This window comes from Thermoplasmata archaeon (assembly GCA_035532555.1).
In the GTDB taxonomy this organism is placed as follows: Archaea; Thermoplasmatota; Thermoplasmata; order Lutacidiplasmatales; family UBA184; genus Lutacidiplasma.
Genome location: DATKQS010000024.1, coordinates 56365 through 111379, shown reverse-complemented (window position 1 = coordinate 111379; position 55015 = coordinate 56365). Strand labels below are relative to the sequence as shown.

Sequence of the window (55015 nt, the reverse complement as noted above, 5' to 3'; positions counted from 1 at the left end):
ACCTCGCCTAACGACAAGGTAGTTCGGCCGGTTCAAACGGTGACGTGGGTCGGAACCTGGTCGTACGGGTGTATGAAGCACCCGAAACCGACCGAGGAGGGAGTGCCGGTGGTCCTTTGCCCCGTGTGTAAGCGACTGGTGCCTCGTACCGCGTGCTTCGAGCTTGCGAATGGTGGTACCGGGCCGCCTGACGGTGACTCGGGCCATGCTGACGTTCTCGCGTTCCGTGCGGTGAGCTTCGAGGGCGCGTGGGGAGGTGTGCCGTGACGGAGGACGAGCCGCGCCGCAAGCGGAAGAAGGCCGCGAAGGTCGCCGTTCGGGTCCGCTCCGCCGACGGTTCGATGGGGTGGGGCTCGATCACCGAGCGCACGGAGCGGCAAGCCGCGCGCATGAAGAACGTTCGCCGTGACGTTGTGTTGGTCGAACGGCGCGTGGCTCCGCCCGTTCGTCAGCCGACGGCGGCGGAACTCATGGACGCTCGTATCACCGCCGCACGGCTGGCCCCCCGACCGCGAAAGCTGTCGCGGTTGGAGCGGTGGGCCAACTCTACGGTCGCCGCGCGTGAGGCGTTCCGGCATCGGCCTGACCTCTCGTTGTTCAACCGTCTGTGGCTCGCCACGTTCGACGACACTCGCCTCCGTGCGCGCGACGAACGGGAGACGAAGGCCCGTGCCGAAGCGCGAGCCGAGGCTTCGCGCACCGCCGCGCGCAGCGCCGAGGAGCTACGCCGCGCGCAACCGGCCGCCGCCCTCGACCGTCTCCTCCGCGACGCTGACCGTGTGGCCGCCGAGGAGACTTACCGCTCGGAGGTTCACTACGACGCGGCGCACCCCGAGCGCCGCAAGCGGTGGGCCGTTCACATGGCCTATAACGACGACACGCGCAACACCCACCCGAACGGTTGGCGCAACCCGTCGCACTGGGAGCGGGATTGGGACACGTACGACAACGCCGTTCGCTCGGGCGAGCTACGTCGGTGGTGGGACGGTGTTCAGCGGCGGGACGCGGAGGAAAAGGCGCGATGGGTCTCCGCGATGGCTCTCAAGCACCCCGGAGCCGACCCGTCGGAATACGGGGTCCTCGCGCAACAGGACGCCAAGCGCGAGCAGGAGGCGCAGGAGGCCGCGCACTACCGAGGTCTTGCCGTCGACCGAGAGCGCGAGGAGAAGCGTAGGCTCGAGGACGCCGAGCGCGCCCTCCGGTCGAAGTACGGCATCCCCGAGGGGGTCCCCGTTTTCCCTCCGAAATCGGCCCCGAGTGACCCCACCGCGACCGGCGCGAGAGACCACAATCCCACCACCACTGTTACTCCCTTCGGTCGTAACAGTGGTGGTGGGATTCAGGATAGCCTAAAACCAGAGGTTTTTCCGCCCATTAATCCGCCCATTAATCCGCCCCCCTCGGAGGTATTGATCCGCCCCCCCGGGCCGAGCCGAGGAGAGCCCGCGCAAGCGGTCTCTCCGAAGGCATCTTCGGACGTGCCGAGCGCGGGCGCAGGAGCCGTCCCAGAGGCCCGTGACGGCTCCGAGCCCGTCCCGCTCGCTCCGAGCCTTCCAGAGCGACGCTCGGGCCGTCCTCGCGTTCACCATTTCAATCCGAGCGAGGCTCGGTGGCTCAAATCGCTCGGGTTCACGGTCGCAGAGGTCGTGCGTATGCTCGGGCTCCCTGACACCGACTCGGCCCGACGCCTGGTCCGTGCGGCGGTGCGCGAATGAACGGCCACCAGCGCCACGAACTCGCCCGCCGCGAGCTGGTGCGCGACCTCGAGTCCGACGGGTCGGTGGTGATTCGCCCGACGGGTCCGTCCCATGTGGACCTTGTGAGAATCGACCCGAGCGGGAGGCCGTGGCTCTACGAAATCAAGACCTCGGTGGACCCCGATCGGTCCTTCTCCCCGTCCTCCCTGACCGACGGCGAGCGGGGCATGGCGACGTGGGCCGCCGCCCACGGCGTTCCGTACGTGGTCGCTCGGTTTCACGTCAGTAACGCGGGCGGAGTCGAGACCGTCCGCCGCCTTTCCTGAACGCGCGCGTTCGACCGGGATGCCTGTCTCTCTCGAAAAAGGGGGGGTGTTGGGATATGCGCTGCGTCGGAAAAACCCGTGTACGGCCTCGTATGGCGGTCGGCCGGAGCGATTTCACCTCGAAAACGGCCTCTCGCGTCGAAACGCCGGCCGGGATCCCGGTGTCAAAAAGTTCGACATTACGGGCTCAAAAGTTCGACACTTGCCGACCGTGCGTGCGAATGTGGCAGAGCTAAGAAATACTACGTCCGTGATGTCTCTACGGGCGAAAGCCCCGGGGTACTGGTCCGTGGTCGCGTTGTCTCATTCGTCAAACGAGCTATCTACCTGACGCACTCTCCTCCCGCCTGGGGAGGCGTCGGACCAGTACTCCGATTGCCTCCCACTGCCAGGCGCGGACGCAAGGAAGCAGATTCCTCTCGAATGCGTGGGGGAGGATGCCCGCGCTGCCCGTGCCTGGTGGTCCCGGGGCGGTTTCCCATCCTGTCACGTTCCGTACTCGCCATCGAGTCGCGCGGTCGCGCATTCCGGCGCGGGCCGCTGTCCGTCAGTGGGCGCGGGGTGGTACCCGACATGCGCCCGTACCGCGTGAGCGGTAGCACCGAAGCCCGGGAGGAATCCCACCTGGTGCCGACGGGAAGACGACGGAGCAGGACCGTCGCGAGTATTGGACCCGAACCACGGGCACCCCATGTGCGGATTGGATCCGAACGAGGGGAGCGATCACCGGCCGGGGGGCCGATAGTCCTCCTTCCACGATAGCGTGCGTTGACGCCTCGGAGTCCTCCGAGGTTCTTGCCGAGCCGGAACCAAGAGTCCTTGAACCGGGTCTCGTTTCGATTCACTCGGAGGACGCCGACTTGCCCGACACGGGCGAGCGGTGGGTCGAAGAAGGATACGAATGGCTGGAGGAGAAACGGTCGAAGGGAAAGTACCTCGGGAGACACGGAGACGACGCGACACGGTTCTTCCGTCGGTGTGGCGAGTGGGTGAGTGTCACTCCGCTCAAGGTCAGGGAAGACGACCTCTGGGAAATCCTGGGGCATGTGCGAGGGCGCGGGGCCTCGAAGACGAAGCTCACCTACCTCCGCCTCCTCGGGAGCTTCCTCTCGTGGCGCGGGAATTGGATCGTCCAAGAGTCGGGGATAACGGCGCACTTCCCGAACCGTGCGCTCAACACTCCGGTGATCACCGTCGAGGACCGCGACCGGGTCCTCAACGCGGCGCAGGGTCTCGAACGAATCGTAACCGCGCTCTACGGGGTAGGTCGTCGGCGGGTCGAGGTGATTCGCGCTCGGGTCGAGGACTTCCACCTCGACCGCGACCCGGCGTCGTACGACGTGCGGCAAAAGGGCGGCCGCGATTCGGTGACGGACGCGGGCATGGAGCTTACGCCATCGCTCCTGTCCGAGCTTGCCTGGTGGCTCCCACTGCGCGCCGAGTGGTCCTCGCGCGCAACGTCGGACTCGGGCCACTTGGTTTGCCGGTGGGACGGGGACCGCCTGGTCGGTGTGTCGTACCAGTACGCCGACCGCCTCCTACACTCCGCCGAGGACCGGGCCGGAGTCCGCCGGTGGCCCGGTCACTCGTTCCGCCGGGGAACCGCGACCCTGCTGCGCGAGCGCGGAGCCGATTGGGAGGACGTGAGCGGAGCCCTGCTCCATTCCTCGCCGGAGACAACCCGTCAGTACGTCGCGCCGCTCGTGCGCCGACACCGCGTAGCCGAGGCCCTTCGATTGATCGAGCCCGCACGACCAGGGGGGAAGCCCTGATATGTCCGAAACGGGGAGACCTTCGGGGCGCGTCGCTCAGCCTGGATAGGGCACCGGGTTCCTAACCCGGGGGTCGGGGGTTCAAATCCCCCCGCGCCCGACCGGCCCGGCGCATCAGGGCTTCGGTGCCGCGGTCGCAGCTCCTTCGGAATCCTCGGATCTCTCGATAGCGAGGTACACGAGCGCGACCCCGCCGACCGAGAGCACGATGCCGCCGAAGGCCAAGTACGTGAATCCGGATTCGGTCCAGACGATCGTGGTGGTGACATTGCTTCCCAGGAGGACGGGTCCGGTGATCTGGATCTGGAACGATTGCGCGTTCGATGCGCCGGAGGAGAAGCTGCCGCTCGAGCCATTGCCCGTGGCGACGGTACGCCCGGACGAACAGCTGGAGTCCGAGCACGCCACGAAGGCGAACGTCGTGTTCGCCGGCGCCCGGCTCCAACTGACGGAAACGCTGCCGGTCCCGAGGAGGAGTTCGTTCGCGGTGTACGACGAGGTCCGTTGGGTCGCGGAGAGGGTTCCAGTACCGGTCTGGACGTTTCCGAGAACACCCACGATCAGCCCGGCGATCAAGATCAGCAGACCGATTCCGATCCAAACCTTATGCATCGCGCGCGCCAGAGTGTCCACTCGTATATGCCTCGCGCTCGAGGGGCGGGCCCGCGGCCCCGACGGCCGCCCGAGATCGCCGACGATCCGCGGAGCGCCCGGCGTGCCCTTCCCTCCAGCATAAGGTCATCTCTGCGTTGGTCCCTTCGAGGGCCATGGCGTTCTTCGAGCCGGTGGTGCTGCGGAGTCTGAAGCGAGCGACCCGCGAAGCGCGCGGCCAGAAGCTGCCGGTCATTGCGGGGCACAAGTTGCTCTACCGCTGCAATCTCGAGTGCAAGATGTGTCCGTTCTGGCGACGGGAGGACGAGGAGCTCCTGTCGCTCTCCCAGGAGATCCGCATGATGGACGCCCTCGTGCGCACGGGCGTCTCCTTCCTGGGGTTCGAGGGTGGCGAGCCGATGCTGCGCCGCGACCTGCCCGAGATCCTGCGCGAGTCGCACGACCGCTTCCACACCTCGCTCGTGACCAACGGCTGGCTGCTCCAGCAGCGGCTGCCCGAGATCGCGCGGTCGCTCGAACTCCTCTTCGTCAGCCTCGACGGCATCGGCCCGATGCACGACTTCCTGCGGGGGATCCCGCGGTCGTTCGAGCGGGCGATCGAAGGCATCAAGGCGGCACGCGAGCGCCTCCCGGTCGCGATCTCGAGCACGATCACGAAGGACAACATCTACCACGCCGTTCCGCTGGTCGACCTCGCCGAGTCGATGGGGGTCTCGATCACCTTCCAGGTCGCCTACGATTACTCCACGGCGGATGCGATGAGCCCGATGGGTCCCGATCTCCTCGAGGTGCTCCGGGAACTGCGCCTGCGGCGCGTCAACGGGGCGCCGATCCTCGAGTCTCCCGACTACTTCGACGCGATCATCAACTCGTGGTACCGCCAGGAGAGCTGGCACTGCAAGCCGTGGATGACCATGAACGTCGATCCGCAGGGCCGGATCGTGCTGCCCTGCTACACGCTGCACGAGTACGCCGGGCAGACCCCGGTCTGGGAGACGGATGTCGCCGCGCTGTGGAATTCCTACGACTGGTCGAAGTACGAGACGTGCAACAAGTGCGCGCTCGCCTGTTACCTCGAGCCGTCGATCTTCTCCTGGTCCAACGTCGGCATGATCCGGGACCGGATCCTATCGAACACCTTCGCGCGGGTGGCCCGCACATGGAGGGGGCCCAACCCCGCGATGGTGCCGCATCCCCCCGGGCTGCTGACCTCGTAGAGCCCCGACGAGGGCGGTTCGCCTACGGCGTCGCGTCCGGGGGCGGCGCCGGCACCGAATCGATGCGGAAGTCCTGACCTTCCCATCGATCGCTCTGCGGCCAGTAGAACGTGAACCGGTAGGAGTTCCCGGGGCGTTCGAGCGGAGGCAGATCGACGTAGCTGATCCCGAGCGAGGTCTCGGTCGAGTCGGTGTCGTGTGCGGTCCTCCAGTCGTCGTCCGACCAATGCAGCCGGAACGGCGCCGAGACCTGGATGCGGAAGAGCCGGCCGGTCCCGATCGTCGAGGGCCGCCGATTGAACTTCCAGATCTCGACCAACTTCGTCGACCGTCGGCGATGGAGATAACGGTCGGCCACCATCGGGATCCGATCGAAGATCACCCCGTCCGCAACCGAGCGCAGCAGCGTCACGTATTCGGCGTGGGCCCAGGCAAGCGGGGTCGCGGAGCCGGTGGGCTGGCCGGGCGCGAGCTCGCGGTCGGGCAACGCAGGCGCATCCCAGACCTGCTCCGGCAATAGGCCGGTACCCGTGGCGAAATGCTCTAGGGCGCGCAGGTACGGGGTCGGGTCGCGGCCGACGGCGAGCTCGTAGAGACCGCGCTCCCCCGTGAGGAGCGGCCACGCCCGGCCGACGCCCGAACCTAGGAACGGGGACCCATCCACGCCCTCCCCGTACCCATCGTGCGTGTACCGTCTCCAGACCGGGCCCTTCGGGGTATCGACCCGGAGCACGCGATCGATGAGACGGAGGGAGTCGACCACTGCCGGATCGTCCGCAGCCCGGATTCCCTCTCGGACGAGTTCGAGGAAGTCGCCGGAGACGATCTCCACGGTCGGGAACGTCGAGTTCGTGCCGGGCGGGAGGTTCGGCAGTCGCATCGTGCCGAAGTCCGCCGACTCGTTCGGAGTGGGATCGTTCGGATCGACGGGCCGAATACGAACGTAGTGGCGTGGGATCTCCGGGTCGAGGGTACCATGCTCGGTGATCGTCCACGGGTCGACGTGGCACTCTAGGAAATCCGCGTACTCCTGGATGAAGCGCGAGGTTCCCGCATGGCCCCGGGCGCGGGCGAACCCGGCCGCGCAGGTCAGCGCCGCGATCTGGGCCGCGAGGGTGGAGGGAGAGTAGCCGCTCACTTCCTCCCAGCGGTCCTCTGGGGTCGCCGGGCCGCGCTCGATGAGGTATCTCGCCGCGCGCTGGACCAGCGGGTACGGGTCGAACTGCTGGAGGGCGCGCGCGCGATCGAGCCGTGCCGCCAGCAGGATCGGTTGGGCGACCTCGTCGAGCTGGACGCCCTTCCAGTAGGCGCCCCCGTCGACCCAGAAGTTCTGCGGAAATCCCCCGTCGCCCTGCTGGCGGGAGGCGAGGTAGATCAGCGCCCGCAGGGGCGCCTCGCGATTGCCGGCGGCGAGCAGCCCGGTCGCGGTGTGAACCAGATCACGGGTCCAGACGAGATGGTAGCCTCCGCGTTCGGTGCCATGGACGATGCCCCACGGCGTTGAAGGCGAGGCGATGAACGCGCCGGGGAACTCCTTGTCCTCGTGCGCGAGCAGGACGGAGTGGCTCGCCCGGTAGAGTCGTCCGTCGTCGCCGGAGTGGGACCCGAGGGGCCGTTCATGACGGGCCGTGCGGTCCCATTGTTCGATGAAGCGGTCCCGCTGCCAGCTGAACGGGGTGCCGAGCGCCTGGAGCAAGGTGGTCGAGGCCGCTTCTGGCGAGCCGCCGAAGGCGAAGGCGAGGGTGAACTCCCCATCGTCGGGCACGGGGATCTCACCCGCGAGCAGGATGTGCCCGGCGGGAGCGTGATCGAACTCCCAGGACATGCCGAAGTGGTCCATGAGATCGGTCCGTGCGTCGCTCCGCCCGATGTAGCCCACCGACGCCCGGGAGAACGGCACGGTCCCACCGACCGCGAGCGCTACCCCCGGTCGCGACGCCGCGAGGATCGGCATTCCGACCAGATCGAAGACGTCCCCATCATCCCCGGCGTCGTTGGGATCGAGTCGGGGGGCGATGAGCACGTAGAGTTTCAGCCGCTCGCGGAGCGTCGTCGTCCGTGTCTGCATGCGCGTGCGCATGAGCAGGCACGGTAGGTGCGGGGCCGAGAGCACCTCCTTGTCGATCGTGTAACGGCCCTCCGGGTCGCGCGACTGGATGCGGTAGCCCAGCGCATGCTCGTGAGGCCGTTCGATGGTGCTCTCCATATGCACGGCTTCGTCGTGCAGGAAGGTGTCCCCGTCCGTGACCACATACTCGATGCCCCGGAGCTTCGGGCGGTCGATCGTGGGGTAGTAGACCTCGGTGACGACGCCCCGCCACGTCGTGTACCAGAGCTGGGAATCCGCCGAGTAGGCCGTCCCGAATCCGTCCTTGCGGCTCGGAGCGCCGAAGAGGGCCGTCCCCGGGTGGCCGAAGGCGAGTCGGTCCCCGCGTGGTTCCATCGGTGGCCCCGAAGCCAAGAGCCCTTCATGGCCGTTTCGTTCCGGGTCCGGCCGGCTTCGCACCGCCCAACGTCCTTTTCCCGTCCGGCTCGTGACGACCCATGTGGAACTTGTCCTGTTCCTCGTGCTGCTCTTCCTGATCGCGATTGCAGCCGGGTTCATCGGCTCGCTCACCGGGATCGGGGGCGGGATCATCGTGATCCCGGTGCTCGTGATCTTCTTCCAGGTGCCGTTTATCGAGGCCGTCGGCGCCGGACTCATCACGATCCTGGCGAACTCGGTCACCACGGGAGCCGCGTACATCCACGAGGGTCTCACCGATCTCCGGATCGGGATGGTGCTCGAGATTGCCACCGTCCCCGGGGCGCTCCTCGGAGCGAGCCTCACCATCCTGCTGACGCGCTACAATCTCACGACGGCCCTGTTGATCGCCCTCGCGATCGTTCTGATCCTCGGCTCGCTCTCGGCGCTCTTGCGTCGTCACGAGGAGGTGCCCCAGAACGTGGTGCCCGATCGGACCTCCCAGAAGCTCGGACTGACGGGAGCGTTCCGGGACGCTCGGACCGGCAACACGATCGTCTACCAGGCCGCCAATACGAACGGGGCGTTCGGCGTCATGTTCGGCGCGGGGATCGTATCCGGAATGTTCGGCATCGGAAGCGGCGTCCTGAAGGTCTTCGCGCTCGACGGCGAACTCCGCATGCCGTTCAAGGTCGCCACGGCGACCAGCAACTTCATGATCGGGGTGACAGCATGCGCGGGCGCGGGGATCCTCCTCGCGGCCGGCTATGTGAACCCAGTCCTCGCGGCGCCGGTCGGCATTGGTTCGACGGTGGGTGCGATCATCGGCAGCCACATCCTTCCCGGAGCCCGCACGCTGTGGCTCCGCGTCCTGTTCTTCGTCGTGGTCTGCGGGCTCGCGATCGAGCTGATCGTCCGGGCGCTGGGGGGCCCATGAACGAGACCCTCTCGACCGTCCGGGGGCCGGTGTACCTGCACCCGCTACCTCCCGCGGCGGCCGCCGCGATGACCCGACTCCTCCAGATCGGGCTCGCGATCGCGCTCTCGATACTGTTCGGGGCGCTCATCGCCTTCGGCGTGGAAAACCCCTCGGCGGATTCCTCGAGCGTGATTGCGATCAATCCGATCGCGAACTACCTCTCCCTCGGGGGCCTCGCCTCAGGGCTCTGGGCCGGGGTGCCAGAGGCCTACCTCACCCTGGGAATCTTCACGCTCCTGGTGGTGCCGATCGCCCGGGTCCTCGCCGGGTTCTACTTCTTCCACCGGAACGGAGAGATCCTGGTCGCGCGGATCACCTTCACCGTCTTCGTGCTGCTCGTCCTGGGCCTCTTGGTGATCGGGCCGCTGATCCGCTAGGCCCCCCACTACGCGCCGATCGAGGCGTGCACCGCGGCGAGCGCTTCGTCCGCGAGCTCGCGCGCTCGTTTGGGATCCTTCGAATCGGTGAAGAGGCGGAGGAGCGGCTCCGTCCCGCTCGGCCGCAGGAGCACCCAGCCCCCGGGGTGGTAGATCTTCACTCCGTCGATGGCGACGACGCGTTCCGCGCCCGGACCGAAGCGCTCGGCGAAAGCCCGGACCGCCTCCTCCCGGCGATCGAGCGGGCACGGGACCTTCTCCTTGAGCAGGGTGTGGTGCGGAAGCCCGGTGAGCAGGACGTCGAGGGGCTGATCTTCTCGGGCCATCAGGTCGAGCACGACCGCCACCGTCATCGCGCCGTCGCGGGCGAGCTGGAACTCTGGAAAGATCAGGCCTCCATTCTCCTCGCCGCCGATCACGGCGTGGCGGGCGAGCATCTCGCGCGTCACGTTTGGGCTGCCGACGCGCGTGTAGACGACCTCCCCTCCCAACGGCTGGACGGCCTCCTCGACAGAGTCCGGCGCGGTCACGGGAGTGACGACGATCCCGCCGCCGTGGCGTCGGACCGCGTCCCGCGCCAGGAGGGCGAGGATCTCTTCGCCCGGGACGTAGCGTCCCGAGCGCTCGACGAACACGGCGCGGTCGGCGTCCCCATCGTGGGCGATCCCGAGATCCGCGCCGACGCTCGGGACCGCTCGCCGCAGATCGGCGACGTTGGCCTCGGTCGGCTCCGAGGGCCGGCCGGGGAACGTCCCATCCACATGGCCGTTCAGCGTCACGACCCGGCAGCCGAGTCTCCGCAAGAGATCCGGGCTGGTCACCGCCGCGGTGCCATTACCGACGTCGAGAACGATTGTGTACGCGCGCGCGGAGATGCGCGGGGCGTCCACCCGGGCCAGAACCCCATGGACGTACTCGCGCGCGCCGCTTCCGTGAAAGCCGATCTCCCCGACCGACCGGTAGCGGACCGCGGTGCTCGGCGTGTCGGCGAACCGGCGCTCGATCTCCTCCTCGGCCGACCGGGGGATCTCGAGGCCGTCGGAGTGGATGCACTTGAACCCGTTGAACTCGGGAGGGTTGTGAGACGCCGTGATGACGACCCCGAGCTGGGCGGCGAGCCGCACGACCATGTACTGGATGGCCGGCGTCGGCAAGAGCCCCACCTCGATGACGTGGTGTCCCGCGAGCGCGAGCGTGGACGATACGATGGAGGAGAGGGCGCGGCTGGAGGTACGGCCGTCCCAGCCGACCACCACGGGTTTCCCGACCGGGATGGTCCCGGCGATGGCGTTCGCGAGGCGGGTCGTAAACTCCGGCGTGAGCGTCGGTCCCACCACCTCGCGGATTCCGTTCGTCCCGAACAAGCGCATCGAGTTTCGGGTCCCGCGACGCGTCCGGTGTATATGACCCCCCGTGCGAAACGGGTTTCCCCGCACCGCCGTCTCGGATGCCATGGAGCCGCGCTGGATGGCCGACGAGATGCTTGGCCGCCTCGCGCGCTATCTTCGTTTCATGGGCTTCGACACCGCGTACGCACGGGGATGGACGGACCACGAGGTCCGAGCCCGGACCCAGCTCGAAGGAAGGATCCTCCTGACCCGGGACCGTACGCTGGCCCGTCAAACGCCCGGTGCCGTAGGACTCTGCGCCACCGACATCGACGGCCAGTTGGCCGAGCTTCGCAAGGCGTTCCCGACGATCCGATGGGAGGTCCGTCCCGAGAGATGCACGCTCTGCAACGGCGCGCTCGCCCGGTGGATCCCTTCTCCTGAAGACCCCCTGCCCGTAGGCGCTCCGCGGGAGCTTGTCGAACACGGCCTCGCGCTGTACCGGTGCCCGGACTGCCGCCACGTCTACTGGGAAGGGTCCCACTCGGAGAAGGTCCGCAGCCTCGTCGCACGCGCGACCCATCCATCGGGGGCATAGCCGTGCGCCTGTGGATCGAGCTATCGGGGCTGAGCGAGCCGCTGGCGCGCGCGGAGGCGGCCGGCGCCGCCGAAGCGCTCGGCGGGCACGCGGAGGCATCGGTGCCTCCCCCCGCGCCGGGGCTCTTGGCCATCGAGCTCCCGAGCGCGGTGGACCCCGCGGACCTCGCACGACGGCTCGCACTGTCCCGGCGGGTGCTTCGACCGATGGGGACCGGACCATCCAACGCGCTCGACGCGATCGAAGCGCAAGGCTCCGGAGGCCGTACCGCGGCGCTGCGCCGCCTGGGCCATGCGAGCTCGGGCGGCTCGGACCCCGCGATCGCCCGCGGCGCGCAAGCGTTCCGTCGTGGTGGGGGCAAGATATCGCTCGCGAATCCGGACCTGCGCATCTGGATCGCGGAGGGTCCGGAGGACTCCGACCTCTACCTCGAGGAGATCGCGAGCGTGGATCGCTCCCGGTTCGAGAGCCGACGCATCTCCCGACTCCCCTTCCAACGCCCCGTCGGGCTCGACCCGCGGCTCGCGCGAGCCGCGGCCAACCTGGCGCGCGTCCGTCCGAACGACCGCGTGATCGATCCGTTCGTCGGGACGGGGGCGCTCTTGGCCGAGGCGGGTCTGTTGGGAGCCCGGCTTTACGGCGTCGACATCGACCCGACGATGATACGGGGCGCGCTCCAGAACCTCGCCCATCTCGGGATCCACGCCGAAGAGTTGACGGTCGGCGACGCCGGGACGCTCGGCGCCGAGGCCGGCACGGAGGAGTTCGACGCGCTCCTTACCGACCCGCCGTACGGGCGGGCGTCAGCGACGGGAGAGGAGGGCGGGGCCGCCCTGATGGCTCGCGTGCTGCCGGTGTGGGCGAGCCGGGTCCGCGAGGGAGGTCGCGTGGTCGTCATCGTCCCGGGGGGGCCGGATCCGCTTCCTGCGCCCTGGCGTCGGATGCTCTCGATCCCGATGCGCGTCCACCGCAGCCTGACCCGCGAGTTCCGCGTCTACGAGCGGGTCCCTAGGGGGGACTGAGCGCGAAATTCGTGCTCGCCGAACCGGCGCCGACGGGAGGACACACCTCCATCGCACCGAGTTGGATCAGGATCGAGTGGGCGGCCGAGGGGTTCGTGTACATCACGGCCAGCGGAGCCGAATCGGAGGAGGCGATCGTGACGTACGCGGCGGAGGAGGTCATCACCGACGCACCGTGGAGCACGACGCTCGTGCCGTTCGGGAAGTAGAACGTCCACGTGGAATTCCCGGCGTACGCGGTGAACGCCGCACCGGATAAGTACTGCCAACTACCGTTCTGGGTCGGTATCGAGACGTTCTGGACGGTCGTCGAGAAGAAGAACCCATGCGCGATCTCGTCGGAGTTCTGAATGACCACGGAGAGGTTCGCCGCGACGAGCGTCCCGGGAGGAGGGTGCGCCGGGTACTGGATCGTCGCACCCGAGAAGCCGATTCCCCCCGTGGGGGCGGAGATTGGGACGAGGACGAAGCCCGAGACGAGGATTGCCGCGACGCCAATCCCGACCAGCGTCCGACCGAGCCCGATCGGCGTGATGTCGTTGAGGGGTGGAGGATGGCGAACCCCCATCAAGAGGACGAGGAACCCAATGATCAGCCACCCGAAGTAGAAGAACAGCCCGATCGCGAAGAGGAAGAAGACCGCGGCGATGCTCATGAACCGGGCCCGGTCTCCCAGGAGCGCGCGCCAGACGTGACCGCCATCGAGTTGTCCGGCGGGCAACAGGTTCAGGGAGGTGACGAGGATCCCCACCCACCCTGCGAACTCGAGCGGGTGGACGTTGCCCGAGATCGGGAAAAACAGCGAGAGCACGTACCACAAGGGCGGGCTGTTGAGGACGAGGTTGCTGTAGCTCGTTCCCAGGACCGTCGGCCCGCACGCGGCGAGCGATGGGGCCGCGGAGTGCGCGGAGAGGTACAGCCCGAGGATCGTCACGGGGATGGCGACGATGAACCCGGCGATCGGTCCCGCGGCTCCGATGTCGAAGAGCGCCTTGCGGTTGGTGAACGGCTGGCGGATGCTGATGAACGCACCGAAGGTACCGAGGAGGAGCGGGGGCGGGACCGGGATGAAGAACGGGAGCGACGCCTCCAGCTGGTAGCGTCGGGACATCCAGTAGTGCGCGAGCTCGTGGAGGCCGAGGATCAGCATCAGCGGGAGCGCGAACGTGAGCCCTCCCCACAGGAACGCGTTGGAGGTGATCGTCGACTGGCCCTCGTACGAGAGCCAGATGAGCGCTCCGGCGAAATCGACCGACGCGATCGTCGCCACCAAGAGGATGATGTTGATCCAGACCCCCTTGTGGCGGGGGATGGGACGCCGGATCACCTCGATCGTGTACTCTCCGGTCTGGTAGTGGAGGATCGGAACGTAGAACAGCGGCCAGAGATCCTTGCAGAGCCGGTCGAACTTCTCCTCGAGCGTCGCGGGATCGACGTCGACGGAGAGAACGAGGGAAGCGGGCGCTATCTGGGTCTCGTAGATGGGAAAGTAGAGCGCGACCGCCGCACGTAGCCGGTCGAGTTCGCTCGGCGACCCGGAGGATGGGAGGGGCCCGGCCCCGGGGCCACCCATCGATGCTCGACCTCGCTAGTCCGACGCAGCGGGCGACTTTCGCAATCGCTTGGCGCGCTCTTTGGCCGAATACCCGGTCGCCGCTTCCAGGAAGCGGTTGTATCGATTGATCGTTTCGCGGGCGACGTCCTCGGGTACCTTCGGGTTCATCGTGACATCCACTTCGAGCTCCCTTCCCTCGGCGTGGGCCGAGATCCGTTCGAGAGCCCCATAGCGTGCCGTCGCGGCGCCGCCCACGATCTGGGCGGGACCGAACTCCGCGGTCAACTTACTCTGAAGGATCTCGGGAGTCAGTTGGGAACGATGGCTCGTCCGGACCGGATATCTCTGCACGGCGCCCCGTCGAAGCGGAGCTTTCTATAAACGCTTAGCCGGAGTCCCGGCCCGCACCGAACCGATCAGACCGTCTCGATCTCGAACCGGACCCGGTACCCGCGGAGTCTGCGCGTGAGCTCGTCCGTCAGATCCAAGAGCTGCTCCAGGCGAGCGCCGCCCTGCCAATCGTAGACGAAGTCGTAGTTGCCCTGGGTCGGATCGAATCCGATCGCATGCAGCTGGCCGGCCACGTCCGAGGGCTTCCCGCCCTCGCTGTCGAACGTCACCCGAAGGTACGTTTCCATCGCGGGCGGAATGGGCGCCGCTCGGCTTAATGTTTGTTCAGTCGCTGCCGGCGAATTCGTCGCCGCGAGGCGCGCGCGTGGGCGGGAGGCGGACGGAGTCTCTCCTGGACCGGCGTCTCGAGCTCCTCGGCCGAGCGGACTCGAACCCGGATCGTCGGCAGTCGGATCCGGCTCGCCGCGATGGCAATGCTCCACGTGCCGCTCCGACGCGAGCGCAGTCGGACCTCGAGGTCGATCTCGGACGGGCGTCGGCGCTCCCGTTCCCGCTGCGAGGCCGACGGGGGTTCTCCCGGGGCGGACCAACGGATCCGGGGGGACGGATAGACGCCTTCGAGGGCCGCCCGGATCGCGGAGCGAGCTTCACGCGGGGCGCGGACGCGGATCGGAATGCGCGAGAGTCGGCGACCCCGACGATCGATGATCCGAGCCCGGACCCGCCGCGAGCTCACCGGCTGGAGATCGTCGGCGAGGACGAGCGGCACCGCCACCACCACCACGGGCGGCAAGCCCTGCCGTCGGCGCTCTCGATTCACTGCGCGAGCGCCTTCCAGGGTGTCCGACGAGACCACGAGCGCGGAGACGCCAGGCTCGACGGACCGGCCGAAGCCATCGTCCAGAGGAGCGATCCACCACGCTCGATCGGAATGATGCCGCCGCAACCACACGGCGAGGGCGCGGCGCCGCGCAGGGTACGGTGCGATCAGTTCGGCCTGCGGCTTCGACCGGCCCTGCAGGAAGGCGGTCGTGGTGAGGCCGATGCCCACTTTCCGCCCCACGCGGAAGGCCGTGTTCAGGAGCGCTTCGTGACCGACGTGGAGGCGATCGAAGGTGCCTCCCAGCACCACGACCGGAAAACGCGCCACCGGGGTCCCTCTACCGGATGAAGCTGATGGCCAGCACGATTACGAGGAACGCGATGACGATGTACATCACGTTCGTGTAGAAACGTCGGGTGCGGATCGTGGCGTCGCGCTTCTCCTGGCAGGCGGCGCTGCAGGTCTCCGAACCAGGAGCGCAGGTCTTCCCGCAGACCTTGCAGTGCCGATGGTCGATTCCGAGCGCCATCGCCCCTCCACGTTCGCCGGGGCGCTTAGCGTTGTGGGCGCTTTGGGCGGGTCCCGACCGCACGGCCGCCTACGACAGGCTTGCACGGGACCTCAAGCGCGCACCCGGGTGCGCCTAACGGAGGAAAGCCTCCCGCCCGGCGCTGGGCGAACGGTTATAACCCGCACCTGGGTCGGAGCCGCCCGCATGGGCAACATCCGCCAGACCTACATCAAAAGGGTCGCGATCGACCTCATCCGCCATTACCCGAACGATTTCAACGGAGATTTCGCGAACAACAAGCGCAAGGTCCTCGAGCTGACGGACCTCGGCGTGGCGGTCGAAGGTGGCGAGTACCACGCAACGTACAAGAAGCTGGCCAACCGAATCGCCGGCTACACCGTCCGCTACGTCAAGCGCAAGCGTGGAACCTAGAGCGCTCGGCGGCGCCGCCCGCATCGGTCGGGCGAACCTCGGATCTCCCCACCCAGTAAACCGGTGCAACGGTTATCCCCAAACTCCGGCCTTACTGCATCCGACGTTCCCGTGCAGGATTCTCTCAAGAGCCGACTCCTTTCCTCCCCCGCCGTGTCCTTCGGCACTTGGATCTCGTCGTCCTCCTTCGTCTGCCTCGACGCGTTGAAGGATATGGGCTTCGAGTGGTTCATGGTCGACACCGAGCACTCCCAGGTGAACCCCGAGACGATAGCCGCGATGATGGCCGACCTGGGCGGGAGCGGGGCCACCCCCTTCATCCGGGTGGGCAACCTCGATCCGTATCTCGTCAAGCAGGCGCTCGACTCGGGCGCACGCGGGATCCTCGTTCCACTCGTGAACACCGAGGCCCAGGCGAGGGCTGCCGTGGCCTATGCGAAGTATCCGCCGGACGGGATCCGGGGTGCGGCCGCCGGGGCATCCTCTCGCTACGGGCGCCACCTGGCTTCGTACCTGCGGGTCGCGAACGCGGAGACCACGGTCGGCGTTCAGATCGAAACCAAGGAAGCCCTGGACAATCTCGAGGCGATCGCGGGGGTCTCCGGCGTGGACATCCTGTTCGTGGGGCCGCAGGACCTCACCCTGAGCCTGGGCTTCCTGGACGATCGCAAGAACGCGAAGGTGCGCGACGCCATGCGTCGCGTGGTCGACGCCTGCGAGCGGCATGGCAAGATCGCGGGCACGCTCGTCATCGACGTGGAAGAGAAGCGGGCGGCCGTCGAGCTCGGCTTCCGGTTCATCTCCCTCGCGTCGGACGTGCGCTTCCTGATCCAGGGTGCGCAGGACTACCTGAACGCGTAGACCGGCTCCGCGCGCCGGCCTAGTCGAAGATGGAGAGCCCCTCTTGCAGGTGGGAGATCTCGACCGGGGTCGTGGGCCGGCCGGTGATGAACCCTCGCGAGTTCGCTATCGCGCAGGCACCGACCACCGGAACCCCGAAGTTCGCCGTGGATCGATGGACCGGCACGCCCAGGACCTCGCCCGCGAACGCGACCTCGTGTTCCGTCGCCTTCGGGTGCACCACCACTCCGCGGTTCGTCGCGAGGCCCGCCATGCCGACGGTACCGAGGCCGCCCAGGGTTCCCCGATGGACGGGTACTCCGAGGGCCCCGGCGATCTTGCCGATCGCCACGTCCGATAGTTCGGGGTGTGCGAGCGCTCCGTGATCGTTCGCGAGCAGATTGTTGCCGAGCGCGTTCTGGCGCGCGCGGATCACGACCACCGGCACGATCCGCTCGAGCACGGCCCGCTCCAAGACATCGATCGTGTCGCCGACGACCGCCCCGTTCGAGTTGATCGCGAGAAGGGGACCGACCAGTTCGCTGTCGCAGACGGTCGTGCGGTAGGCCTTCACCCCGAGCAGCCGCTCGATCTCATGCTCGAGCGCGGCCGGGGTGCTCGGCGGCACGATCGCCGCGGAGTCGGTGACGCGCAGGTGGACGCCGAGATACGGGCTTCCGCCGAACAGTGCACGACCGACCGGCACGCCTCGTGGTTCCCCCGGACGAGGTCTTACGCCTCGTCCAGGAGGTCGACCTCGATGAGGCCGTCCTCGAAGCGAATGGCTTTCACGTGAACCTGTCGAGGGATGTGCTGGATGCCGCGCTCCCAGATGAACAGGTTGATGCGCGGGTCGATCCAGACGTCCTCGGGTTTGCCTTTCATGTGGCGGCTGATGAAGCGGCGGACGGTCTCGAGCGCGTGGCCCGAGCGGCGGCGACGCGACGGCTGGTGCATGCTGGCCCGCAGCGGGATCACGTACTCGCGTTCGAGTTCCTCGGTCGGCGCGGCGGCGTTCGGATTGCGTGCCATGATCGTCTACTCCTCCATTACTTGTGCAGATGTCCGCGCTTCCACGTGCGCCGCTTCGGGTGGCGGACCACGCGCCGGCTCGTGCGCTGCATGACCCAGGCGGGAACCCGGCGGTTCTGCTTGACGGCGCGGTTCAGTCGGGTCTTGCGCGCGGAGCTCTTCCTGCGATTCGCCATTGGAGTATCCTCTTCGTCCCTACCGGCGGGTGATCTTGATCTCGCGTCGTTCCGGGGAGATGCGCTCGAGGAGAGCGCGAAGTGTCGCATCGTCGATCGGCCGCTGGAGCCGCCCGCTCGCGGCGAGGGCGATGACCTGCTGCTCCACCGACGCCGCTACGTCCGGCTTCGCGAGACGGATCCGTCCGAGTCGCTCTCGGGCTTCGGGGGTCAGGACGCGGCGGAGGACCTCCGCCCGCTCCGCGTCGCGCCGCTCCATCTCGGCCTGCTGAGCGGAGTAGGCGTTCTGCGTCGCCCCCTGCTGCATCTGCTGGATCTCCTGCAGGCGACGCCGCCGAAGCTCGGCGAGCTCCACGTCGTCATTGGCCGTCATCGGATCTCGCGACTCCCGTCCCATCACGGCGCTAGAGGTACTTGGCCAGTTCGGGGCGGCTTTCGGCGAGAGCCTTCAACGTGTCGCGCGAGAGCGTGTCGAGGAGTTTCTGACCCTCCCCGCTGACGCGCCGGCCTTTGTTCTTGTACGCCTGAACCAAGCCCGCATGCTCGAGCTGCTGGACGATCTCCCGCAGCACGGCTCGGGAGCCCTTCCGGGCGTGGTACGGGGCGCTGCCGCGGTCGCGCTTGCCCCCGTAGTCCGCGCTCAGCCGCGAGATGCCGATATTCCCGTGGACGTAGATCTTGCGCAGGACGGAGGCGCTGCGCATGTACCACCAGTCGTCCTGGGTGGGAGCGCGTTCCTTATGGACCCCGGTCTTCACGAACGCCGCCCACGTCGGGGGTGTGACCGCCGCTCGGTTCTTGAGCTCGGTCGCCAAACGGGGCAGCAAAGCGGAAGGCGGAACGTCCCTTGGGTGAGTCATGAGGCGGCGAGCCACCCGGTGAGGGTATTTAGCCGTATGTGGATTCTCTCGATAGCGCGATGCGCTCCGGGCCGGCCCCAGGCCGCTCCGCGGCGCCTCCCGCTCCATGGGTCAAGGTCAACGACCTCCCAGCAAGTTGGGAGGCTTGCACTACGAATATCCGTCCAGGTTTTGGTTCCCCAGAAAACGCCGTCTTACCGACGGTACGGAGCGGGATGGGCCGGTCGACTTCGGGATTCCGATCCCTACCCGCACAAAGCGGGAAGCGGCCCGACTCGGGGAGGGGCATCAAAGGTGTTTCCGTCCCCTCCTTGCGGAGGCGTGGCTCCCCGAGTCTGGTGCGTATGCCCGTCGATTCCCGACCTTCAGCCGGTGCTCTCTCGTGGAAGTGCCTTACCTCGTGCGAGGTGTTCGGGGGCGGGCGCACCCTGCGCCGAGCGTTCTCGCTCCCTTCGGAGGGGAACTCGCTCGGCTGTACGCCGGGGCCATCACCTCGGGAGACAAATATGTGCCGGCGCTCCTCCCCCCAACGAGTTGGGGGGTCTCCGCGCCGAGTGGGTTCTATGAACGACGGGGAGAAGGTTGCCGCGCTGCTGCTCAGCGGCGGCGCCTCCAATCGCTTCTATGGCCGACCGAAGGCCCTCCTCCCCGTGGGCTCTCGCCCGGCGATCCGGCGGATGGCGGAGATCTCGTTGGACGAGGAATTGTTCCCGGTGATCGCGGTGGCGGGCGCGCACTCCGACGCGGTGCTCCGGGCCGTTCAGGGGCTCCCCGTTTCGGTGGTCGAGGCGGAGCGGTGGAGGGAGGGTCGAACGGCCTCGATCCAGGCCGGCCTCGGGGCGATCCCGGCGGGCCACGACGTGCTCCTATGGCCGGTCGACCACCCTTTCGTCGAGCCGGCGACCGTGCTCGAGCTGTTGCGGGCCCGGGCCCGCGACGCGCTGGGATCGTGGTTCGTTCCGACGTGGGGGGGACACGGAGGCCACCCCGTCCTGATCCGACGCTCGGTGTTTCCGGCCATCGAGTCGTTGGCCGCCGACGCCCCTCTGCGGAGTCTCCTCCCCGCGCTCGGGCCGCAGGTGGTTCGAGTTCCCGTGGACGACCCGGGGGTCTTCGCCAACGTGGACACGTTGGAGCGATATGTCTCCGCGCATCAGGAGTGGCGGGAGCGCTCGGAGCGTCGATGGATCGAAGGTTGATCCGGGAGGAGTTGCACCTCATGGAGGCGCACCAGCCCTTCGCTCGCGCAGCGATCGTCCGCACGGCAGGGTCGGTCCCGGGCAAGCTCGGGGCCTGCATGCTCGTGCGGGCGGACGGCACTTCGCTCGGCACCGTCGGGGGCGCCGAACTCGAGGAGCGCGTCAAGGAAGCGTGCCGGAAGGCACTCGAACTGGGACAGGGGGATCTCCTCCACTTCGATCTTCAGGCCTGGAAACCTGGAGGTCTGAGAAGCCTCTGCGGGGGGACCGTGGATGTCGCCGTCGAGTACGTCCCCGCCCGGCCCAACCTCTTGCTCTGGGGCGGTGGACATGTCTCCCTTGCGATCGCGGCGCTCCTTCCGAGCCTCGAGTACGATTACAGCGTCGCGGACGACCGCCCAGACTGGGTCGGCTTCGATCGGTTTCCCACAGCGGTCCGGCGCGAGGTCGTCGCGCCTCGCGGGGTCTGGGATATATTCGACCCTGCGTCGTTCACCCACCTCTACCTCCTGGGCTACGACGCGATGAAGGACCTAGAACTCCTGGCCGATTCGATCGAGCGGTTCCCCGGGCACATCGGGCTGATGGCGAGCGCTTCCAAGCGTGAGCACATGTTCCACACGCTGCGGGAGCGAGGCGTTTCGCGGACCGCGATCGGCCGGATCCGCTCCCCCGTGGGCATCGACATCGGCGCCGAGAGTCCCAGCGAGATCGCACTGAGCGTCGCGGCCGAGCTCGTACGGGGACGACATCCGACGCGCAGCCCGCTCCCCCGGCCCGCGGCGGTCGCGAAACGGTCGGACACCTCCCCCGGCACCGGGGGCCCGTAGGATGCCATCACGCGCGAAAGGCGGTGCGGCGAACGGCGTGGGTCCCACGCCCTCGAGCTCGCTGAAGATCACCGTCAACGGCCTTCCAATCGATAGGCCGTGCCCACCCGAGCGCATCCTCCTTGACCTCCTCCGAGAGGACCTCGAGCTCACCGGCACCAAGCGGGGCTGCGATCTCGGAACCTGTGGCTGCTGCACCGTCCTCGTCGACGGGCGACCGACGCTGAGCTGCCTCACGCTCGCTCGCCTCGTCGATCGCCGGTCGATCACGACGATTGAAGGCGTGACTCCGGTCCACGGCCTCTCGGCGCTCCAGCGCGCATTCGTCGAGCACGGTGCCACCCAATGCGGGTTCTGCACGCCGGGATTCCTCGTCACCGCGACCGCCCTGCTCCAGGAACGGCCGAGCCCCACGCGAGCGGAGATCATCGACGCGATCTCGGGAAACCTGTGCCGATGCACCGGCTACACGAAGATCATCGAAGCGATCGAGGCTGCGGCCCGAGAGGGACGCTGATGGCGACCGGGGGAACGCGCGGGATGCGCCTCCTCGGGGGCCGGATCCCGTACATCGACGGCCCGCTGAAGGTGACGGGCCAGGCGGAGTACACCGACGACATCCGTCGGCCCGGCATGCTGGTCGGTCGGCTCCTGCGCAGCCCGTGGGCGCACGCGCGGATCGTCTCGGTGGACACGAGCGCGGCCCGAGCCCTGCCGGGCGTCGCCGCGGTCCTCACCGGTGAGAAGTACCCGACCCCGTTTGGCGTGCTCCCCATCACGCGCGACGAGACCGCGATCGCGGTCGGAAAGACACGGTACATCGGAGACATCGTCGCAGCCGTGGCCGCGGTGGACGAGCGGACGGCCGAGCGAGCGCTCGAACTGGTCCGAGTGGACGTGGAACCCCTGCCCGAGTACACCGACCCCCGGATGGGCGTCGAAAAGGTCGCCGAGCCGATCCATGCGCGCGGGCTTCTCGGGACGAACATCCAGAAGGAGGTCGTCCAGCACTTCGGCGACGTCGACGTGGCGTTCGCCCGAGCGACCCACCGGGTCCGGGTCCACGGACGCTTTGCCGGAGTTACCCATGCGTTCACCGAGCCGCTCGTCACGATCGCCGAGGCGACGGCCGATGGTCGCCTCACGGTCTACAGCGCGACCCAGGTCCCGCACTATCTGCATCGCGCGCTGAGCGAGGTGCTCGGGATCCCGATGCACCGGATCCGGGTGATCAAACCGGAGGTCGGAGGCGGCTTCGGGGGCAAATCGGACCCCCTTCCGCACGAGATCGTGTGCGCCGCGCTCTCGATCGAGACCGGCCGGCCCGTGAAGATGCTGCTCGACCGCGAGGACGTGTTCTACACCAACCACGGCCGGCACCCGACCGATAACGAGGTTCGGATCGCGACGGATGCCGAGGGTCGGATCCTCGCCTACGACATCGACGCGCTGATCGATGGGGGAGCGTGGAGCTCGTTCGGAACGGTCACTACGTACTACAACGGGGTTCTCGCCATGGGCCCGTACCGGATTCCGAACTTCCGGTACCGCGGCCGCCGCGTGTACACGAACAAGCCTCCGTCCGGGGCGATGCGGGCCCACGGCGGCACCAATCTGCGCTACTCGATCGAGGTCGGGCTGGACGAGATCGCGGAAGCGACGAAGCTCGATCCGTTCGACCTGCGCACGCGCAACGCGCTCCCACCGAACTCGACGACGATCAACGACTTCCGGATCACCTCGACCTCCTTCTTGAAATGCCTCGCTGCCGCACGCGAGCGCAGCGGGTGGGATTCGAAGTTCCGCAAGTTGCCCTACGGCCGCGGTGTGGGGCTCGGGTGCGGATTCTACATCTCGGGCTCGAACAGCCCGATCCATTTCAAGCCCGTGATGCCGCAATCGACCGTCCATCTCAAGGTTGACATGGACGGCGGGATCGCGGTGCACTCGATGCAGGCCGATATCGGACAGGGATCGAACACGCTGCTCGCGGCGATCGTAGCCGAGGTCCTGGGAGTCGATCTCGAGCGCGTCCATGTCCAGCGCGTCGACTCGGACGTCAGCCCGATCGACATCGGCAGCTACTCGAGCCGCGTGACGTTCATGATGGGGAACGCTGCCCGACGGGCGGCCGAGGACCTGAAGGCCCAGCTCCTGCGGGCGGCGAGCCACCGGACCGGCCATCCCGTCGAGCAGCTCGAGGTCGCGTACGAGCGGATCCAGGTCCGACACCGACCCGAAGTGGGAGTGACGTTCATGGAGGCGCTCCACGCGGCGATGGAGCGCGCCGGAGCTCTCACCGCGACCGGGGCGTACTCCTCTCCCCCGATGGGAGGCTCGTTCAAGGGCGCACGCGCCGGCACCGCCCCCGCCTACTCCTTCGGCGCGTACGTCGCCGAGGTCGCGGTCGATCCCGAGACCGGCCTGTACCGGGCCGAGAAGATGTGGGCGGCGTTCGACTGCGGTCGTCCGCTCAACCGGCTCGCGGTCGAAGGACAGGTCGAGGGCTCGATCCACATGGCCCTCGGCCAGGTCATGGGCGAGTCGATGAACTACCGCGGCGCGCGCCTCTTGAATCCGTCGCTGCTCGAGTACAAGATACCCACCCCCGCCCAGATGCCCGAGATCGAAGTGCTCCTGGTGGGCGACGACGACCCCGAAGGGCCGTTCGGGGCGAAGGAGGCGGGCGAAGGTCCGCTGATCGCGGCGCTGCCCGCGATGGGGAACGCCATCTACGACGCCGTCGGAGTCCGATGCTACGAACTGCCGATCACCCCGGACCGGATCGTCCGCGGGATCGAGGATCGCCGCAAGGAGGGTCGCGCCTGGAAGGGCGCCTGACCATGCATCTCGACCCGTTCGAGCTCTACCAGCCGACGACGATCGAGGAAGCCGTGCGCCTGCGCGCGGAGCACGTCGACGGCTCCGATTACCTCGCCGGCGGGACGGATCTCCTGCCGAACTACAAGATGCATCTGAACGTGCGGCCCCACCTGATCGCGCTCGGGAACGTCGCCGAGCTCGACGGGATCTCGCTCGATCGGATCGGCGCGATGGCTCGACTCGCCGACCTCGAGCGGGACCGCGCGTTCGCGAGCTCGTACCCCGGCATCTGGGAGGCGATCCGCGAGATCGCCACCCCGCTCGTCCGGGCCTCGGGTACGGTGGGCGGCAATCTCCTCCTCGAGACGCGATGCTTCTTCTTCAACCAGAGCGAGTTCTGGCGCGCGAGCCTCGGCTACTGCCTCAAGGCCGATGGGGATCGGTGCCACGTCGTGCCCCAGAAGGAGAAGTGCTACGCCACGTTCAGTGGCGATCTCGCCCCCACCCTCGAGGTGTTGGATGCCGAAGTGGAGATCGCGGGGGCCGACGGACGGCGCCGGGTCGCCCTCGAGCGCCTGTACGACGCCGAGGGCGACGGGATCCGCCGGCACCGCATGGCGCCGGGAGAGCTCCTGGTCGCGGTCCATCTGCCGAAGGACGCGCGCGAGCGTGCCGCGACATACCTGAAGTTGCGCGTGCGTCCCTCGTTCGACTTCCCCGAGCTCGGCGTCGCGGCCGCCGGGCGCTTCGACGGAGACCGAGTGCTGGGGCTGAGGCTCGGCCTCGGCGGCGTCGAGACCCGCCCCCGCCGCTTCGACGAACTGACGGACCCCGTCGTCGGTTCGCGCTTGAGCGACGAGCGGATCCGGGCGATCGCGGAGGGGGTCGTGCGGCAGTCGCGCCCCGTCCACAACACCTTCCTCGCCCCGGAGTACCGCAAGCGCATGGTCGGAGTGTTCGTGCGCCGCGCGCTCACGAAGGTGCGCGATTCCGCGAGGGTGGCATGAGCTCGGGCCCTACGTTCGAGTGGTGGCCGGCCGACCGGATCCTCATCCACGAACGGACCGACCCTGTGCGCGTCGAGAAGCTCGCGAGGCAGATGCAGCGCTCGGGCGTGTGCGAGACCCCGATCTACATCGATCGCGCGACGGGCGTGCTGCTCGACGGCCACCACCGCTACGCCGCCCTTCTACGGCTCGGAGCGACCCGCATCCCGGTCTGGGCGGTCGAGTACGAGGACGACTCGGTGATCTCCCTCGAACGGTGGCGTCCGGGGCCCCCCATCTCCCGAGCCGAGGTCGTGCGACGCGCGCGGGCCAGCGAGCCGTTCCCGCCGAAGACGACCCGCCACATCCTCCACGTGAAGCTGCCCGCTCACCCCGTACGGCTCTCGGAGGCGCTGGCGGCGCCGGCCGACGCGGCGACCGGATAGGGCAGCGCGAGCTCTCCGATTGCGAACCGCCGGATCGTCTCCATCATTAGACGGATCTCGATCGGGCGCAGCCGATCGCGCAGCGACTCCGGTGTATCGGCCGGTCGAACCTCGATACGGTCCTGGCCGAGGACCGGACCGCCGTCGACCTCGTTGGTGACGATGTGCACCGCGGCGCCGGTCTCGCGATCACCGGCCGCGAGCACGGCCGCGTGGACCCGCAAGCCGTGCATGCCGCGTCCCCCGTACCGTGGCAGGAGCGATGGGTGAAGGTTGATGGCCCGGCCGCGCCACTCTTCCACCCAGCCCTCGGGTAAGATCGCGAGGAATCCCGCGAGGACCACGAGTTGGACGCCGTGGGTCCGCAGGAGCCGCGTGAGTTCGCGCGCCCACGCCTCGCGCTCGGTCCCGCGAACCGGCAGCACCGCGACGGGCAATCCCGCGCGACGGGCGCGGTCCACCACCGGGGCCCCCTCTCGGTCGGACACGACGAGCACGATGCGCGCCGGGATCCCGTGCTCGGCGATCCCCCGGGCGATCCCCTCGAGGGTCGTTCCCTCTCCCGACGCGAGGACCCCGATGGAGAGCGGCGGCGGCACGGCCCGTTCACCTCGCCGCCCTAGAATACGGTGGTGGGGAGCGGGGCGCCAACGGTTACTGCGCCCGAGGCTCGCCTCCGAGCATGGCCCCCTCGTCCCGCTCGATCGCGCGGCACCTCGGCAGGTCGGATCCGGTCATGGCCGGGATCATCCGGCGGGTCGGCCTCCACGAACCGCCGGTGCGCCCCTCCGGGTTCCCCGCGCTCGCCCGCGCGATCATCTACCAGCAGATCAGCGGCGCGGCCGGCGCGTCGATCCTGCGGAAGATCCAACGGACGGCGGGCACGCGCGCGATGCCTCCCCCGCGGTGGTTCCTCGCATCGTCCGACGCGACACTGCGTAGCGCGGGGATCTCGCCGCAGAAGATCCGCTATCTACGGGACCTTGCGTCGCACGTCGTGGACCGGCGCATCGACTTCCACCGGTTCCCCCGCATGACGGACGAGGAGATCACCGAACACGTGAGCGCTGTCCACGGGATCGGCCGCTGGACCGCGCAGATGTTCCTGCTGTTCTCGCTCGGCCGACCCGACGTCCTTCCCACCGGCGACCTGGGAGTGCGCAGGGCGGTCCAACTCTCCTATGGGTACCGCGCTCTCCCCGCGGAGCGCACGGTGGAACGGATCGGCCGGCCCTGGGCGCCGTGGAGATCCCACGCGACGTACTATCTATGGCGAAGCCTGGAGAACACCGAGCCGGTGATCGCCGCATCGCGGTAGACGGCGCATCGGTTCTAGAGCATCACGCGCAGGTTGAGCTTCTCGGTGAGCTCTTTGTAGCGATTGCGGATCGTCACTTCGGTCACGCCGGCGACCTCCGCGACCTCGCGCTGGGTCCGGCGCTCCCCGGCTTGAACGCTCGCGATGTAGATCGAGGCGGCGGCGACGCCCGTCGGGCCGCGCCCGCTCGTTAGCTCCCGCTCCGTCGCCAGTTTTAGGATCTCGTTCGCGCGGGTCTGGATCTCTCCCTTGAGCTTGAGCTCCGAGCAGAACCGTTGGATGTAGTCCGCGGGCTTCGTCGGGAGCAGTTTGAGCTGGAGCTCACGCGTCATGAAGCGGTAGGTCCGTCCGATCTCCTTGCGTCCGATGCGCGACTTGGACGCGATCTCGTCCAGCGTGCGCGGCACGTTGCACTGGCGGCAGCTCGCGTAGAGCGACGCCGCGACCACTCCCTCGATCGAGCGGCCGCGGATCAGGTTGCGATTGACCGCCTTTCGATAGATCATCGCCGCGGTCTCCCGGACGTTGCGCGGGAGCCCCATGCTCGAAGCGATGCGCTCGAGCTCGGCCAGCGCGAACGAAAGATTGCGCTCGGTCGCGTTCGAGACGCGGATCCGTCGCTGCCATTTCCGAAGCCGGTAGAGCTGCGCCCGGTTGCGCGTTGGGATGGATTTGCCGAACGTGTCGCGGTTGCGCCAACCGATCTCGGTCGAGAGCCCCTTGTCGTGGATCGTCAGGGTGCTCGGGGCGCCCGTGCGGGCCCGCTTCGCGCCCTGCTCCGCGTCGAAGGCACGCCACTCGGGGCCTTGGTCGATCATCGCCTCTTCGAGGACCAGACCGCACTCGTCGCAGACCAGTTCGCCGCGTTCGTAGTCGCGGGTCAGGTGGGTCGATCCGCAATTCGTGCAACGGGTGGGAACGACGAGGTCCCCGGCTTTCGCGGCGGCCTTCGGCCCGGCGGGGACCGCGAGGTTTGCCGTCTTCGGCTCCTTGGCGCTCTCACGGGGAACCGTCATCTCGCGCCCTCCTCTCTCGAGTCGCGCAGAAGGCTCGCTCCGATGAGGGCCGCGCCCTCGGCGGGCGAGACCGTCCGCCGGGGCCGAACGACCAAGTACGGCCGAGACACCGGCCCGAACACTCGCAGCACGCGCCCGCGGAATCCACCCTTATGATCTGTCACGATGGTTCCTTCCGGAGCGACATCCGCTCCGGAGGAGCGCACCGTCAGCGTCCCCGTGGGGGTCACGGCCAAAACCGTACCGACCTCTCGCGATGCCGATCGCCCGTCGACGCGCGACAAGTGGTATAAACCACTTGCGATACCTATATGAGCGTTACGGTTCGGCTTCGAGGGAGTTCCGTTTCCGCTGGTTCCTCGGTTCGTTCAGCCAGCGAACGAATCGAGGAAGCTCCACCAGGCGCCCAGGGTCCGGTCGACCGCGCGGCCGGTCGCGGGACCCGCGGAGGGCGACGCCCGCAACTCCCGGGCGAGGACAGCTCGCTCCGCAGCCGAGTGCTCCACGTCGGCGACCGTGTGGACTCGGAAGAACTCGTGGGCCGATTTCGCTCGGACGCCGTAGAACGCCCGCAAGCCGCGCGATTTCTCCGCCGCGACCTCGGCGAACTGCGCCTCATACGCGTACAGAGCTCCGAGTGCCGGGGCGGCTTCGCCGGCCCCGATCGTGAGCGCCTCGTAGGTCGAGCAGAGGTTCCGAGTGGGCCGCGTAGGCGCGGGGGGCCGGCGGGCGGACCAGCGAGCTCCGATCCCACGGGCGAAATCGATCCAGAGTTCCGGGTGCGTCGGCGACGACCCCTCCTCGTCTTGGAGGTTCTCGAGCAGGACGCGACGATCCTCCGCGCGCTGGAGCCGGGCGTAGGCGCCCCCGACGTAGCGCGGGAAGTTGGATTCAAAGTGGTAGTACTGGCCGGCGTACTGTCGAAGCGTGTCGAGCGAAAGTTCGCCGCGCGACCATGCCGTGTAGAACGGGTGCTTCAGCAGGTGCCGGGTCCGGATCGCAGTGTCCAGCTCGCGGAGGGTCGTCATCTCCGGCTCCATCCTCTGGAGGTAGTCGTACTTTTCGGTCGGTTCGGGAACGATTCCTGCGTGCCCTGCAACCCCCGCGCCCCGCGCGGAAGGCATGGGCGGCGGAACTATCCCCCCGAGAACGTGGGAATGACCGTGAGGCGCACCGAGCGGTCGATCGTCGCATCGAGTGGCTGAGGAACTCCCTCGCGGAGGACCGCGCTACCTTCCGGCGGAGCTCCCACGGCTGCGAGCGCCTCCCGGATCGAAGAGCCGGGGGCGATGAGGACCCGACGTCGGTCTACCGAACCCGCCCGCGTGATCTCGAGCGTGACAACGATCCGCCGCGGGCGATGGGAGGCGCTGAGGGGGAGAATCTCCGAGACCCGGACATGTGGCCGGGTCCCCTTTGAACTCCCGCGATGCATACGCACCACCAGATCTCGAATCTGGCGCCTTGGCCGAGCTAGGCTACCTCAGCACCGGAGACGCGATAGGGCGTACCCCATAAGAGAGTATCTTCGGAATCCTTGAAATTACGGCCTCGACGCCATCGAGGCGACCGGCGAGCCCGGGCGTCCGCGGGTCGTACGGGGCTAGCCGGGGAGTGCCGGGCCGAAGCGATTGCGGACGGCCTCGTACAGGTCGAGATGAGCGGCCACGATCTTCGGCCAGCTGTACCGCTCCTCCGCGCAGCGCCGAGCCCCGGCGCCCAGGCGTGCGCGCAACGGACGGTCATCTCGGAGCTGCACGGCGAGCGCCCGAAGGCTCGAGGCGAGGCTGCCGCGCGAATCCGGCACCGCGATGAATCCGGCGATTCCATCTTCGAGCACCGGCCGGATGGCCTCCGACCCGATCACGGGGATTCCGCACGCGAAAGCCTGGAGCACAGCGACGGGAAGGATCTCGCTCGCGCTGGGGTGGATCAGGAACGACGCGGCGTGGTACTCCTCCTGCAGTTGGGCATCGGGGATCTCGCCGAGGATCTCCACGGGACCGGCCGATCGAACGCGCTCGGCGTAGGCGCGATCCGGCACCGGGCCGGCAAGACGCAGTCGGATCCCCGTTCCCGCGAGGGCGCCCGCGGCTTGCTCCCATCGCTTGATCGGGATCACGGTCCCTACCGCGAGGGCGGAGACCGTCGCGGGGGGTGGTTCGGCCGGTCGCCACGAGCCCACATCGATTCCGATGGGGATCGTCGGAAGCTCCGCGGGGCGATGGGTTCCCAAGCGCCGGCTGACCTCCGCGTTGAGGCGATCCGTCGGGCAGATCGTGGCCGCCGAGCGCGAGATCGCGCGGCGTTCCAGCCGGAATCCCCATCGCTGCGTGAGCCCCCGAACCGAGAACCAGTTGCGAGAATGGGTCGTGTAGACGTACGGGATGCCGAGCGAGGCGATCCGGTTCCCCACCACCGGGGTCTGAGCGTGAACGATGTCGGCGGTCTGGGAACGGAGGAGCCCCTTCAACCGGCCTGCGAACCAGTATTCGTCGACGGGCTGCTGGCGCCGGACCTCCTGAACTACCGTGACCGCGTGGCCACCGGCCTGCAGCGCTTGCGCGTATTGGGCGATGAGGCGCTCGATCGCACCGTAGCCGGGCGGCGGGATGGGATAGACCCCGGTGCCGACCAGGACGACGCGCACAGCGTACCGAGGGACCGTCCGGTATAAAGGGCGTGGCGGACCGAGCCCGTAATGCCTCCGGCGAACTCGGGAGGTTATGGCGCGATGGCTGCTCAAAGAGGATCCGGAGAGCTATCGATTCTCCGATCTCGTCCGGGATCGCACGACCGAGTGGAACGGCGTTCACAATGCGCTCGCGCTCCGGCATCTGCGCGCGATGCGGCCCGGCGACGAAGCGATTATGTACCATACCGGCGCGGAACGCGCCGCGGTGGGAATCCTCCGGGTCTCCTCCGAGCCTCGCCCCGACCCTCACGATGATCGGGGCTCCTGGTCGATCGAGGTCCGCCCCGTACGCGCCCTCCACCACCCCGTACCGCTCGAACGGCTGAAGCAGGAGGCGGTGTTCTCCGACTCCCCCCTCGTGCGGATCGGTCGGCTCTCCGTCCTCCCGTTGACGGGGGCCCAGTGGAATCGCGTGCTCGCTCTCGAGTGAAGGCTCCGAGAGTTCGCTAGGGAAGGAGCGAGGGCGAGCGCGCCAGTATCCGAGACGCCGCCGCCCGATACCGCGGGGCGGTGTACACCACGACGGGCGAGTCGGCCGCGGGTCGCTCGACCAAGGCTCTCCAGGGAGAGGCGGCTCGGAACGGGTACGTCGCGCCCCGACGCCCGAGGACGGCGATCGCCGCCCAATCGTCGAGGGGGCGGCCCCGGGGTTCGAGGCCCGCGAGATCGAAGAGGACGCTCCCCGGCGGCGCTCGGAGGCGTTCGGCGAGCGCGTCCTCGCGTTGTCGACGCTCGGCCGGTGAGCGCAGGATCCGAGCCCACCGGCGGGCCCTTCCCGCATCGAGTTCCGTCAGACGATACGCGCGCTTGTACAAGCGCCGCTCGAGCAGGCCCTTCACCAGTCGCGCCGTGAGACCTCCACGATCGGGGAGGCGGGTGAGGAGCTCGCCATCGGTCCACGAGAACAGAACACGCGCGGATTCCGGATACCCTTCGGAGCGCTCGACGGCCGCCTGGGCCATGAGTTCGGCGGCGCGCACCGTCTTGTGGTAGTACACTGCCGCGTACATCAGGGCCCGACCGACGAGGAACCCCTCGACCGCCATCCGGCCTTTCTCGGCAAACGCGATCCGATCGCGGTGGGCTCGGATGGTGTCGAGCAGCCGCACCGCGTCGATCGCGCCGTGTGCGACCCCGGTGTAGTGCGCATCGCGCTGAAGGTAATCGATGCGATCCGCGTCCACCGCGCTGTGCAGCATCGAGCGGAGGAGTCCATGGAGCTCCCGGTGGCGCGGCGGATCGACGAGGTCGGCGATGTCCCGGGGCCGGAGTCCGTGCTTCTCGAGGGTGGTCGGAACCGTGACCGCCTCGGGGTCCTCCTCCACACCGGGGATCTCCGCTCCGACGATCCGGGCGCGCGAGACCGCCTCGTGCCCACGTCCCAGCACCTCCCGCATGGAGGGTTCGAGAGTGTGGGAAAAGGGCGGGTGACCCAGATCGTGGAGCAGCCCGCCGACCATCGCGAGCTCGGTCGAAGGGGCGTCCAGATCGAGGTGGCGAGCCATCTCCCGCGCGACCCAGTAGGTACCGAGCGAGTGTTCGAGTCGCGTATGATTCGCTCCCGGGAACACGAGGTGGGCGAACCCCGTCTGGTGGATCCCCCAGAGGCGCTGGAACTCCCGCGTTCCGACCAGCGCGAGCGCGGCCCCCTCGAGCTCGATCTGACCGTGGACCGGGTCGAAGATCGACTTCCGCGGGGGCGAGGTGGGTGGCCGCACGATTGCCCGAGGGCGCCCGAGGAATAAACTCCTCGGCAACGCGGCGGCGGGCCGGTCGAGCGTCGGCCGACGACCGGCGCCGTCCTCGAGTCCGTGCCCGGAGTTCCGCTTCCTGTGGTAGAGAAGCTATTTATCGCATATACCGCCGTTTTTACCATCGATGCCCGGGAGAGTTGTTGTCACTGAGCCGCCCGGCCCGGGCGAACTAGAACCCGCCCACGCCGTGTTCCAGCACGCGCGCTCGCTCGCCGAGCGTGGGGCGTTCCCGGAGGCGATCGCGGAGTACCAGGAGGGGCTGCGATCCGCCCCGAACGATCGCGGAGGGCTGTTGGGCATCGCGCGCACCTTCGAGTTGGCGGGCGACCCGGCGGCCTGCGTGCGAGTATGCGACTCCCTTCTCGCGCAACGCCCGGAGGATGTCGATGTATGGCGCACCCGCGCCGAAGCCTATCGAGCCCTGCGCAACCCGCAGGAACTTCTGTACTCCCTGACCGCAATTGCCCGACTCGACCCGGCCGATCGTGCGGTCCAGATCGAGAGGTCCGAGGTCCAGGAGATCACGGGAGAGACTCGAGCGGCGTACGATACGCTCCATGCGGTACTGCGCATCGACGGTCCCGACGCCCGCGATCCCACGCTCTACCTGCGACTTGGCGATCTCGCGGCTCGGCTCTCGATGGTCGGGGAGGCGGAAGCGGCCTATGGCCAGGTGATAGAGATCGATCCAGAGCGCACCCGCGACGTGACGCTCCGTCGGGTCCGTCTCCTGATGGAATCCGGCCGCCCGGACCTCGCGCTCGAGCGGCTGGATGCCGGGAGCGCTCCGGGTACCGCCCCAGACCCTGCGGATGATGCGATGCTCCTCCTGCGCGCGGAGATCCTATCGCGGGCCGAACGCCCGGCGGAAGCGCGCGCCATCTACGAGGAGATCCTTCGCAAGGAACCGAGCTCAGCCGTGGCCGTTGCGGGAACCGCCCACTCCCTCATGGAGGAGGGCAAGCATTCCGAAGCGCGCGAGCTGTTGCGCAGCTCGCTCGGCCGCATCCCCCGGGACGAACGACTCGTGCTCCTGCTCGCCGAGGCGGAGAGCGGGCTCGGAAACCGGGACGAAGCCGCTCGCGAGGTCCAGCACGGGCTCGAGCTCCTCCCGAAATCCAGTTCGCTGTGGATCCGTCTCGGAGAGCTCGACATCTCCCGGGAGGACTGGGCCGGAGCCGCCGCCGCATTCGCGCACGCGGTCGAGCTCGTCCCGGGGAACGCATCGATCCTGCTGCGGGCCGGGTTCGTCGCCGAGCGCCGGGGGGACTCCACCGAGGCACTCTCGTTGTACGATCGGGCCGTTCAGATCGCACCCCACGATGGGAACGCATGGACCCGCCGGGGTCTCGCACTGCTCGCCGCTCGGCAGCCCGAGCCGGCGCTCGCCAGCTTCGATCGCGCGCTGTTGATCGACCCCGAGTCCGACGCGGCCAAGGAAGGGAAGAAGGCCGCCGGCCAGAAGCGACGCGACTTCGCCATCGACCGACAGGGCCTCGCGGCCCTGCGCCTCGAAGCCGATTTGCACCGCCCCATCACCAAGAACGATCTCTTCGTCTCCCTTCGAGTGCCATTCGAGATGCTCGATTCGGTGATCGCGGCGATGGGCCGGACCCCGAAGATCGATGTCTATCGCCTGCCCGCGGCGGAACTCGCCGAGCTCGAGGCGGTATCGGTCCGTCTGATCACTTCGGCTGTCGAGCGATGGCCGGGCGGGATCGAACCCGGTTCGCTGAGCCTCGCGGACATCGCCGTGCTCAGCCCGGCGGAGACGTCCCTCGAACAGGTCCAGAGGCTCTTCGCCTACCTCGAGGCCGTGCTCCACCTCGATATCCGGCCGGAGAATCTCGAGCTCACCCCCGATGTCGAAGAGCTAGCACGCCAGGCGATGAGCGCCGGCGGCGACGATCGAACCGTCTTTGAACTCGTGCGCGACCTTCGAATCGGGATCTTCAAGGCGCGCCTCATCCAGACCGTGGAGCGTGCCGGGGGCGCCGCCCACGCGCCTCTGCCCACGCTCACGCTGGGAGGCGGGGCCGCTCCGGCGGCGGCTGCCTTCGCGAACGCGGCGCTCCCCGTTCTGGTCGCCGAGCCGCATTTCTTCCCCCACGAAGGCGCCGCCGGGCTCGTCGCCGGTCATCCCTCGGGGGGCGGGGGATACGGGGTGTCTCTCGGCGGGGCTTCCGCCGGGCTCACTCCGATATCTCATCGGCGGGGAGCCGAGCCGATCCGGTGCATCGGGTGCGGCGGGATCGCCGCCATCACGCATGTTTGCGGTGCTCCGATCTGCGAGCACTGTCTCGGCAACTTCCGGCAGTGTCCGAAGTGCCGCTACCCCGTGGACCAATCGAACGCACCGATCGGCGGGCCGGACCGGCCCCATGCCCACGCCGCTCCGGTTCACGCGGGCCCACGGCCCCCGCTGCCGGCAGAGGAAGCCGAGCCCGTGACCCCGCGAGCCGCTCTGACACGGCGAGAACGGGCCCCTCCGAAGGACGCCCGTGACGAACCCGATCGGGACGACGATGAGGACGAAGCTCCCGAGCGCCCGCCGAGGGAACCTCGAGCTCCCCGTGAGGCAGCGGCCCGAGCCCGGCCCGTCGTGGCCCCTCCGTCGATCGCGCCCGCCCCGGAAGCAGCGGCAGCTCGCCCACCTCGGCGCATGCGCACCGACGAGGAACCGAGGCTCTGAACCGTTCTCGCCGGAGAGTGCTTCCGCTCCCAGCCGATCCCAACTTCCTCGGACGCCCACATCGGGGGGTCATCCTGATATATCGCCCTCCCCCATTACACTCGGAGTTCACGAATGGCCTCCGTTTCTACGCCGGTGTCACGCATCGCCGCGCCGATCGTCGCCGCGATCCTGTTCGTCGCGGCGGTCGTGCTCATGGTGGGGATGTACCTCCTGCTCCCCCAGAACGGCCACTACCTCGGCCTGGTCACGATCGGGATCCTCTCGTTGGTGTTCGCCGCGATCTCCTACCTCGCGCAGTCCCTCTCCGCGGCGAACCCGGCCCCGCAGCGCACCCTCGCCTGGGCGTTCTACGCCTTCGGGTTCGCGCTCCTTCTCGTCACGTTCGCGCTTCCGGCCCCGGCGTACAGCCTTGCGCTCGTCTGGCAGGTCACCGGCCTCGTCCTGACGCTCGTCGCTCTCGCCGGGTCGATCGCGGGGATCGCCTGGCGCAGCCGAATGCTCGCGACCGAGCCTCCCCGCGAGGCGGCCCGGGCCGAGTGGCGCGCTCGGACGCCCGTCTCCGCGTTCGATTACCAGACCGCTCACGCGCCGGACGCTCCGGCGACCGCTCCTCCTCCCTCCCCCCCGAGCTCGCGGGGTCCCTGACGTGATGCCTCCCCCCGGGCCGACCGAACCCGCCCCGCGGGTCTGCCCGTCCTGCCACGCGCCGGTGGGTGCGTCCGACCGGTTCTGCCCGTCGTGTGGGGGCCCCATTCCGGCCCCGCCCGCGACGGCGGCCGCCGGTTCGGCTCCGGTTGATCTGAGGGAGAAGGTCGATCAGGATCGGGGGACCCTCAAACGATTGCAGCTGCTCGTCCCCGGGTTCCGAGCGTACCGCCAGGGCGAGGACATTCGCGCGGCGGACAGCATCCTACGCCGCCAGGTGGCGGACAAGATCAAGAACGCGCGCACGAGCGCGGAGAACGCGCGCGCGGCCCTGACCCAGTCCGGGCAGTTCTCGGTCCTGATGGACCTCGCCCCGCTCATTTCCGACCTCCTCACCCTGGAGCCTAAGATCCGGAGCGCGGAACAAGGGTATTCGGGCATCTCGCCGGCGACCCGGGTCGGCAATGCTGATCTCGACCGGCTCTACGAGTACGACTACGGCTTCGTCCTGGCGGCGGACCAGCTCGACCAGACGCTCGCCCCCCTCCCCGCCCTCGCGGCCGGAGCGAATGCCGCGGACCTGCAGCGCCTGGTGGCCAGCGCGCGAAGTCAGGTCAGCCAGCTTCAGCAGGCATTCCAGGTCCGGCTGAAGGCGGTCCAAGGCATCCTGGTGCAATAAGGAGGAAACGAGACGATGGTGACCAATCAACCGATCCCGCCGAAGGGCGGGAGCCTGTTCGGATCGACGACAATCAACTGGGACGACGCCAACAAGGGCCCCAACGTGATGTGGCGCGTTCCGCGCAACATCCGCCTCAACGACAACATCGTCGTCCGAGAGGACGAGATGGCGGTGTTCTACCGCGACGGAAAGGTCCTCTCCTACATCGACCGTCCCGACCGATACGCCCTCACGAGCCTGAACGCGCCGGTGGTCGGCGGGCTCGTCAAGGCGCTCTCGGGCGTCCAACAGGAGGCCGAGGTCTACTACCTGCAGAAGCGCATCTTCGATGGCAAGTTCGGCAGCTCGGAGCCGTACATCTTCCGCGACCCGGACTTCGGCCTCGTCAGCCTGCGCGTGTTCGGCAGCTTCCGCTGGCGCGTGAGCGCGGCGGACGTGTTCATCAACCAGTTCGTGGGAACGTTCGGGGCCGCGTCGAGCGACGATGTCGAGACCCGGCTGCGGGACCAGATGGTCATCCTCGTCTACAACACCCTCGGGAAGCTCAAGGAGCAGGGCGTGCGCGTCACCGACCTCGCCGTCCAGCTGACGACGATCGAACAGGCGGTGCTCGGAGCCGCCCCGGATCACTTCGGCCCGCTCGGGGTCGAGATGAACCAGCTCCAGGGCCTTTCGGTCAACCTGCCCGATGAAGTGCAGAAGGCCGTCAACACGCGATCCCAAATGGGCGTTCTCGGCGTCAACTACATGCAGTACCAGGCGGGCCAAGCGATGACGGAGGCCGCGTCCAACACCTCGGGAACGGCGGGTTCGCTCGCCGGCGCCGGCGTCGGTCTCGGCGCGGGAATGGGGATCGGCTACGGTATGTCCGGCCAGATGAGCGGGATGTATGGCGGCGGTCCCTCCTCTCCCTGCCCGAAGTGCGGGGCACTGGTGCCGCCGGGCACCCGATTCTGCCCGGCATGCGGGGCGGCCATCGGTGCCGCTCCGGCACCCGCCGGCGGCCCTCCGTGCCCGAAGTGCGGCGCGGCGACCGCTCCCGGCCAGAAGTTCTGTCCGGCCTGCGGCGCGTCACTCGCCGCACCGGCGCCCCGTACCTGCCCCAAGTGCTCGGCGGTGGTGGCCGGGAGTGGAAAGTTCTGTCCGAACTGCGGGGCTGCGCTCGGCTCCTAGGCGACGGTCTGCGGACCGAGGTTCGAACGGAGAGTAACGAATGTTTTGCGTGAAGTGCGGCCAGCAGCTCCCCGACGACGCGAAGTTCTGCTTCAAATGCGGTACCCCGACCCCGGGCGGCGCGAGTGCCGCAGGGGCCTCTACCTCGACCTCCCATGCCGCCCCGACCGTCGCTCCGGCGGCCGCCGGTGGCGTGCAGGAGTTCAAGTGTCCCTCGTGCGGCGCCCCGCTCAAGCCGGTCTTCGGGGAGACGGTGATCACCTGCGACTACTGCGGGAGTTCCGTCTCGCTGGGGGGGAGCGGATGGAACGAGATTTCCAAGCACACGATGCTCGTGCCGAAGCTGATCGATCCGGACGCGATGCTCGGGATCGTCCGCGCCTTCATGGACACCGGGTTCTTCAACCGGAAGAAGTTCGAGGAGTCGAAGATCGTCGATCACAAGCTGTCGATGATCCCGTACTGGATCCTGCCGGTCTCGGCGAGCACCAACTACCAGTACACGGACATCGCCGTCGGCGTCGGATCGACCGTGGCGACGATGGCGCTGAGCGCGGCGATCGGCGGCGCGGTCAACCGGCAGATGGGAGGGGGGGGCATGTTCATCCCGATCATGGCGGGGCCCAGCGTGAACTCGACGCGGCAGGACATCATCACCGGGGAGTATGAGTACCCCGTCCTCGCCGTCCGCGCGCTCTCGAACTACCAACCCAAGGACTACGCATTCGCGCTGACGGAGCGCACGTTCTTCGATCGAAAGAGCGTCCCGAACGGTGCGCCGATCCTGAACGGGGACCTCACGGAAGAGGCCGCGAAGAACGCGGCGAAGGCCTACGTGACCCAGCTCCAATCCGAGCAGGCCCACAAGCGCCACCGCATGGTGAGCCACTTCCAGTCGGACGTCCAGGTCTCGGAAGGCGAACTCCTCCACGCTCCGATCTGGCAGGTCACGATCGAGCACAAGGGCGGAACGGTGGTCTTCCTCGTCGATGCCCACTCCGGCCGCGTGATGAACGCGCCCGGGTAAGGCGCCTCGCGCGCGACGGATCCTCGACTCCCCGAAGGGGCCGGGTCACTCGATAGATCCCTGTCGGCCCTGGCGCGAGCGGATCTCGTCCTCGTAGAAACGACGCGCGAACTCGGCCTCGGCCGGGCCGATCCCGATGGATTCGGTACCCGGGACGTGGAAGTACGTCAGGAGGGAAGCCGCCGCCGCGAGCTTCACCGCGCGCGACTTGAGGCGCGGGGAGAACTTCGGATGCTCGGTGGTGCGCAGGGCCTCCTCGGAGACGGTGCGCAGGCTCCCGTACAGCCCGCGGTCGAGACGCACCGATCGCGAGGGGAACTTGCCCGCGAGGAGCGGATGGCCCGTCTCGATCGCATGGACGAGCGTGAGATGGTCGTGGATCCGCTCCCCGAAGGAGAAGTCGAGCTCACCGAGCTCGAGCCGCTCCGCGCTCGCCTCGACCGCGCGGAATCGCTCCCGCGTCATGGGATGGAAGCGCAACAGCATCCGGTCCTCGAGCGCGGCGAAGTTGGGATCCGAGATCGTCGTCCAGTAGTCCTGCGCCCCGGCCGTCCGCACGTTGTAGTTGACGCTGAAGAAGGAGTGGAAGGTGTACGGCCCGACCGTTCCAAACGTCGTCTCCCACTTCACCTCGCGCTGCTCCATCACGAGCTTCAGCGGTTCGACCATGCCACGGTACTTGAACCAGTCATTGAACTCGGGCACGATGAAATTGAACGTTCGTCCGCTGTAGGCCGCGCCGACCCGAAGGAACTGCACGGGCGTGATCCCGCCGCAGTACCGGTTGCGGCCCGGGAGCCCATGGGGTGGCACTCCGCTCTTCGGGTTCCCGCGGATCATATCGTCGATCGAGAACGTCTTTCCCGTTCCCGGCGGCCCGAAGAGGGCGAGATGGAAGCCGGTCGATCCCGTGGACCGGCCGGTCGGGGCGAGGAGCGGGACGTCCGCGAGCGCGTACTGTTGAAGGATCGCGATCAGCGAATCGAAGTACAGGGCCTCGCCGAAGAGCCCCCGAAGGTAGTCGGCCAACCGGCCGATGTCGAACGTCGCGCCGAACTCGATCGTCTCGTCGAGGCGGCGCGTGAGGATCTCGCGCAGACGCTGCAGGAACTCCGAATCCATCGATCGGATCTCGGCGTGCTCGTCCGGGACGGGCTGGAGCGCCGTGGGCTCGAACGTATCGGACCGGGCGACCTCCTCGAGCAGCAGCGCCCGGAGCTCCTCGGGGTAGGCCACGTGGTAGCTGCGGTCCGTCTTTCCCTCCGGCAGATCGATGAGGAGGCCCCGCCGCCGCAGCCGCAGGATCAGGCGGCTCGGGTCCTGGAAGACGCGCTCGCGCAATAGGCGAGTGCGCAGCTCGGAGAGGCGGAACGTCGCGCCCTGGGTCGCGATCCCCCGGATCCGGCGCCGACGGTCCGCATCCTGCACGACCGCGGCGAGCACCCGCGCGATCGGAAGGTCGGCCTCGGCGATCTCGACGCGCGGAGTGGAGGGCACGAGGCAGTACGAGTGCAAGACCACCTTATTAGCTACCGTTCGAGCTGAGGAGTCCGTGCGTCGGTACGCATCGGCCTACGAGCGCGAGCTCAAAGACCTCCTCCAGGGGGACCCCCGTGCCGTGCGCGCCTACGCGAAGGGGCTCGAACCGAGCGATCGCACCGAGTTCGAACGGATCATCGACGAGCCGTTCCTCGTGATCCGCGCCGCCGGCTCCCTCGGGCTGGACCTGATCGCACTGCGCCGGGAGTTCGCGTTCCCGCTCGAGGTCAAATCCTCCGCGGAGGATACGATCTACTTCACCGCCGCGGGGGGCCGGGGACTCGTTCAGCTCGAGGGCCACCGCAAGGCGGTCGCGCGGGTGGGGCTCACGGTGCTGTACGCGTACCGTAGGGTGGGCTACCGCGATCCCGATCCCTGGCGGATGTACATCGGAACGAAGGCACCGATCCGAGGGATCCTGAACCTGGTCTGCCGCCGGCTCCCCACGCTCGATACCACCCGAGAGGGCAATGCGATCATCCACTGGGAGCAGGGTATGCCGCTCTCCCGATTCCTCTCCACGGTGAGGTTCCTCACGGAGACGCCGAGCGCGGAGACGACGACATGACCGTCCACGTCAGCGCGCTCGGGCTCGGCCGGTTCGGCCGGCGGACCGAGGGATGGCTCGACCTAGCGGCGGAGGCCGCGACCCTCGCTCTCGAGGGACTCGGACGCAAGCCGGTGGACCTGCTCGTCGTCGGCAGCATGCTGACCGGCGCGGTCAATGGTCTCGAGAGCACCGTCCCGCGGCTCGCGAGCCGGATCGGCATGGAGTCGACCGCCGGCTTCCGCGTCGACGCGGCCTCCGCGTCCGGCGCGGCCGCCTTCCAGGCAGCGGTGCTCGCGATCGAGTCCGGCCGATACGAGCGGGCGCTCGTCGTGGCCGCAGAGAAGATGACCGGCCCCCCGACGCCGGAAGTGACCCGCGCGCTGGCGAACTCGCTTCACCCGAGTGAGGTGGCCGCTGGCGCGACCATGCCCGGGCTCGCCGCGCTCATCGCGCAGCGCTACTGTGCTCGGTACGGCGTGTCCCCGTCGGTGTTCGACCTCGTCAGCGTCCACATGCGGGCCCGGGCCGCGCTGAATCCCAACGCCCAGTTCCAGACCCCCGTCCGCGCGGACGAGGTCTCCGCGAGCCGGCCCGTAGCCCTACCCCTGCGTCTGTTGCACTGCCCCGCCATCTCCGACGGGGCCGTAGCGCTCGTCGTGGAGAAAGGCGCCGGACCCGCCTCGGTCCTCGGTTTCGGACAGGGGCTGGACGCGATGCGGCTGATCGACCGGGTCGATCTCACGACCTTCGCGGCGACGCGGGTCGCGGCGAGGCGCGCGTACGAGATGGCTCGCATCACCCGCAAGGAGCTCGAAGTGATCGAACTCCACGATGCGTTCGCGCCGTTCGCGCTCATCGACCTCGAGGATCTCGGGGTCTGCGGTCCGGGAGAGGCCGGGAACTGGTTCGCGCAGGGCTGGGTAGCGCCGGACGGCCGACTTCCCGTCAATCCATCCGGGGGCGTGCTCGGCCGCGGCCACCCCATCGGCGCCTCCGGGCTCGCCGAGATCGCGGAGGTGGCGTGCCAGCTCCGGGGCGAGGCCGGGCCGCGAGCGCTTCCGCGCCTTCCCCGGATCGGGCTCGCCCAGTCGATCGGCGGAATGGCTTCCCACAACTTCGTGACGATCCTCGGCCGGGAGGCGTCCTGACCATGGTGCCCCCCCTCCAACTCCGGCGCTGCGTCTCGTGTCAGGGGCTGTACGTTCCGGGCAACGGCCCCTGCCCTCGCTGCGGCATGCGGGAGGCGCTCGCGGTGGAGGTCCCGCCCCTCGGAACCGTGGTCGCCGTCACGGAGCTCACGAGCCCCGCCGAAGGTTGGAGCGCCCCTCACCGGATCGCGCTGGTCGAGCTCACCGAAGCGGTTCGCCTGCTCGGGATCGTGGAGGGTCCGTTGCCGGTGATCGGCGACACGGTCGGCATTCGCAAGGAAGGCGACGTGTATCGTTTCAACTCCGCGCCGCCCGGATAGGGATCACGGAGCGCGGGGAGGGGGACTTTCCGAAGGCCGGGACTCCCCCGGCCTCCCTTTGAACCCCCGAGGTGAAATCACCACAGGATTAGCAATCCTGCGCCTTACCGGGCTGGGCCATCCCCGCGCGATAACACCGAGAAGCGTCCGCCCTTAAACTCTGTGGCTTCGACGGCACGACCGCCGATAGCCTATTCACGCCCCCGTGCTCCTTCGGTCGAGGGTAGTCGATGCGCGTCACGCATGCGGGCGTGGTGGGAGCCGGAGCCATGGGATCGGCGATCGCCGAGGTCCTCGCGTTCAATGGGATTCCGGTAGTTCTCAAGGACGTCAGCGATGAGCTCGTGACGAAGGGCCTCGGCCGAGTGCGGGGCCACGTCGACGAGCTCGTCGCGTACAACGCCGGGCGCGCGGACACGGAGATCGAACGGATCGGAGCGCTCGGCGTCCAGCTCACGGATGCTCAGATCACGACGCTCCGCGCGAAGCTCGCGCCCAAGTTCACGCCGGCCCGTGGAGCGGAGGTGGTGGCACGCGTCCGCGGGACCACCACGTACGACGAGTTCCGGGACGTGGACTTCGTGGTCGAGGCGGTCTTCGAGCGCACCGAGGTCAAGCGGCCGGTGCTCGAAGCGCTCGACGCGGTCCTCCCCGAGCACGCGGTGATTGGTTCGAACACCTCCTCCCTCTCGATCACCCGGCTCGCCCGCGGTCTCCAGCACGTCTCCCAGACGCTCGTCACTCACTTCTTCAACCCGCCGTACACGCTCCCCCTGGTCGAGGTGGCGGGCGGCGTCGATACTCGAGAGGACGTCGTGACCGACACGATCGAATTCCTGCAGGGGCTGCGCAACCACCGATTCCCGATCGTTCCGATCCGGGTGAAGGAGTCGCCGGCATTTGTCGTCAACCGGATCCTCCTCCCGGTCCTCAACGAAGCGTGCTTCGTGCTCGAAGAGGGCCTGGCTTCCTCCCGGGACGTCGACCTCGCGATGAAGTCCGGGGCGGGGTTTCCGATGGGACCCTTCGAGCTCGCGGACCTCATCGGGCTCGATGTCGCCTTGGAAGTGTCGGAGACGCTCCAGCGCGAATTCGGCGACCCGAAGTACCGCCCCTCCCCGACGCTGCGTCGATTGGTCGATGCCGGGCACCTAGGTCGAAAGACGGGGCGCGGCTTCTACGAGTACTCCTGAGCCGCTTAAGCGACCGGCGCGCATCGGTGGACCATGAAGTTTCCTTCTCAGCCGTGGGCCAACGCTCTTCGCGCGGTGGTGAACCGAGACACCGAGTACGCCGACGCGGCACGCGGCTGGGAGGGTGACATTCTCCTGCGGGTGACCGGTGGTGCGGTCGATGCGCCCGCGCCCGGGATCCACCTCGATCTCGCGAACGGTCAGTGCCGCGGAGCCCAGTTCGTCGCGGACTCTCGGAGCACGGAGAGCGAGTTCGTGTTCGAAGCGTCGGCGGAGAACTGGCAGCGGGTGCTCGGCCGCCAGATCGACCCGGTGCAGGCCATCATGGGAGGCACTCTCAAGGTGCGGGGGAACATGGCGAAGCTTCTGCGGTTCACCCGGGCGGCACGTCAGCTGGTCCAGGACGTGAGCTCGATCCCGGTCGAGTAGGGAAGGGTCAACTCGGCGCCGGAGGCGGCGGGGCGGTCGCGACGGGGGCGGCCGAGGTCGCCGCGGCTGCCGCGGGACGCACAGCCGGGGAGGCCGCAGCGGGCGCGGCCGGTTTGCTCGGCACCGACGGCGGCTTCGGGGGCGGAGGCAAGAGCTGCCGACGGAGGAACCCGATGATGCGGGTCCAACCCTCTTCGGCGGTCGCGACATCGTAATGGGAGGAATCCCGAGAGAGGAAGTCGTGCCGCGCGCCGGGCAGATCCACGAACTCGAAGGCGCTGCGGGTCTCCATCCGAGCGTGGTCGAGCTGGGCCCGGGCCTTCTGGGCGAGGCGATCCCGGTCCCCCGAGATGCAGAGGATCGGCACGGTGACGAGCTTGGCGAGGTCCGGAGGATTCGTGCCCACCGGATAGGCGAGCGCCACGGCGGCGAGCTTGGGATCTTGAGCGGCGAGGGCGAGCGCGAGGCTCGCTCCGTAGCTCGTCCCGAAGAGCGCCGTGCGAGCCGGGTCCACCATGTCGCGGGCTCGAAGGGTATCGAGCGCGTCGGTGTAGAGCTCGAGGACCGTCGCGACCCGCTCGGACCGGATCGCGACCCCTCCACGGAACCGTACGTCTCCGCGGAGCGCGAAGTGGAGCGACGCGCCGAACCCCGCGCTCTTCGTCAGGTCGGGCAGCAGGACCTCGAATCCTTCTCGTGCGAACCGGATCGCCGCGTCCAGGACCGTGGTCGTCAGGCCGTAGACGTCGGGAGTGATGAGGACGGCGGGGTGGCGGACCGGCTTGGTCGGAGTCAGCACGATGGCCGGTGCGCTCCCGCCCGGGACCGCCTTGCTCGGAAACCAGATCCGTTCGCTGCGGTACGGGGGGAGCGGAGCGCCGGGGGCGTTCGTGCTCTTCCGCCAGGTTTTGTTGAGAAAATCGATGACGCAGAGCTTGAAGCGCTCCTTCTGCAGGACGATCACGGCCTGGCGGGTGCCGCAGACGTCGCAGACCCCGATGACGCCGCTCCCGAACTCCGCGTCCGGAAGGTCCAACAGCTTGTCGTCGTCTCGCATCGCCCTATCCCACCCACGCGCTCCATCCCGGCGAGCGGGGTACGAGTCTTAACCGTTACCGGCGGGTCGCGATCGGCCGGCCCGGCGGACAAGCCGGTCCCGGTCCCTCGGCATGAGAACGTCGAGCCCGGCGTTCACGAGTCGATCGGACAGATCTCGATCCGAGGTCACCACGAAGGCGTGACGCTCGACGGCGAGTTCCAAGATCGCGTCGTCGCCGCTTCCGGGGGAATCGATCGAGGCAAACCGCCCGGCCAGGGCCCGGGCGAGCCCCGCCTCCGGGGTCCCTCGCTGGAGGAGGCCGTCGAGCTCGCGGAGGACGGAGGCCGGCACCGCGATCCGTGTCGGTCCCACGAGGCGCTCGATCTCGGCTTCGAGAGGGAAGGTAGCCCGGGCGCACAGCACGAGCGCGTTGGCGTCGAGGAGGACGATCGGGGGGCCCCGATCGACGCTACGGCTTGCGGAGGACGACGTCGAGGGTGTCTCGGTCGTACTCCTGACCTCCGCGCCGTCCCCGGAGGAGGTAGCGCTGGGCCTTCTGATTGGCCGTCTTGGGGATCTCGTCCAGGAACTCGATGTACTTCGGCACCATGAAGAACGGAAGGCGCTCGCTCGCGAACTCGAACAGCGCCTTGGGGTCCACCGTCGCGCCGGGCTTGAGCTGCACGAACGCCTTCACGTCGTCCTCTCCGAGCGGGGAGGGGACGGCCACCACGACGGACTCGAAGACGGCGGGGTGGTGGTTGATCGCAGTCTCCACGTCATACGGCGCGATGTTCTCCCCGCGGCGGCGGATGACATCCTTCTTACGGTCGACGAAGTAGTAGTACCCGTCCGCGTCGCGCGTCACGTAGTCCCCCGTGTGGAACCACAGGTTCCTCCAGGCGTCGACGGTCTGTTCGGATTTGTTGAGATAGCCGAGGAACATCGTGAACGGTCGTCGGGGCCGAACGATCAGCTCGCCCCGCTCTCCGTTCGGCACGGGGCGATCCTGCTCGTCCACCACCTCGGCCTCGACGAAGTCGAGGGGAGTTCCGATCGAGCCGACCCGGATCGCGTTCGGGGGATTCATGAGCGTCGTGCACCCGCACTCGGTCATCCCGTAGAGCTCGATCACGGTCAGGCCGAAGCGCTTCTCGAACTCCGGCCAGATCTGCTTCGTCGTTCCGGCGGTGAGGGCGACGCGCACGGTGTGATGGCGATCGGTCGGCTTCTCGGGCTGCTTGTACAGCACGTTGATCATCGAGATCAACAGCGAAACGTGGGTCGCTCCCATCGCGGCGGCGGTCTCCCAGTAGGTGCTCGCGTGGAACCGCTCCTCGAAGGCGGCCGTGAGATCGTTGAGCATCGCGGCGAGGGTCGTCATCTCCTGGGCGTTGCAGTGGAACAGGGGGAGCCCCGTGAACAGCACCGCGCCGTCGTGAAGGCGGCTTCTTCGCCCGATCTCGGCCGAAGTAACGAGGTAGCCCTCGTGCGGCACGAGGACTCCCTTGGGAGGCCCGGTCGTGCCACTCGTGTACATGATCGCCGCGGCCTCCCACGGCTGCGGAGGGTCCACGGGACCGAGCGGCGCGTCGCTCGGCAACGATGCAAAGTTCGCGACGTCCGGTGGGAGCGCATCGACCGAAGTCCCCGGCGTGAGGATCCATTCCCTCGGGATAGGGCTCGGACCACGGACCGCGGCGTAGGTGGGCCAGAGCCGAACGTCAACGACGATCGCCTTCGGGGCGGCATCATCGAGCTCGTAGCGGAGGATCTCTCCCTTGAGGGCCGTGTTCAGCGGAACCAGGACGGCCCCGAGGCGGGAGAGCCCGAACCAGAGCGAGAGGAACTCTGGGCCGTTGAACAGGAACGCGGCGACCCGATCTCCGTGCCCGATTCCCGCGGCCTGGAGGCCGGAGGCCACTCGCCGACTCTCGCGATCGAGATCGCGATAGGAGAGGGTCTTGTTGCCGAAGCGTACCGCGACCTTCTCCTCGTTCTTCGCGGCCTTCGCGACCACGAGCGTCGCGAGGTCGTGATATTCCTCCTCGGGGCCGAGCATCCGGCGAGGCGGAGGCGTACGGCCCCATAAGCGTTCATCGGCGGGATTCCGCTTCCGGTGGAGGGGCTAAGAGCCGAGGGTCCATCGGGGCCCCCGTGAAATCGGGAACCCTCCCCTTTCGAGCCGACGCGCCGATCGTGCCGGAACTCTCCGCGGGTGCGGTCGTGGTCCACGAACCGAGCGGTGAGTTCCTGCTGATCCACCTCGCGGACGAGGACCGTTGGTGTCTCCCGAAGGGCCACGTCGACCCGGGAGAGTCCTTAGCGCAGGCCGCGCGTCGGGAGATCGTCGAAGAGACCGGCATCGATTCGGTGGACCTCCGAGAGGAGATTGGCGAGATCGCGTACCGCTTCTATCGGCCGCGCGAGGGTTCGAACGTGCTCAAGACGGCGATCTACTTCCTCGCCTACACCCCCACGCGGTCGGTTCGGCTCGAGCCGATCTTCGACCGACACGCATGGCTCGCGCCGGAAGAGGCCGTGAGCACCGTCACCTACGAGACCGACCGAACGGTCGTTGCGCGGGCCCGCGATCGGGTGCGTTCGCCCTGATCCCGGTCCCCGGGCCGGCCTAGCGGACCCGCCCGCCCTTGACCACGACCGTTCCGTCGATCGACAGCTCCGCGCCTCGTACGGTCAGCCAGCTACTGAAACTCGACTTGCTCTTGCCCCCGTAACCGGCGTTGGCGCCGATGCCGACGGTGATCGCGCCCAGTTCGCTATCCTCGAGCTCCGGCGAGACACGGAGCGCCGGGTCGAGTCCGATCTCGAGGAATGCCGGCCGATCCTTTCCATCGCCACCCATGGCGTAGGGCCCACGGAACCGGGCCCCTCCGGATGCGTAGCGAGCGGACCGTAGGCGTCCGTCCGAGAATTTCCAGGCGCCCTTCACCACCGGGCCGGAGGGGAGGTAGTTCTCCCGATCCGAAACGATCGTTCCCTCGGCCGTTGATTCATCCACCGAGACCACCACCGCCGCGGTCGGCACGCTCGCGAGCATGCCGAACCGGCGTTTCATGGTCTCCCGGGTCACCCGCCCGAGGAAGCTCCTCGCCTCCCGGTCCGCGAGCGCGAGGGATAGGTCGGTCCCGTTGGGATGCCGGATCCGTACGATCGTTCCGTGCTCCAGGGCGCGCCGGAGTCGGGCGCTGGGCCGATCGAACTCCGCCGGATTCCGCATACTGGCCGTAACGAGCTCTCGCTCCCACCGGCCCAGATTGACCCCGTAGTATCGCGCATTGGCCTCGGTGGCGCGGGCGATTTCCATGCGAAGGCCACGCAGACCGGCCTTCGTCGCAACCTCGTACCAGCGCGCATTGAACGCCGTCAGCGCCTCCTGGGTCGCGTCCGGCAACGCGCGCATCCGGCTTCGGTCCTCCGGTCCCCAGAAGTAGATGTAGACGTCGGAGTGCTCGAGTACGGCCCACTCGTGGGCCCCGGGTCGACCGAGGCCCGGCGCCCCGCCCGAGAGCACCTCCTTCCAGTAGGACGCCTCGTCGTCGTAGAGCAGGATCGGCTTCGCGCCGATCCGACGAGCTTGCCGCACGAACGCATTGGCCCAAGGCAAGGCGGTGGGCCACGCCTCGATCGTGACCGTCTCCTTCGGGCGGAGTTGGATCCTCTGGGACAGGACTCTTCGGGCGAGCAGATCGGGTTGTGCAGAATCCGGGGACATGGCCGTTCGAAGGCGAGTGCGTACTAAAGCGCGGCGCGCGCCGCTACGGCGGCGCCGGTGGCTCGCCCGGCACCCGGAACCGGGCGGAGGCCAACAGCGCGCGCGACTCTGGATATCCCGCATCGGCGTGGCGCGCGACTCCGATCCCGGGATCGTTGTGCAACGCCCGGCGGATCCGCTCGTCGGCCTCCGCCGTTCCGTCGGCCACGATCACGAGGCCCGCGTGGATCGAGTTCCCGATCCCGACGCCTCCGCCGTGATGGACCGAGACCCAGCTCGCCCCGCTCGCGACGTTCAGGAGGGCGTTGAGGATCGGCCAGTCGGCGATCGCGTCCGAGCCGTCCCGCATCGCCTCGGTCTCTCGGAACGGGCTCGCGACGCTCCCCGTATCGTGGTGGTCGCGTCCGATGGCGATCGGCGCGACGAGGTCGTGGTCGCGCACGAGCGCGTTGACGAGATGTCCGAAGCGCTCCCGCTCCCCGTAGCCCATGTAACAGATCCGGGCGGGGAGTCCCTGGAAGCGTACCTTCTCCCCGGCAAGCCGGATCCATCGGCAGAGCGGCTCGTTCTCCCGGAACTCGTCCAAGATCATCCGGTCGATTTGGCGGATGTCCTCGGGATCGCCGCTGAGCGCGATCCAGCGGAACGGCCCGCTCCCGACGGCGAACAGCGGCCGGATGTACTTCGGTACGTATCCGGGAATCTCGAACGCATCCGGTACCCCGGACTCCTTCGCCTGGGTCCGGAAGTTATTGCCGTAGTCGAACGTCTTCGCCCCCTGCCGTTGCATCGCGAGGATGGCCCGGGCCTCCATGGCGAGCGAAGCGCGGACCCGGACGAGGTAGGCCGCAGGGTCGTCGACACGAGCGCGGGCCGCTTCCTCCACCGTCAGCCCCTGCGGGATGTAGCCCACCCGCAGATCGTGGGCCGCCGTCTGATCGCTGACCACGTGGGGCACGATCCCCTTGCGCACGATCTCCGGGTACACGTCCGCCGCGTTCGCCTGAAGACCGACGGAGAGGGGCCGACGACCCTCGACCGCGTCGTGGACGAGCGCCAGCGCTTCGTCGAGCGAGGGGGCCTGCACATCGAGGTACTTCAGCCGGAGCCGGCGATCGATCGCGCGGGGATCGACGTCCACGATGAGGGCGACGCCGCCCAGCATCGTCACGGCCAGCGGCTGGGCTCCTCCCATCTCTCCGAGGCCACTCGAGAGCATCCAGTGTCCGGTGAGGTCCGGTGCTTGGAACTCGACTCGGCTCAGCGATGCGAGCGTCTCGTACGTGCCCTGCAGGATCCCCTGCGTGCCGATGTACACCCAGCTGCCGGCCGTCATCTGGCCGTACATGGTCAGGCCCCTCGCCTCGAGGTCCCAGAAGATCTCGTCGGTCGCCCAGCGGGGCACGATCATCGCGTTCGATATCAGCACGCGCGGTGCGGCGGGGTGCGTCGGAAAGATCCCGACGGGCTTGCCCGACTGCACGAGGAGCGTCTCGTCGTTCCCGAGCGTGCGAAGCGCCGCGACGATCCGATCGTACGCCTCCCAATTCCGCGCGGCCTTGCCGCGCCCCCCGTACACGATGAGATGATCCGGATCCCGAGCGACCTCGGGATCGAGATTATTCATCAGCAGGCGCAGGGCGGCCTCCTGGCTCCAGCCCTTGCAGGAAAGGTCCGGGCCCCGTGGGGCGTGGATGTTGTGGTGCGCGGGGTCGTTCGAAGCCACACCGGCTACCACCGGAGGCGCCATAAAGCGGCGACGGGGGGGCGCGACCTGATTTAAGTCCCCGAGACAGCATCCCCAACCCGGTGCCGCCGTAGCTCAGTTGGTAGAGCGGCTGATTTGTAATCAGCAGGTCGGGAGTTCAATCCTCTCCGGCGGCTCGCGCGTGCGAGGGCGGGTCGCGCGATCGATCCCCTTCAGGCCCCGAAGCCGTGCCAGAGCACTCGACAAGGGGGCGCACGGAGATGGGGGCGAGGAGGATTCCGCTGCCGGTGCTGCTGGCGACGAAGACGCGACTCCGAACGAAGCGGCTCGTTGCGTCGACCGGCCCGTGGAGTGTCGTCCGCAGCAGGAGGAGAGCGGGAAGGGTTCCGACCTCTCCCCTCAATCCACGGACCACGGGAACGATCGGCGGGCATCCGGCCGCTCCAGCAAGATGAGCGAGTCGACCTCCATACCTCCTGGCGCGCTGGCCCCGGCCGACCCATCCACCCCGAGCGATCCGAGGTTCTCCAGATCCGACCGCCCTCAGCCCACCACCTCGCCCAGCTCATCGCGGGTTGTCGGGCAGAGAACAGGGGACGGGAAACGGGGGTGTCTGGCCCGAGCCTCACCCGAACCGTTACAACCACACGAAGCTCGGCCCGGCGATGGCGACCGACCGGATCTTCTGCCGGTTCACGCGCAGCGACGCACCGTTCAGCATCCACGAGCTCCCTTCCGAGGACATCTGCCTGTCGGCGTTCCTGATCTTCAGTCCCCCCGGGGACCCGAAGCAGGTGCTGGTGGGACAGATGAACCCCGAGGCGCCGTGGGACCACTTCGCGGGCCTCGCTCGAGAGGAGGTCGAACTCAACGAGGGTCGCTGGGTCCTGCCGGCCTCGCATCTACTCTTCGGCGAGGGTCCCAATCACGCCGCGACCCGGATCCTGCGCGAGCAGCTGGGAAACCTCTCCGCCACGTGGGATCCGCCGATCCTGGACTCCCAGTTCTACGTGCCCCGCTCCCAGCACACCAAGCACTGGGATCTCCAGTTCATCTATCGGGGCCGCCTCGCCTCCTCCCGACTCCCGTCGCTGCATCCGTGGAAGAGGCTGCGCCTGGTCGATCTTGCGAAGGCGGCACCTTCCGAGTTCGGCCGATCGCACGAGGACATCCTCACGACCCTCGGTCTTCCGGCCGACGCATCCAGCGAACTCGCAGAGCCGTAGCGCCGCTCCGCCCGTCGCGTTGGGGGCCCACCTCCGCTCCGTCTAGAACGAGTTCACCACGAATCCGAGAAGGAATCCGGCCAGGACCCCGAAGTAGACCAGGCGCTGCTTCGAGAAGTGGGCCGTGGTGGTGCCTTCCTTGCGGAACGCGACCCGGATCATCGGCAAGATGACGTAGACGAGGGCTCCGATCGCGATCGCGTCGAAGAAGACCAGGATCTGCGTGTAGTACGCTCCCGGGTTCGTGCCGAGCAGGTAGCCCACCACTCCGCCGAGGATCGTCGTGAGACCGCCGATCATGAAGTACGCCACGATCCGGCCGCGCGGGCGTTCCGTCCGTCCCATGAACGGCGCTCCGATCGGGAAGCCTTCGGTGATGTTCTGGACGAAGAATCCGACGAAGATGACCCCGAGGAGGCTGACGTTGCCCGCGACCCAGTTGAAGCCGAAGACCAGGCCCTCGGTGAGGTTCTGGAATCCCATCCCGATCGCGATGATCAGCGCCACTCGGCTCGGATTGAAGTCGCCGAGCGAGGACTCTTGACCCTCCGCCTTGGCGAGCGCGGGCGCCCGATTATCGATGAAGTAGAGGATCACGTACGCGAGAGCGACTCCGCCCACGAACAGCGCGTCCAGTGTCGGGTTCGTCAGGTACTGAGCGCTTCCAACATTGACCGAGGCGACGTCGGAGAAGATGTCGGCGATCAGGAAGATCAGGATGCCGATCGCGACCGCGCTGAACATCACGATCCAGGCGACCGGGATCCGTCGGCTCATGACGAGCGGCAACGAGATGAAAATCGAGAGTCCCATGACCGCCGTGAGGACGAAGAAGGTCAGGAAGTCGGACATGCACGCCTCGAGGCCCGTCGGGATGCGGGGCGGATAATGGTTGCCGTGACGAAGCAACTGCGCCAAATCACACTGTGACCGTTCCGGTCCGTCGGTCGAGCGCGGCCAGGACGGGTGGCCCCCTCGCGACGATTATGCGCGGGGCGTACCTTTCCCTCGGCGAGGTTCTCCCATGGTCCAGAAGATCACCGAGGTCGTCGGCACGTCGAAGGAGTCGTTTGCGAAAGCGGTCGAGAATGCGGTGGAAACCACCGCGAAGAGCGTCCGGAACCTGAAGTGGTTCCGCGCCACCGAGTTCGAGGGCCGGATCGAGGGACAGAAGGTCGCGGAGTACCACGCGACGGTGCGGATCTACTTCGACTACGAGAACGAGTAACGCGATCCGACCCCGCGTGGGATCGACCTACACCGGGGAGGTCAGGAACCGGTCGATCGCGCCGCGGACGTGGGGGCCCGGCAGGAGGCCAGAGATCACGTCGACGACAACCCCGTCCGCGCTGAGGACGAAGGTAACTCGCTTCGAGAGTCCGAGGAGCCCGAGCACTCCGTACGAACGGGCGACGGCGTGGTCGGCGTCGGAGAGGAGCGGGAAGGGGACCCGGCAATCGGCGGCAAAGCGGGCCTGCCGTTCCACCGGATCCGTGCTGATTCCCACCACCTCGACCCCCTTCGCCTGGAGCTCGCGGTACCGTTCGGCAAACCCCTCGGCCTCCCGGGTGCACCCGGGGGTCCCGGCCCTCGGAAAGAAGTACAGGATCACCGGGCGGCCACGGTACTCGGAAAGCCGGAGCAGGCTCCCGTCTTGGCGAGGCGCGGCAAACTCCGGGGCCGTCGCACCTATCGGGATCGTCGGGCTCATGGCTCACTCGAAGATCCCACGCGCTCAAGACGACCCGCTCCGGGCGCCTCCGGCCCCAACTCCATCGACCGGGAGATACGATCGCTCTCCGGTTCGGAGAGGCCGGGTGCGTTCGCGAACGCGAGGAATTCCGCGAGTCGTTCCGCCGGCGGGAGCGGGACAAGGATCGATGCGACGCCCGGTAGGCCCGCGACGTACTGAAGCGCCGCCTGCGCCAGGGTCCGGCGATGTCCATCGGTGAGGAATCCGAATTCAAGGACCGGCGCCACCTCCTCCTGCCAGCGCCTCAATGGAGCGGGCACGCTCCGGCCTCCCGTCGCACTGAGGGAGCGATCCCATCTCGTTCCATCGAGACGACCCGCGGCCATTGGGTCCCGTGCAAAGAACGAGGCGGTTCGTTCGGTCGTCCGAAGAATGCCGGCCCACGTTCGGTCCAACAGCGAGATCTCCCCGCTCAGCGCCACTCCCGCAGGAACTGCGGTCGACTCAGCCACCGCGGACCGACGCAGGCTCCACCCTGCGATCTCCCCGGCCCGTTGGAGCTCCCGGAGGCACGCGGTGGCCTCGTCCTCCCATTCCGGATGGGAGGCGCTCCCGCGCCATTGGACCCAGCGGGCCAGGTCGGGCCGGGTGGGGATCTCCGCCAAGGACCTTCGGAGGCGAGCTTCGATCCCGGCATCGCCGCGGTCGAAGCGCCGCGATGCCGGATCGACTCCAAGCGCCGAAGGAGATCGCTCAAGCATCCACAGCGTGCCCGGTTCGAATCGATCGACGCGGTCGAGCATCGCCTCCGTACGCTTCGGATGGAGCGAGTCGGCCGTGTCGAAGAGTCGAGCGCCCCCTTCCTGGGCGATGGACACGAGCCGGCGTGCCGCGGGTTCGGCGGGGTGGATGGACGTCCAGATCGAGTCGAGCGAGAGGCCGAGGATGGAGGCCTCCCGATCGCCGCCGAGAATCCGACGAAGCTCCATGCGGAAGGGCCCGGAGCTTGGAGCCCGCCCGGCCCTATTAAGCGCCGCGAGAACTACCTGCCCGATGGTCGAACCCGGCCGGTCCGCGTCCGCACGTCTGCCTCTGTCAGAGCGGATGCGACCGATCCGGCTCGACGATCTTGCAGGCAACCCCCGGGCCCGCGCCGAGCTGCGGAACTGGGCCGAGGGCTGGACCCGGCCCGGGCCGCCTCCCACGCGCCGGGCCGCCATCCTGTCCGGGCCTCCCGGAGTGGGAAAGACGTCGGCGGCGCTCGCGCTCGCCGCAGATCTACGGTGGGGCGTCGTGGAGATGAACGCCTCCGACGCCCGCAACGCCGATGCCATCCAGAAGGTCGCGGGCCGGGCCGCCGGGCTCCGCACTCTATCGGAGGGACCGTTCGACCCGGTGCACCAACGGACCTTGATCGTGCTCGACGAGGCGGATTGCCTTACTGGCCGGCTCGGCGAGCAAGCGCGCAAGGCGCCCGCTCCGATCGGCTGGCGGGAGTACCTCCGCGGGCGGTACGGGACCGTCGACGCCCTGAACGTCACGTGGGGGCTCGGAAGGGCCGGAGCCCCGCCCGCGTTCGAAGGCTGGGAAGCGGTCCCCCGCGTCCCGGGCAATCATCGCTGGACGGCGCTCGCCCCGGCCCAACGCGATCTCGCGGACTGGCGAGGAAGCTCCCGCAAGATCGATCTTTCCGATCGAGGCGGAATCGGTGCGATCGCCGAGCTCGTGCGAACGACCCGACAGCCCCTCCTGCTGATCGTCAATGACGAACGGGAATTGACGCGGCACTCCGCGGCCCTGCGAACGGGGGTCGCGCGCATCCGCTTCTACCCGATCTCGGATGTCGACGTGCGTACCTGCATCACCCGCATCGCCCGCCGGGAAGGACTCGCGATCGAAGGCCGGGCCATCGAAAGCATCGTCCACCGAGCGCACGGCGATCTGCGCGCAGCGCTCAACGACGTCGATGCGATCTCGCCCCTACCTCCCGGGCCCGCGCAGATGAGCGCGCTCGGAAACCGAGATCTTGGCTCCGATCTCGCCTTCGTAACCGAGGAGGCCCTGACCCAAGCGCGATTCTACCGAAGCACCGAGGTACGGGACCGGGTGGATGCCACGCCGGAAGATCTCTTTCCATGGATCGAGGAGAATCTACCACGGTTCTCGGTCGACG

61 protein-coding genes and 4 tRNA genes (2 of these 65 running past the window's edge) are annotated in these 55015 nt (G+C 68.3%); 35 read left to right on the top strand and 30 right to left on the bottom strand.

The window, feature by feature from the left end; genetic code table 11:
- The 5 genes from VMV28_07345 to VMV28_07325 form a co-directional block, all read left to right on the top strand.
- Positions 1-267 carry the final stretch of a hypothetical protein gene (locus tag VMV28_07345; GenBank protein ID HUZ80411.1) on the top strand. It extends 840 nt beyond the left edge of the window, so the window shows 267 of its 1107 coding nt (coding positions 841-1107); the start codon falls outside the window, past its left edge; it ends in the stop codon at positions 265-267.
- Positions 264-1715, top strand: a complete 1452-nt coding sequence (locus VMV28_07340) for a hypothetical protein (protein HUZ80410.1) — start codon at positions 264-266, stop codon at positions 1713-1715. Before VMV28_07345 ends, VMV28_07340 begins: the two co-directional genes overlap by 4 nt.
- Positions 1712-2023 carry a hypothetical protein gene (locus VMV28_07335; protein ID HUZ80409.1) on the top strand — a complete coding sequence of 104 codons (312 nt, stop codon included), beginning with the start codon at positions 1712-1714 and terminating at the stop codon, positions 2021-2023. Before VMV28_07340 ends, VMV28_07335 begins: the two co-directional genes overlap by 4 nt.
- An 860-nt stretch (positions 2024-2883) precedes the next feature.
- A complete protein-coding gene (locus VMV28_07330) occupies positions 2884-3795 on the top strand; it encodes a tyrosine-type recombinase/integrase (GenBank protein ID HUZ80408.1) in 912 nt (303 codons plus the stop codon).
- 25 nt (positions 3796-3820) lie between these two features.
- Positions 3821-3895 (top strand) — tRNA-Arg (locus VMV28_07325).
- A gap of 14 nt (positions 3896-3909) precedes the next feature.
- Here the strand turns inward: VMV28_07325 and VMV28_07320 are convergent.
- Positions 3910-4407, bottom strand: a complete 498-nt coding sequence (locus VMV28_07320; protein ID HUZ80407.1) for a hypothetical protein — start codon at positions 4405-4407, stop codon at positions 3910-3912.
- A 155-nt stretch (positions 4408-4562) separates the two neighbouring features.
- On the opposite strand from VMV28_07320, the gene VMV28_07315 reads away from it, so the two are divergent.
- Positions 4563-5624, top strand: a complete 1062-nt coding sequence (locus tag VMV28_07315) for a PTO1314 family radical SAM protein (protein ID HUZ80406.1) — start codon at positions 4563-4565, stop codon at positions 5622-5624.
- Between the two features lie 22 nt (positions 5625-5646).
- Here the strand turns inward: VMV28_07315 and VMV28_07310 are convergent, their stop codons facing one another.
- The gene (locus tag VMV28_07310; GenBank protein HUZ80405.1) at positions 5647-8067 is read right to left on the bottom strand and encodes a glycoside hydrolase family 15 protein; all 2421 of its coding nucleotides are present in this window, start codon (positions 8065-8067) and stop codon (positions 5647-5649) included.
- A gap of 91 nt (positions 8068-8158) precedes the next feature.
- On the opposite strand from VMV28_07310, the gene VMV28_07305 reads away from it, so the two are divergent.
- Complete coding sequence (locus VMV28_07305; GenBank protein ID HUZ80404.1) at positions 8159-9025, top strand: sulfite exporter TauE/SafE family protein; 867 nt, start codon at positions 8159-8161, stop codon at positions 9023-9025.
- Positions 9022-9444 (top strand): DUF1634 domain-containing protein, encoded by a 423-nt coding sequence (locus tag VMV28_07300; GenBank protein ID HUZ80403.1) that lies wholly within the window; start codon positions 9022-9024, stop codon positions 9442-9444. The genes VMV28_07305 and VMV28_07300 overlap by 4 nt, the downstream gene beginning before the upstream one ends.
- Positions 9445-9452: 8 nt before the next feature.
- Here VMV28_07300 and glmM read toward each other — a convergent pair whose 3' ends face one another.
- Positions 9453-10814: a phosphoglucosamine mutase gene (gene glmM / locus VMV28_07295; GenBank protein ID HUZ80402.1), complete on the bottom strand. Its 1362-nt coding sequence runs from the start codon at positions 10812-10814 to the stop codon at positions 9453-9455.
- A 97-nt stretch (positions 10815-10911) separates the two neighbouring features.
- On the opposite strand from glmM, the gene VMV28_07290 reads away from it, so the two are divergent.
- Positions 10912-11370 carry a Mut7-C RNAse domain-containing protein gene (locus tag VMV28_07290; GenBank protein ID HUZ80401.1) on the top strand — a complete coding sequence of 153 codons (459 nt, stop codon included), beginning with the start codon at positions 10912-10914 and terminating at the stop codon, positions 11368-11370.
- Positions 11371-11372: 2 nt separating this feature from the next.
- Entirely contained in the window at positions 11373-12392 is a 1020-nt protein-coding gene (locus VMV28_07285) for a methyltransferase domain-containing protein (GenBank protein ID HUZ80400.1), read from the top strand.
- On the opposite strand, the gene VMV28_07280 is transcribed toward VMV28_07285, so the two are convergent.
- The 5 genes from VMV28_07280 to VMV28_07260 form a co-directional block, all read right to left on the bottom strand.
- A complete protein-coding gene (locus tag VMV28_07280) occupies positions 12379-13965 on the bottom strand; it encodes a site-2 protease family protein (protein HUZ80399.1) in 1587 nt (528 codons plus the stop codon). The two genes, VMV28_07285 and VMV28_07280, sit on opposite strands and share 14 nt — an antisense overlap.
- Positions 13966-13980: 15 nt before the next feature.
- Positions 13981-14298, bottom strand: coding sequence for a DUF5611 family protein (locus VMV28_07275; GenBank protein ID HUZ80398.1), 318 nt, complete (start codon positions 14296-14298; stop codon positions 13981-13983).
- 65 nt (positions 14299-14363) lie between these two features.
- Positions 14364-14585 (bottom strand): hypothetical protein, encoded by a 222-nt coding sequence (locus tag VMV28_07270; GenBank protein ID HUZ80397.1) that lies wholly within the window; start codon positions 14583-14585, stop codon positions 14364-14366.
- A 26-nt stretch (positions 14586-14611) separates the two neighbouring features.
- Positions 14612-15448 (bottom strand): pantetheine-phosphate adenylyltransferase, encoded by an 837-nt coding sequence (locus VMV28_07265; protein ID HUZ80396.1) that lies wholly within the window; start codon positions 15446-15448, stop codon positions 14612-14614.
- A gap of 10 nt (positions 15449-15458) precedes the next feature.
- Positions 15459-15650, bottom strand: a complete 192-nt coding sequence (locus tag VMV28_07260; GenBank protein ID HUZ80395.1) for a DUF2116 family Zn-ribbon domain-containing protein — start codon at positions 15648-15650, stop codon at positions 15459-15461.
- Between the two features lie 186 nt (positions 15651-15836).
- On the opposite strand from VMV28_07260, the gene VMV28_07255 reads away from it, so the two are divergent.
- Together VMV28_07255 and VMV28_07250 are read left to right on the top strand one after the other, a co-directional pair.
- A complete protein-coding gene (locus tag VMV28_07255) occupies positions 15837-16064 on the top strand; it encodes a 30S ribosomal protein S17e (GenBank protein ID HUZ80394.1) in 228 nt (75 codons plus the stop codon).
- Between the two features lie 111 nt (positions 16065-16175).
- Positions 16176-16925, top strand: coding sequence for an aldolase/citrate lyase family protein (locus VMV28_07250; GenBank protein ID HUZ80393.1), 750 nt, complete (start codon positions 16176-16178; stop codon positions 16923-16925).
- 19 nt (positions 16926-16944) lie between these two features.
- Here VMV28_07250 and VMV28_07245 read toward each other — a convergent pair whose 3' ends face one another.
- Genes VMV28_07245 through VMV28_07225 form a run of 5 tightly spaced genes read right to left on the bottom strand, consistent with a single transcriptional unit; the run spans position 16945 to position 18972 of the window.
- The gene (locus VMV28_07245) at positions 16945-17610 is read right to left on the bottom strand and encodes a translation initiation factor IF-6 (GenBank protein HUZ80392.1); all 666 of its coding nucleotides are present in this window, start codon (positions 17608-17610) and stop codon (positions 16945-16947) included.
- A 26-nt stretch (positions 17611-17636) separates the two neighbouring features.
- Positions 17637-17936: a 50S ribosomal protein L31e gene (locus VMV28_07240; GenBank protein ID HUZ80391.1), complete on the bottom strand. Its 300-nt coding sequence runs from the start codon at positions 17934-17936 to the stop codon at positions 17637-17639.
- Between the two features lie 17 nt (positions 17937-17953).
- Positions 17954-18112 carry a 50S ribosomal protein L39e gene (locus VMV28_07235; GenBank protein ID HUZ80390.1) on the bottom strand — a complete coding sequence of 53 codons (159 nt, stop codon included), beginning with the start codon at positions 18110-18112 and terminating at the stop codon, positions 17954-17956.
- 19 nt (positions 18113-18131) lie between these two features.
- The gene (locus tag VMV28_07230) at positions 18132-18485 is read right to left on the bottom strand and encodes a DNA-binding protein (protein HUZ80389.1); all 354 of its coding nucleotides are present in this window, start codon (positions 18483-18485) and stop codon (positions 18132-18134) included.
- Between the two features lie 31 nt (positions 18486-18516).
- Positions 18517-18972, bottom strand: a complete 456-nt coding sequence (locus tag VMV28_07225; protein HUZ80388.1) for a 30S ribosomal protein S19e — start codon at positions 18970-18972, stop codon at positions 18517-18519.
- A gap of 563 nt (positions 18973-19535) precedes the next feature.
- Between VMV28_07225 and VMV28_07220 the strand changes: the two genes are divergently transcribed.
- The 6 genes from VMV28_07220 to VMV28_07195 are packed head-to-tail and all read left to right on the top strand — an operon-like array spanning position 19536 to position 25256.
- Positions 19536-20171 carry a nucleotidyltransferase family protein gene (locus VMV28_07220; protein HUZ80387.1) on the top strand — a complete coding sequence of 212 codons (636 nt, stop codon included), beginning with the start codon at positions 19536-19538 and terminating at the stop codon, positions 20169-20171.
- Complete coding sequence (locus tag VMV28_07215; GenBank protein ID HUZ80386.1) at positions 20156-21001, top strand: XdhC/CoxI family protein; 846 nt, start codon at positions 20156-20158, stop codon at positions 20999-21001. Before VMV28_07220 ends, VMV28_07215 begins: the two co-directional genes overlap by 16 nt.
- Before the next feature lies 1 nt (position 21002).
- A complete protein-coding gene (locus VMV28_07210; GenBank protein HUZ80385.1) occupies positions 21003-21518 on the top strand; it encodes a (2Fe-2S)-binding protein in 516 nt (171 codons plus the stop codon).
- Positions 21518-23842, top strand: a complete 2325-nt coding sequence (locus VMV28_07205) for a xanthine dehydrogenase family protein molybdopterin-binding subunit (protein HUZ80384.1) — start codon at positions 21518-21520, stop codon at positions 23840-23842. The genes VMV28_07210 and VMV28_07205 overlap by 1 nt, the downstream gene beginning before the upstream one ends.
- A gap of 2 nt (positions 23843-23844) precedes the next feature.
- Entirely contained in the window at positions 23845-24831 is a 987-nt protein-coding gene (locus tag VMV28_07200; GenBank protein HUZ80383.1) for an FAD binding domain-containing protein, read from the top strand.
- Complete coding sequence (locus VMV28_07195) at positions 24828-25256, top strand: ParB N-terminal domain-containing protein (protein HUZ80382.1); 429 nt, start codon at positions 24828-24830, stop codon at positions 25254-25256. The genes VMV28_07200 and VMV28_07195 overlap by 4 nt, the downstream gene beginning before the upstream one ends.
- Here VMV28_07195 and purN read toward each other — a convergent pair.
- Positions 25199-25855, bottom strand: coding sequence for a phosphoribosylglycinamide formyltransferase (purN, locus tag VMV28_07190; protein HUZ80381.1), 657 nt, complete (start codon positions 25853-25855; stop codon positions 25199-25201). The genes VMV28_07195 and purN overlap by 58 nt on opposite strands.
- An 83-nt stretch (positions 25856-25938) precedes the next feature.
- On the opposite strand from purN, the gene VMV28_07185 reads away from it, so the two are divergent.
- Positions 25939-26574, top strand: a complete 636-nt coding sequence (locus VMV28_07185) for a DNA-3-methyladenine glycosylase 2 family protein (GenBank protein HUZ80380.1) — start codon at positions 25939-25941, stop codon at positions 26572-26574.
- Between the two features lie 14 nt (positions 26575-26588).
- Here the strand turns inward: VMV28_07185 and VMV28_07180 are convergent, their stop codons facing one another.
- The 5 genes from VMV28_07180 to VMV28_07160 form a co-directional block, all read right to left on the bottom strand.
- Entirely contained in the window at positions 26589-27590 is a 1002-nt protein-coding gene (locus VMV28_07180; protein ID HUZ80379.1) for a transcription initiation factor IIB, read from the bottom strand.
- Positions 27587-27754: a hypothetical protein gene (locus VMV28_07175; protein HUZ80378.1), complete on the bottom strand. Its 168-nt coding sequence runs from the start codon at positions 27752-27754 to the stop codon at positions 27587-27589. Before VMV28_07175 ends, VMV28_07180 begins: the two co-directional genes overlap by 4 nt.
- 204 nt (positions 27755-27958) lie before the next feature.
- Positions 27959-28714, bottom strand: a complete 756-nt coding sequence (locus VMV28_07170; protein ID HUZ80377.1) for an iron-containing redox enzyme family protein — start codon at positions 28712-28714, stop codon at positions 27959-27961.
- Between the two features lie 244 nt (positions 28715-28958).
- Positions 28959-29078 (bottom strand) — tRNA-Ser (locus tag VMV28_07165).
- A gap of 115 nt (positions 29079-29193) precedes the next feature.
- Positions 29194-30240 carry a glycosyltransferase family 4 protein gene (locus VMV28_07160; GenBank protein ID HUZ80376.1) on the bottom strand — a complete coding sequence of 349 codons (1047 nt, stop codon included), beginning with the start codon at positions 30238-30240 and terminating at the stop codon, positions 29194-29196.
- A gap of 76 nt (positions 30241-30316) precedes the next feature.
- On the opposite strand from VMV28_07160, the gene VMV28_07155 reads away from it, so the two are divergent.
- Complete coding sequence (locus VMV28_07155; protein ID HUZ80375.1) at positions 30317-30715, top strand: EVE domain-containing protein; 399 nt, start codon at positions 30317-30319, stop codon at positions 30713-30715.
- 16 nt (positions 30716-30731) lie between these two features.
- Here VMV28_07155 and VMV28_07150 read toward each other — a convergent pair whose 3' ends face one another.
- Positions 30732-32003 carry an HD domain-containing protein gene (locus tag VMV28_07150; protein ID HUZ80374.1) on the bottom strand — a complete coding sequence of 424 codons (1272 nt, stop codon included), beginning with the start codon at positions 32001-32003 and terminating at the stop codon, positions 30732-30734.
- A gap of 160 nt (positions 32004-32163) precedes the next feature.
- On the opposite strand from VMV28_07150, the gene VMV28_07145 reads away from it, so the two are divergent.
- From VMV28_07145 to VMV28_07125, 5 genes are all read left to right on the top strand, one after another.
- Complete coding sequence (locus VMV28_07145; protein HUZ80373.1) at positions 32164-34731, top strand: tetratricopeptide repeat protein; 2568 nt, start codon at positions 32164-32166, stop codon at positions 34729-34731.
- A gap of 114 nt (positions 34732-34845) precedes the next feature.
- Positions 34846-35379, top strand: coding sequence for a hypothetical protein (locus VMV28_07140; GenBank protein ID HUZ80372.1), 534 nt, complete (start codon positions 34846-34848; stop codon positions 35377-35379).
- Position 35380: 1 nt separating this feature from the next.
- Positions 35381-36058: a zinc ribbon domain-containing protein gene (locus VMV28_07135; protein ID HUZ80371.1), complete on the top strand. Its 678-nt coding sequence runs from the start codon at positions 35381-35383 to the stop codon at positions 36056-36058.
- Between the two features lie 15 nt (positions 36059-36073).
- The gene (locus VMV28_07130; GenBank protein HUZ80370.1) at positions 36074-37234 is read left to right on the top strand and encodes an SPFH domain-containing protein; all 1161 of its coding nucleotides are present in this window, start codon (positions 36074-36076) and stop codon (positions 37232-37234) included.
- 40 nt (positions 37235-37274) lie between these two features.
- Positions 37275-38261, top strand: a complete 987-nt coding sequence (locus tag VMV28_07125) for a zinc ribbon domain-containing protein (GenBank protein HUZ80369.1) — start codon at positions 37275-37277, stop codon at positions 38259-38261.
- 45 nt (positions 38262-38306) lie between these two features.
- Here the strand turns inward: VMV28_07125 and VMV28_07120 are convergent, their stop codons facing one another.
- Positions 38307-39758 carry a hypothetical protein gene (locus tag VMV28_07120; protein ID HUZ80368.1) on the bottom strand — a complete coding sequence of 484 codons (1452 nt, stop codon included), beginning with the start codon at positions 39756-39758 and terminating at the stop codon, positions 38307-38309.
- Here VMV28_07120 and VMV28_07115 point away from each other — a divergent pair.
- From VMV28_07115 to VMV28_07105, 3 genes are read left to right on the top strand one after another with little or no spacing between them, the layout of a single operon-like run.
- Positions 39748-40368 (top strand): Holliday junction resolvase, encoded by a 621-nt coding sequence (locus tag VMV28_07115; GenBank protein HUZ80367.1) that lies wholly within the window; start codon positions 39748-39750, stop codon positions 40366-40368. The genes VMV28_07120 and VMV28_07115 overlap by 11 nt on opposite strands.
- Entirely contained in the window at positions 40365-41498 is a 1134-nt protein-coding gene (locus VMV28_07110) for a thiolase family protein (GenBank protein ID HUZ80366.1), read from the top strand. Before VMV28_07115 ends, VMV28_07110 begins: the two co-directional genes overlap by 4 nt.
- Before the next feature lie 2 nt (positions 41499-41500).
- Positions 41501-41818, top strand: coding sequence for an OB-fold domain-containing protein (locus VMV28_07105; protein HUZ80365.1), 318 nt, complete (start codon positions 41501-41503; stop codon positions 41816-41818).
- Positions 41819-41829: 11 nt separating this feature from the next.
- On the opposite strand, the gene VMV28_07100 is transcribed toward VMV28_07105, so the two are convergent.
- A tRNA-Ser gene (locus tag VMV28_07100) sits at positions 41830-41945 on the bottom strand.
- A gap of 103 nt (positions 41946-42048) precedes the next feature.
- Here VMV28_07100 and VMV28_07095 point away from each other — a divergent pair.
- Together VMV28_07095 and VMV28_07090 are read left to right on the top strand one after the other, a co-directional pair.
- Positions 42049-43011: a 3-hydroxyacyl-CoA dehydrogenase family protein gene (locus tag VMV28_07095; protein HUZ80364.1), complete on the top strand. Its 963-nt coding sequence runs from the start codon at positions 42049-42051 to the stop codon at positions 43009-43011.
- A 33-nt stretch (positions 43012-43044) separates the two neighbouring features.
- A complete protein-coding gene (locus tag VMV28_07090; GenBank protein ID HUZ80363.1) occupies positions 43045-43440 on the top strand; it encodes an SCP2 sterol-binding domain-containing protein in 396 nt (131 codons plus the stop codon).
- Positions 43441-43447: 7 nt separating this feature from the next.
- On the opposite strand, the gene VMV28_07085 is transcribed toward VMV28_07090, so the two are convergent.
- The 3 genes from VMV28_07085 to VMV28_07075 are packed head-to-tail and all read right to left on the bottom strand — an operon-like array spanning position 43448 to position 46541.
- Complete coding sequence (locus tag VMV28_07085) at positions 43448-44497, bottom strand: alpha/beta family hydrolase (protein HUZ80362.1); 1050 nt, start codon at positions 44495-44497, stop codon at positions 43448-43450.
- Between the two features lie 48 nt (positions 44498-44545).
- The gene (locus tag VMV28_07080; protein HUZ80361.1) at positions 44546-44929 is read right to left on the bottom strand and encodes a twitching motility protein PilT; all 384 of its coding nucleotides are present in this window, start codon (positions 44927-44929) and stop codon (positions 44546-44548) included.
- Between the two features lie 19 nt (positions 44930-44948).
- Positions 44949-46541: an AMP-binding protein gene (locus VMV28_07075; GenBank protein ID HUZ80360.1), complete on the bottom strand. Its 1593-nt coding sequence runs from the start codon at positions 46539-46541 to the stop codon at positions 44949-44951.
- A 95-nt stretch (positions 46542-46636) separates the two neighbouring features.
- Between VMV28_07075 and VMV28_07070 the strand changes: the two genes are divergently transcribed.
- A complete protein-coding gene (locus VMV28_07070; protein ID HUZ80359.1) occupies positions 46637-47092 on the top strand; it encodes an NUDIX domain-containing protein in 456 nt (151 codons plus the stop codon).
- Positions 47093-47111: 19 nt separating this feature from the next.
- On the opposite strand, the gene VMV28_07065 is transcribed toward VMV28_07070, so the two are convergent.
- Positions 47112-48215, bottom strand: coding sequence for a hypothetical protein (locus VMV28_07065; GenBank protein HUZ80358.1), 1104 nt, complete (start codon positions 48213-48215; stop codon positions 47112-47114).
- Positions 48216-48258: 43 nt separating this feature from the next.
- A complete protein-coding gene (gene hutU / locus VMV28_07060; GenBank protein ID HUZ80357.1) occupies positions 48259-49965 on the bottom strand; it encodes a urocanate hydratase in 1707 nt (568 codons plus the stop codon).
- A 61-nt stretch (positions 49966-50026) separates the two neighbouring features.
- On the opposite strand from hutU, the gene VMV28_07055 reads away from it, so the two are divergent.
- Positions 50027-50099, top strand: a tRNA-Thr gene (locus VMV28_07055).
- A 489-nt stretch (positions 50100-50588) separates the two neighbouring features.
- On the top strand, positions 50589-51149 hold the full coding sequence (locus VMV28_07050) for a hypothetical protein (protein HUZ80356.1): 561 nt from the start codon (positions 50589-50591) through the stop codon (positions 51147-51149).
- 42 nt (positions 51150-51191) lie between these two features.
- Here the strand turns inward: VMV28_07050 and VMV28_07045 are convergent, their stop codons facing one another.
- Entirely contained in the window at positions 51192-52001 is an 810-nt protein-coding gene (locus VMV28_07045) for a hypothetical protein (protein HUZ80355.1), read from the bottom strand.
- Between the two features lie 172 nt (positions 52002-52173).
- Here VMV28_07045 and VMV28_07040 point away from each other — a divergent pair, with 172 nt between their 5' ends.
- Positions 52174-52377: a dodecin family protein gene (locus tag VMV28_07040; GenBank protein HUZ80354.1), complete on the top strand. Its 204-nt coding sequence runs from the start codon at positions 52174-52176 to the stop codon at positions 52375-52377.
- A 27-nt stretch (positions 52378-52404) separates the two neighbouring features.
- Here the strand turns inward: VMV28_07040 and VMV28_07035 are convergent, their stop codons facing one another.
- Positions 52405-52860 carry a peroxiredoxin gene (locus tag VMV28_07035; GenBank protein ID HUZ80353.1) on the bottom strand — a complete coding sequence of 152 codons (456 nt, stop codon included), beginning with the start codon at positions 52858-52860 and terminating at the stop codon, positions 52405-52407.
- Positions 52857-53831, bottom strand: a complete 975-nt coding sequence (locus VMV28_07030; protein ID HUZ80352.1) for an aldo/keto reductase — start codon at positions 53829-53831, stop codon at positions 52857-52859. Before VMV28_07030 ends, VMV28_07035 begins: the two co-directional genes overlap by 4 nt.
- Positions 53832-53895: 64 nt before the next feature.
- Here VMV28_07030 and VMV28_07025 point away from each other — a divergent pair, with 64 nt between their 5' ends.
- Positions 53896-55015 carry the 5' portion of an AAA family ATPase gene (locus VMV28_07025; GenBank protein HUZ80351.1) on the top strand. The gene runs 566 nt beyond the window's last position, so 1120 of the gene's 1686 nt are visible here — the first part of the coding sequence; the start codon lies at positions 53896-53898; the stop codon falls past the right edge of the window.

Bases quoted from the DNA above. Each gene is read 5' to 3' on its own strand.
- VMV28_07335 (HUZ80409.1), top strand. From the start codon at position 1,712: ATGAACGGCCACCAGCGCCACGAACTCGCCCGCCGCGAGCTGGTGCGC.
- VMV28_07320 (HUZ80407.1), bottom strand. From the start codon at position 4,407: ATGCATAAGGTTTGGATCGGAATCGGTCTGCTGATCTTGATCGCCGGG.
- VMV28_07315 (HUZ80406.1), top strand. From the start codon at position 4,563: ATGGCGTTCTTCGAGCCGGTGGTGCTGCGGAGTCTGAAGCGAGCGACC.
- VMV28_07310 (HUZ80405.1), bottom strand. From the start codon at position 8,067: ATGGAACCACGCGGGGACCGACTCGCCTTCGGCCACCCGGGGACGGCC.
- VMV28_07300 (HUZ80403.1), top strand. From the start codon at position 9,022: ATGAACGAGACCCTCTCGACCGTCCGGGGGCCGGTGTACCTGCACCCG.
- glmM (HUZ80402.1), bottom strand. From the start codon at position 10,814: ATGCGCTTGTTCGGGACGAACGGAATCCGCGAGGTGGTGGGACCGACG.
- VMV28_07290 (HUZ80401.1), top strand. From the start codon at position 10,912: ATGGCCGACGAGATGCTTGGCCGCCTCGCGCGCTATCTTCGTTTCATG.
- VMV28_07280 (HUZ80399.1), bottom strand. From the start codon at position 13,965: ATGGGTGGCCCCGGGGCCGGGCCCCTCCCATCCTCCGGGTCGCCGAGC.
- VMV28_07270 (HUZ80397.1), bottom strand. From the start codon at position 14,585: ATGGAAACGTACCTTCGGGTGACGTTCGACAGCGAGGGCGGGAAGCCC.
- VMV28_07260 (HUZ80395.1), bottom strand. From the start codon at position 15,650: ATGGCGCTCGGAATCGACCATCGGCACTGCAAGGTCTGCGGGAAGACC.
- VMV28_07255 (HUZ80394.1), top strand. From the start codon at position 15,837: ATGGGCAACATCCGCCAGACCTACATCAAAAGGGTCGCGATCGACCTC.
- VMV28_07240 (HUZ80391.1), bottom strand. From the start codon at position 17,936: ATGGCACGCAATCCGAACGCCGCCGCGCCGACCGAGGAACTCGAACGC.
- VMV28_07235 (HUZ80390.1), bottom strand. From the start codon at position 18,112: ATGGCGAATCGCAGGAAGAGCTCCGCGCGCAAGACCCGACTGAACCGC.
- VMV28_07230 (HUZ80389.1), bottom strand. From the start codon at position 18,485: ATGACGGCCAATGACGACGTGGAGCTCGCCGAGCTTCGGCGGCGTCGC.
- VMV28_07225 (HUZ80388.1), bottom strand. From the start codon at position 18,972: ATGACTCACCCAAGGGACGTTCCGCCTTCCGCTTTGCTGCCCCGTTTG.
- VMV28_07220 (HUZ80387.1), top strand. From the start codon at position 19,536: ATGAACGACGGGGAGAAGGTTGCCGCGCTGCTGCTCAGCGGCGGCGCC.
- VMV28_07215 (HUZ80386.1), top strand. From the start codon at position 20,156: ATGGATCGAAGGTTGATCCGGGAGGAGTTGCACCTCATGGAGGCGCAC.
- VMV28_07210 (HUZ80385.1), top strand. From the start codon at position 21,003: ATGCCATCACGCGCGAAAGGCGGTGCGGCGAACGGCGTGGGTCCCACG.
- VMV28_07205 (HUZ80384.1), top strand. From the start codon at position 21,518: ATGGCGACCGGGGGAACGCGCGGGATGCGCCTCCTCGGGGGCCGGATC.
- VMV28_07200 (HUZ80383.1), top strand. From the start codon at position 23,845: ATGCATCTCGACCCGTTCGAGCTCTACCAGCCGACGACGATCGAGGAA.
- VMV28_07195 (HUZ80382.1), top strand. From the start codon at position 24,828: ATGAGCTCGGGCCCTACGTTCGAGTGGTGGCCGGCCGACCGGATCCTC.
- VMV28_07185 (HUZ80380.1), top strand. From the start codon at position 25,939: ATGGCCCCCTCGTCCCGCTCGATCGCGCGGCACCTCGGCAGGTCGGAT.
- VMV28_07180 (HUZ80379.1), bottom strand. From the start codon at position 27,590: ATGACGGTTCCCCGTGAGAGCGCCAAGGAGCCGAAGACGGCAAACCTC.
- VMV28_07170 (HUZ80377.1), bottom strand. From the start codon at position 28,714: ATGCCTTCCGCGCGGGGCGCGGGGGTTGCAGGGCACGCAGGAATCGTT.
- VMV28_07155 (HUZ80375.1), top strand. From the start codon at position 30,317: ATGGCGCGATGGCTGCTCAAAGAGGATCCGGAGAGCTATCGATTCTCC.
- VMV28_07145 (HUZ80373.1), top strand. From the start codon at position 32,164: ATGCCCGGGAGAGTTGTTGTCACTGAGCCGCCCGGCCCGGGCGAACTA.
- VMV28_07140 (HUZ80372.1), top strand. From the start codon at position 34,846: ATGGCCTCCGTTTCTACGCCGGTGTCACGCATCGCCGCGCCGATCGTC.
- VMV28_07130 (HUZ80370.1), top strand. From the start codon at position 36,074: ATGGTGACCAATCAACCGATCCCGCCGAAGGGCGGGAGCCTGTTCGGA.
- VMV28_07125 (HUZ80369.1), top strand. From the start codon at position 37,275: ATGTTTTGCGTGAAGTGCGGCCAGCAGCTCCCCGACGACGCGAAGTTC.
- VMV28_07110 (HUZ80366.1), top strand. From the start codon at position 40,365: ATGACCGTCCACGTCAGCGCGCTCGGGCTCGGCCGGTTCGGCCGGCGG.
- VMV28_07105 (HUZ80365.1), top strand. From the start codon at position 41,501: ATGGTGCCCCCCCTCCAACTCCGGCGCTGCGTCTCGTGTCAGGGGCTG.
- VMV28_07095 (HUZ80364.1), top strand. From the start codon at position 42,049: ATGCGCGTCACGCATGCGGGCGTGGTGGGAGCCGGAGCCATGGGATCG.
- VMV28_07090 (HUZ80363.1), top strand. From the start codon at position 43,045: ATGAAGTTTCCTTCTCAGCCGTGGGCCAACGCTCTTCGCGCGGTGGTG.
- VMV28_07085 (HUZ80362.1), bottom strand. From the start codon at position 44,497: ATGCGAGACGACGACAAGCTGTTGGACCTTCCGGACGCGGAGTTCGGG.
- VMV28_07075 (HUZ80360.1), bottom strand. From the start codon at position 46,541: ATGCTCGGCCCCGAGGAGGAATATCACGACCTCGCGACGCTCGTGGTC.
- VMV28_07065 (HUZ80358.1), bottom strand. From the start codon at position 48,215: ATGTCCCCGGATTCTGCACAACCCGATCTGCTCGCCCGAAGAGTCCTG.
- hutU (HUZ80357.1), bottom strand. From the start codon at position 49,965: ATGGCGCCTCCGGTGGTAGCCGGTGTGGCTTCGAACGACCCCGCGCAC.
- VMV28_07050 (HUZ80356.1), top strand. From the start codon at position 50,589: ATGGCGACCGACCGGATCTTCTGCCGGTTCACGCGCAGCGACGCACCG.
- VMV28_07045 (HUZ80355.1), bottom strand. From the start codon at position 52,001: ATGTCCGACTTCCTGACCTTCTTCGTCCTCACGGCGGTCATGGGACTC.
- VMV28_07040 (HUZ80354.1), top strand. From the start codon at position 52,174: ATGGTCCAGAAGATCACCGAGGTCGTCGGCACGTCGAAGGAGTCGTTT.
- VMV28_07035 (HUZ80353.1), bottom strand. From the start codon at position 52,860: ATGAGCCCGACGATCCCGATAGGTGCGACGGCCCCGGAGTTTGCCGCG.
- VMV28_07030 (HUZ80352.1), bottom strand. From the start codon at position 53,831: ATGGAGCTTCGTCGGATTCTCGGCGGCGATCGGGAGGCCTCCATCCTC.